The following is a 52,784-nucleotide window of genomic DNA, read 5'->3' as shown; positions in this document are numbered from 1 at the left end:
AAGATCGCGGTGATCTCGTCGGTGATCTGGCTGATCGGATGGATCCGGCCACGCTCGGCCGGCGAGGCGCGCACCGGCAGCGTCACGTCGACGGTCTCGCGCGCCAGCCGCTCGGCGATCGCCGCATCCTTGAGCTCCGCCTTGCGGGCAGAGATCGCATCCCCGACGACGGTCTTCAGCGCGTTGATCGCCGCGCCGCGGGTCTGGCGCTCTTCCGGGCTCATCGTGCCCAGCGTCTTCAGCAGTTCGGAAATCGAGCCCTTCTTGCCGAGCGCGGAGAGGCGCACCGCCTCGATCGCGGCCTCGCTGTCGGCAGAGGCGATCTCGCCGAGAAGAGTGCTTTGCAAAGTGTCGAGATCGCTCATTCGTCTTCAGCCTTCGTCTTCTGGCGTGTCGATGGGACGTGTTCAAAAACGGAAAAACCCGCGCTAGCCTGCCAGCGCGGGTTTCCCAAAGTCTTCAGTCGTCAGGGAAGCGCTGGCTTACTTGACCGCGCTTTCAAACTCGTTCTTCGTGCCGGCGTCCTTGAGGTAGGACAGGGCGTTCTTGGAGGCTTCAATGAGCGCGCCGAAGGCAGCGGCTTCATGGATGGCCATGTCCGAGAGAACCTTGCGGTCGACTTCGATGCCGGCCTTGTTCAGGCCGTCGATGAAGCGGCCATAGGTCAGGCCATGCTCGCGGACGGCAGCGTTGATACGCTGGATCCAGAGCGCGCGGAAGTTGCGCTTGTTGACCTTGCGGTCGCGGTAGGCGAACTGCTTGGAACGATCGACGGCAGCCTTGGCTGCACGGATGGTGTTCTTGCGGCGGCCGTAGAAGCCCTTGGCTGCCTTCAGAACCTTCTTATGCTTTGCATGAGCGGCTACGCCGCGCTTTACACGTGCCATGGTATGATCTCCTTAAAATCCAAAAGTGCCAGACGTCTCAGAGACCGTTGGGCAGGTAGTTCTTGATGACCTTCTTGCCATCGGGCTCGGCCAGCACCATCGTGCCGCGGGCGTCGCGAATGAACTTGTTGGACCGCTTGATCATGCCGTGGCGCTTGCCGGCGGCAGCCGCTACGACCTTGCCGGTCGCGGTGATCTTGAACCGCTTCTTGGCAGAGGACTTCGTCTTCATCTTGGGCATTTTGCTACTCCATTCTGATTATGTGAGGTGACTGACGAGGTCGCCTCGAGCGTAAAAGAACGGCCACGGCATGCCCTGCCGGACCGTTCGGACGGCGGCTTATAACCGCAGGACGGGTAAAGAGCAACAGTCCGGCTCCGGGATTCTCACAGGCGGGCGCGTCCGCGCGCCAGAAACGGCAGGATCAGCGACAGTCCGGTGCCGACGAGGGCGGACACGACGACCAGCAGGTGCGCGTTGACGCTGGCGCTGGCCAGGATCTCCAGCGCTTGCGGCGCCCGCGACGCCCCGAGTGCGGCCGCACCGGCCGCAATGCCGGCGGGATAGGTGCCAACACCGGCCGGCGCATGCACGGGAAGGATCGAGGAGATCTCGCCGCCCAAAGCGCCGCCGATGCTCGCTGCAAGCGGACCGACGCCCATCAGGGCCAGTACCCAGGCGAGCACCGCCACCTTGACGCCCCAGTTGACGATGGTGAGCAGCCAGGCACGGCCGAAGGCGCCGAGATCGGCCGGGATGCCGGCATCAATATCATCGACCAGCCGCGACAGCCGCGCGGCAAGCTTGCGCCTTGCAAAGGCGACGAGGCGTGCGCGCAGGAAGAAGAGGAGGAGAGGCAGGACGAGGAACAGCGCCCAGAGCACGCCTGCGACAAGGGGGCGTGTCGCGGTTGCCACGAGCCCGATGCCGCCCGAAGCCAGAAGCGCGTGGAGATCGAGCAGGCGCAGCACGAGCAGCGACGCGGCGCCGCGCGCCAGCGGAATGCCGAATTCCGAGCGCATCAGCAGGGGAAAGCTGGTCTCCCCGGTGCGCAGCGGCATCATGATGTTCAAGAGATTGTGGATCTGCGTCACCCGGAAGAGCGCGATGAACCGGCCCTTCGTCTCATCGCGAAAGTAATCCTGAATGCGGTGCGTGCGGATGAAATAGGTGGCGACAAGCAGCGCCAGCGCCATCCCTCCGGTGCCGGCCCCCACCTTCTGCCAGCGGGACAGGATCTCGCCCCACCCCAGGAACCACTGGAGAAAGCCGGCATAGAGGCCGATGACGCCCAGCGTAATGAAAGGTGCGCGGTTACGCATTTGGAAGGGCTGCATATTCCGGGACCTCGGGTGCCCTCAACGGTAAGCTATCACAGACACGAGGATTGCTCTCGGTAAGTGTCTGATATAACGGAAGCCCCGGGAAAACCAGATATCTCCGGAGCATCACGTGCGGGAAACCTCTTCAGAAACTGAGTTCATCGCCGAGAGCGCGGCCCTCGTTGCGCCTGAGGTCGAGCTTTCTGTCCTTATCCCTGTCTTCAACGAGGAAGACAATATCGTGCCCTTGTTCGACCGCATCTGCGATGCGTTGAAGGACTTTGGTAAGCCATGGGAATTGATCATCGTCGATGACGGTTCCACCGACGCGACGCTCCTCAACTGCCGCAAGCAGATGGACCGACCGGGCCTCGATCTCCGGATCATCGCGTTCCAGCGCAATTTCGGCCAGGCGGCAGGCATTCAGGCCGGCATGGACGCGGCGCGCGGCCGGCTTCTCGTCACGCTCGACGGCGATCTCCAGAACGACCCGTTCGACATTCCGAACATGATCGAGGTGCTGGAAGAGCGCGAACTCGATCTTCTGTGCGGCTGGCGCAAGACGCGGCAGGACGGTCTCGTGCTGCGGCTCATTCCCTCCTGGATCGCCAACCGGCTGATCCGGAGAATCACCGGCGTCCATATCCACGACTATGGCTGCGGCCTGAAACTCTACCGCACCGAAATCCTGAAACACGTGCTGATCATCGGCGGCATGCACCGTTTCATTCCCGCCTGGGTCGCCAATGTGGTGCCGACGTCGCGCATCGGCGAAATGGTGGTCGATCATCATCCGCGGCAGTTCGGCACCTCGAAATACGGGATTTCCCGCACGTTCAAGGTGGTGCTGGATCTTCTGTCCGTCATGTTCTTCATGCGCTTCCGCCAGCGGCCGGCACAGTTTTTCGGCTCGATCGGGCTGATGTTCGGCGGCGCGAGCGCCCTGATGTTCGTCTATCTCGCCTGGGCCAAGTTCATCCTCGGACAGGATATCGGAACGCGGCCGATGTTCACCACCGCCTTCATGCTGTTCATCGCCGCCGTACAGATGGTCACCACCGGCGTGCTTGCGGAAATGCTCGTCCGGACCTCGGGAAGCGAGGCGAGCTATATCGTCCGGAAGGTCTACGAACGGGGCCGCTGACATGATCGAGGCCCTGTCGCAGCATCGCGGACGGCTTCTTAGCCTGTTCGCGCTCTATTTTGCCGTCAACATCGTGCTGCGGCTGGCATTGCCCCATTCGCTGGAACTCGACGAGGGCCAGCAGCTGTTTCTCGCGCAGGGTCTGGCGCTCGGCTATGACAGCCAGCCGCCATTCTACAACTGGCTGCAATACGGCGCCGTCCAGCTGCTCGGCAATTCCCTGCCGGCGCTGTCGATTCTGAAGAACGCGATGCTGTTTGCCTGTTACGGCCTGGTGGCGGCGACGGCGGCGCGGATCATCCGCAATCCGGTTCTGGCCGTCATTGCCGTCCTCGGCATGCTGACCATCCCGCAGATCGTCTTCGAGGCGCAGCGGGACCTGACGCATACGGTCGCCGTTCTGTTTGCCGGCTGTCTCTTCGTCTATGCGCTGGTCACGACCCTGCAGCGGCCGACGGCCCTTCATTATGCGCTGACCGGCCTGGCCATCGGCATCGGCGTCATCGCCAAGTATAATTTCGTCCTGCTCCCCTTTGCGGGCCTCGTCGCCGTGCTGCTGGATCCGGTTTTCCGGCGGCGCCTTTTCGATCTCCGCCTCGCTCTGACGGCCGCCATCGCCATCGCGATCGTGATGCCGCATGGGTTGTGGTTTCTCGATCATCTCCAGACGGCCACGGGCCGCACGCTCGGCAAGCTGATGCAGGACGGCGACAGCGGTCGCCTGGTGCAGATCGGCGACGGCCTGCTGTCGCTCGCCCAGTCGCTGATCGCGTTTTCGGCCGCCACGCTCGGTCTGTTTGCGATCGTGTTCGGCCGGCAATGGCGCGCGGCGTGGCGCATGGAAAGTTCGTGGTCGCGGCTGATCGGCCATATGTTCCTGGTGCTCGTCGTCTTGCTCGTCCTGCTGGTCGTGGTCGGTGGCGCATCGCACATCAAGGCGCGGTGGCTGACGCCGTTCTTCTTCCTGCTGCCGGTCTATCTCGCGCTGAAGATCGACCTTCTGGACCGGCCGCTCGGACCCGCGCCGAAATATTTCGGGCGCATCGTGCTCTTCGTCATGATCGTGGTGCCGCTGGCGCTGTTCCTGCGCGTGCCCGCCGCGCGGCTGACGGGGGACTACAAGAAGATCAACGTTCCCTACCGGCCCGCGATCGAGGCGATCCTGTCGGCCGGCCGGCATCGCCCGGCACTGATCGCGACCGGCGAGGAGCAGATGGCCGGCAACCTTCGCCTGAACGCGCCCGATATTCCCGTGACGATCCCGGGTTCCGAGATCGTCCGGCAGCCGGTGGCCTTCGATGCGGAGCATCCGCTTCTGCTGGTCTGGCGGGACGACGGGAAAGCGGACGCGCCGCTGGAGCCCGCCTTGCGGGACTGGTCCGAGGCCTATGTCCGCGCCGCCACCGGCACGGCGCCGGCCGAGCCTCTCGAGGCGCGGGACATCGCGCAGCCTTATTATTACGGCCGGCCGGGCGATCTCTACCACTTTCGCTATGCCTGGGTGTATCCGCCGGCACCGTAGCGGTGTGGGAGACCGATACGAAAAAGCCGTCCGGGACAGGGTCGCGGACGGCTTTTGACGGCGGGTCGGAGGCAGGCTTGCTGCCTGTCCGGCCGAACCTTATCTCGGTGCGAGCACCATCATCATCTGGCGGCCTTCGAGCTTAGGCTCGGCTTCCACCTTGGCGATGGTCGTGGTGTCTTCCTTGACCTGGAGCAGGAGCTTCATGCCGAGTTCCTGGTGCGCCATTTCACGGCCGCGGAACTTCAGCGTCACCTTGACCTTGTCGCCTTCTTCGAAGAAGCGGTTCATCGCGCGCATCTTCACCTCATAGTCGTGGGTGTCGATGTTCGGACGCATCTTGATCTCCTTGATCTCGATGATCTTCTGCTTCTTGCGCGCTTCGGCGGCCTTCTTCTGGGTCGCGTACTTCATCTTGCCGAGATCGAGGATCTTGCACACCGGCGGTTCGGCATTCGGCGAGATCTCGACGAGATCGAGGCCGGCTTCTTCTGCCATGCGGAGTGCCTGGTCGGTCGGCACGATGCCCTGGTTGCCGCCCTCGGCATCAATCAGCTGGATCCGGGGAACGCGGATCTCCTTGTTGGAACGGGGGCCGTCCTTGACCGGGGCATCAGTTTTGAAAGGTCTGCGAATGGTCGTACTCTCCTCGAGTTGTTGACGACGTCTTGATGGTGGACGAGGCAGGATCCGAAAGCGGCGCTGGCCGCGGGATTGCCTGGATCGTTTGAGGCGACGTCTTTACCACAGGTCGGAAAGAAAATCACCACCTGTCATGCGCCCGCAAAATCTGTTTTAGAAGAAATTCGGCCGCTTCTCTGTCGAGGCGTCGCCCCGGAAGGAACGCATATGTCGCTTACCCCCCAGCTTGTCCAGCCTCAGACCCTCGATGTGGGCAGCGACGCCTCCGCACGCCGCATCGCCTATAGGCTGCAGCGCGGCACGGATGACGCGAAGCCGACGCTCGTCTGGCTCGGCGGCTACCGCTCGGACATGAGCGGCACCAAGGCGGTGGAGATCGAGCGCCATGCCCGCGAAACCGGCTGCGCCTGCCTGCGGCTCGACTATTCGGGCCACGGCGCGTCGGGTGGCGCATTCCGCGACGGCACGATCTCGCGCTGGCTGGAAGAGAGCCTTGCCGTGATCGACCATGCCGTGCGCGGGCCGATGGTCCTTATCGGTTCGTCCATGGGCGCCTGGATCGCGCTGCGCGCCGTCCAGGAACTGCGCGCCCGGGGCGAAGGAAACCGCGTTGCCGGCCTCGTGCTCATCGCCCCGGCGCCGGATTTCACCGTCGAGCTGATCGAGCCGAACCTGACGGAGGCAGAGCGGGCGTCGCTTGCCGAGCGCGGCTATTTCGAGGAGGCGACGCCGTACGGACCCGACGCCAATATCTTCACCGCAGCCCTGATCGCGGACGGACGGGCGAACGTCGTGCTGTCCGGCATGATCGAGACGGGATGCCCGATCCATATCCTCCAAGGCATGGCGGACCCGGATGTGCCCTTCACCCACGCCCTGAAGCTGATGGAGCATCTGCCGGCCGACGACGTGGTGATGACGCTGATCGGCGATGGCGATCACCGCCTGTCCCGACCCGAGGATATCGAGCGGATCCTCGCCGCCATCGAGGGTGTGATGGCGGCGGCTTGACGAGAGCCAGCGTGACGGGGGGCCAGCGTGACGGGGGGCGAGCCCGCCCGTCGTTTGGGCGGCGTCAGGCTCTCAAGGCCTCGCGTGTCGCGGCGGACGCGCGTTCGTTGACCAGGGTCGCGAGCGTGCGGGCCTGCGTCAGGCAGCCGGGCTGCTGGTCGAGGAAGCGGCCGGAGTCGATTTCCATGATCAGCGTCGTGTCGGGCAGGAAGGTCAGCTCGGAGAAGATCTCCTCCCAGGCGATATCGCCCCAGCCGATCGGCAGATGCAGGTCGCCGATGCCGAGCGCGGTCGCCTCGGCCGGGTGATAGAAGGTCTTCCGGGTATAGGGCAGGCCGAAGCTGTCATGGACGTGCAGATGGCCTGTCACCGGCGCCATGGCGCGCAGCTCGTCGCGGAAATCGAGGCCCTTGAAGGTCGATTCGATATAGGCGTGCGAGAAATCGATCAGCGCCACGACATTGTCGGAGCCGACCGCGCGCACCGTTTCGGCCACCTGGCGCGGCGTCTGGCGATATTGCCCGCTTTCCGTCGTGAAGATGTTTTCGAGCACGATGCGCACGCCGTAGCCGCGCGCGACCTCGCCCATTTCGGCCAGTGCATCGCGTTCCATCTGGTCGAGATCCGCACCGTTCTCGTCGGGTCCGAGAAGCGCCGCGCCCGAATGATGCACGAGAATGCCGGCGCCGAGGCGGTCGCAGAGTTCGAGCATCGCCCGCACGACCTTCTTCTGCAGGTGCAGATGCTGGCGGTCCATGAAATTGGAGACGATCTGCCCGTGCAGCGAGAGTTTCTGAAAATCATAGGGTCGCACGATATCGACCACACGCCGGGTCCGGTCCTCGATGATCCGGCCGCCGGCGATGATCTCTTCGCCATAGATGCCGATCTCGCAGGCATTGGCCCCGGTCTCGGCGATCTCGCGCAGCGAGGCGTCGAGGACCGACAGGTCGCCCTTGCCGGTGCGGTTGCAGAAGCCGACGGCGGAAATGATGTCCTTCATGGCTGAGCCTTCCCTTGGTGTCCTGAATGCGTCTGTGGTTCAAACCGCTTCCGCGGCCTGCGGTGCGGCGTCTTGACCCTGGTTTCTCCCGAGACGCCCGGTCGAATGCGTCACATCGATGCGCTTGCCGGTCTCGCGGTGGAAGACATGGAGCTGGGCCTCAGGCAAAGCGAGCCCGATCAGGTCGCCGGGCACCACACGGATATCAGCCGGAATGGCGGCTGCAAAGATGCGGCTGCCGAAGGCGACGTGGACGATCCGTCCCGAACCGAGCTCCTCGACGAAATCGACCCGGGCCGGCAGGCCCTGGCCGACCGGCAGGACGCGGCATTCCTCCGGGCGAATGCCGAGCGTCACCGCACGGCCGCCAAGGGCAGCCGTGATGGCCGCCGGCACGGGGATCGCCAGATGCTCGTGGCGGGCAACGGCTTCCGTGGCATCGATGCTGCAATCGATCAGGTTCATGGGCGGCGCGCCGATGAACGAGGCGACGAAGGTGCTGGCCGGACGATGATAGATGTCGAGCGGCTGGCCGACCTGTTCCACATGGCCCTTGTTCATGACGACGAGCTTGTCGGCGAGCGTCATCGCCTCGACCTGATCATGCGTGACGAAGACCGAGGTGGCCGACAGCCGCTGATGCAGCTTGCGGATCTCCGCCCGCATGGTGACGCGCAGCGTCGCATCGAGGTTCGACAGCGGTTCGTCGAACAGGAAGACGCCGGGTTCGCGGATGATGGCGCGGGCCATGGCGACGCGCTGGCGCTGGCCGCCCGAAAGGGCCGCAGGCTTGCGCTCGAGATAATCGCCAAGCCCGACGATACGGGCTGTTTCGGCAATGCGCGTCCGGCGCTCGGCCTTGGGTACGCCGGCGACTTTCAGGGCATAGCCGATATTGTCGGCCACGGTCATGTGCGGATAGAGCGCATAGTTCTGGAACACCATGGCGCAGCCGCGCTCGCGCGGTTCGAGCGTGTTGACGACGCGGCCGTTGATCTCGATCTCGCCGCCGGTGATGTCTTCGAGCCCGGCGATCATGCGCAGCAGCGTGGACTTGCCGCAGCCGGAGGGGCCGAGAATGACGACGAATTCGCCGGAGGCGAAGGCAAGGTCGATGCCGTGCAGCGTCGCGGTCTTGCCGTAGGATTTGCGGACGGCCCGGATGGTGATGTCAGCCATGGGTGAAGCCTTTCTGGGAATGCCGTTCGGATGGGGCCGTTCTTCGGCGATGGAGGGTCACTTTTCGCTGGCGACGAGGCCGCGGACGAACCAGCGCTGGAGGACGGCGACGACGAGGAGCGGTGGCAGCATGATGATGAGGGAGCCGGCCAGCGTCACGTTCCAGTCCGGCGTGCCGTTTTCGGCCGGCAGGAGAGAGACGAGCGACATCATCGTCGTCTTGTAGGCGGGATCGGTGATCATCAGCAGCGGCCAGAGATACTGGTTCCAGCCGTAGACGAACATGATGGTGGTCAGCGCCAGCATGTTGGTGCGGGAGAGGGGGAGCAGCATGTCGATGAAGAAGCGGGCAGGCCCGGAACCATCCATGCGCGCGGCTTCGGCGAGCTCGTCGGGGAGCGTCAGGAAGAACTGGCGATAGAGGAAGGTGCCGGTGGCCGTCGCCACCAGCGGCAGCGTCAGGCCGGCATAGGAATTCAGCAGGTTCCATTCGATCGAGACCGTGATGCCGGTCACCCAGGCGATCAGCAGGCGGATCGGCTCGAACAGATCGGCGGCGACCGCATAGGTCGGGACCACGCGCACTTCGAGCGGCAGCATCAGCGTGATGAAGACGATCCAGAAGAAGAAATGCTTGAGCGGCGTGCGGAAGAACACGATGGAGAAGGCGGTGAGCGCCGAGAGTGCGACTTTGCCGAAAGTGACCAGGGTCGCCATGATGAAGCTGTTCAGCATGGCCGTGCCGAGGTCCGCCCGTGTCCAGGCGGCCGTCATGTTGGCGATCAGCTGGTTCTGCGGCAGGAAGTTGAAGGGCACGGCGTTGACCTGCTGCACCGTCTGGCTGGCGCCGGCGACGATGACCGCGAAAGGGCCGATGAGGAGGAGGAAGCCGAGGGCCATGAGACCGTAGGTGAAGGCGTCGGCATAGGGGGTGCGCTGGATCACGGCCGTCTCACTTGTAGTGCACGCGCCGCTCGATGAAGCGGAACTGGATGAAGGTGAAGATCATGATGAGGCCGATGAGAACGATGCTCTGGGCGGAGGCGCCGGAATAGTTGAGGCCGCGAAAGGCCTCCTCGACGATGCGGTAGACCATGACGTCGGTGCCGTGATTGGGACCGCCATCCGTGGTGCGGGCGACGATGCCGTAGGTGTCCGGTCCGACGAAGCCCTCGGTCATCATGATGACGGTCAGGAAGAAGAGCGTGGGCGCAAGCAGCGGGATCTGGATGTCGATCGCCCGGCGGATCGGCCCGGAACCGTCCATGGCGGCGGCTTCGGTGAGCGATTTCGGCACGGATTGCAGGCCGGCCAGCAGGAAGATGAACGTATAGCCGGCCCATTTCCAGGCGAAGACGACGATGACGAGGATCAGCGCGTGGCTGCCGTATTTCGCCGGATTCCAGAAATCGGGAAGGACGGCATTGACCGAGGCCATCAGCCCGCGCTCGGGCGACAGGATGAACCGAAACGCCATGCCGGCGGCCGGACCCGCGATCGCATAGGGCAGGATGTAAAGGAAGCGGACGGCGCCCGAACCGGGCAGTTGCCGATCCACCGCCAGCGCCAGCACGAGGCCGATGAAGATGGTGCTGAGCGTGCCGGCGAGCGCGAAGGTGAGGCTGACGAGGACCGAATTCCAGTAGAGCGGATCGGCAAACACCTCGCGGAAATTGGCAAGACCGACGAATTCGGCCGATCCTCCGAAGGGCGGCTCCAGCGTGAACGCCCAGCGCACGACGGCGACGGCCGGCCAGTAGAAGAACAGCGCGATGAGGGCGAGCTGGGGCAGGGCGAAGGCGGTCGGCAGCCACCAGCTTCGAAAGACGGCGCGTTTGTCCATGGGGGAATTCCGGAGTTGAACTCGAAGGCAGGAAAGCCTGCCGCCAGGCGGCGGCAGGCGCGATGATGGCGGGGAGGCTTAGTTCAGCGTCTGCCCGGCATAGGTCTTTTCGAAGCGGCGGAGCACGGCATTGCTGCGTTCGGCCGCCTGGTCGAGCGCCGTCTGCACGTCGGCGTTCTGCATGAAGATCGCTTCGAGCGCGGTACCGACTTCCTTGCGGATCTGCGTGAAGCCGCCGAGGCGGATGCCGCGGGTGTTCTCCGAGGTCGGCGTATAGGTGAGGCTGTCGATCGCCAGTTCACGGCCCTTGTAGGGGGCCTTGTCGTAGAAGCCGTTGGCCTTCATGGCCTCGAAGCCGGTCTTGGTGACGGGGATGTAGCCGGTGACGGTCGACCACCACTGCGCCATCTCCGGCGTGCCGAGATAGTTGAGGAAGGCGGCCGCACCCTTGTACTGCGCATCGGGAAGGCCGGCCATGACCCAGAGCGACGCGCCGCCGACGAGCGAATTCTGCCGCTCGGTGCCCTTCCAGACGGGAAGCATGGCGACCTCCCACTTCACGCCTTCCGGCAGCGTCTTGCCGATCGTGCCGTGGTCGGCGATCGAGGTCTGGATCATCTGGCAGGTCTGCGAGGTGAAGGCGGGAACGACGTCCATGCCGAGCTGCTTGGTCTTGATGACCACCAGCTTTTCGTCTGCCAGTTTCTTCAGGAACTTCACCTGATCGACGAACTTGGTCTTGTTGAAGACGACTTCGGCGTCGAGACCCTTGTAGCCGTTGGCCTGCGTCGCGATCGGCTGGTTGTGGATGGCCGAGAACTGCTCCATCGTCGCCCAGGTGTCGAAGCTCATGCCCATCGGGCACGCGTAGCCGGCAGCCTTCAGCTTGCGGGCGGCCTCCTCGACCTGTTCCCAGGTGTCCGGCTTGAAGTCGATGCCGGCCTTCTGGAAGGCGTCGACATTGTAATAGAACATGGCGGTCGAGGAGTTGAACGGGAAGGAGTTCAGCTCGCCTGCGGCCGTCGCGTAATAATTGGCGATGCCGCCGAAATAATTGTCCCAGTCGATCTTGTAGCCGTTGTCGGCCATCAGCTTCTTGGCGGGAACGAAGGCTTTGGAGAGCATCAGGTCCAGCGTGCCGGCGTCATAGATCTGGGTGATGGCCGGCTGCTTCTTGGCGCGATAGGCCGCGATCGTGTTCTGCAGCGTGGTGTCGTAGCCGTTCTGCGAGGTGCAGACGACTTCGAAGTCGCCCTGCGACTGGTTGAATTTCGAGCAGGCCTCCTGGACGCGCTCGCTGAGATCGCCCGACAGGCCGTACCAGAATTCGAACCTGGTCTTTTCCGCATGGGCCGGGGACGCCGTGAAGGCGGTGAGCGTCGTGGCGGCCAGAAGGCCGCCGAGGACGGATGTGAGCAGGGAAGGTTTCATCGCTTGTGCCTCTCGCAGGGACGTGAAGGGCTATCCGGGCGTGTTGCCTCGGATAGATCCACGCCGCTGCTAGCAGCCGTCGATGACAGTCAGACGTCGTTTCCTTTACGGAATCATGACGGGCGGAATGGTGCACCGCAGCAACAGCCAAGCCGGTCAAGCTTCCCCGAAAGTCCGCCGGCATGGCGTTAACCTTTTGTGTAAAGGCACCGGACGCCGGGAAAACATAATACGATGAGAGACTTGGCGCAGGTGATGCCGAAATGTCTCCAATTTTAACCATATGAATCGATCCCTGAATCTTCAGATTGACGCAGGGGGAAGTTGGCTGTTAACTTTCTGTTAACGATTAGAGCGGTGCGCGCAGCCTTCAAGACGCGAAACCGGCGTTGTTGTCATATTTGAGCGGGGACCGGACGTCGCATGTTTTGCGGCGAATGCATCTCTGCGCCACAGGGGATGTGAATGGCACAGATGACGGGGCTCAAGGGAATGGTCGTCGCACTTGCGGGCCTTCTCGTTTCGGCAAGCGCTGCCGTACCGGCGCTCTCTGCAACCACGCTGTCCATGCAGACAGGCGCGATCACATCCCAGCCCATCGGCCATTACGAGTTCTGCAAGACCTATGCAGCCGAGTGCGACATCCGCACCCGTTCCACCCCCGCACCGCGCGTCACCGCCTATGGCTGGTCCGTCATCCGCACCGTCAACGCCGAGACCAATCACGAGATCGCGCCGGTTACCGACCTCGAACTCTACGGCCAGGATGAAGTCTGGGCCTATCCGACGACGGCCGGCGACTGCGAGGACTATGTTCTCCTCAAGCGCAAGCGCCTCATGGAGAAGGGCTTCTCGCCAGCGGACGTGCTGATCACCGTCGTGCGCAAGCCGGACGGCGAAGGCCACGCGGTCCTGACCGTGCGCACCGCCCAGGGCGATTTCATCCTCGACAATCTCGACGACGAGGTGAAGCTCTGGACGAAGACCCCCTATCGCTTTCTCAAGCGCCAGGCCTCGTTCAACACCGGCCGCTGGGTCACCATCGAAAACGGTGCCGAAATCGTCGTGGGTTCGGTCGGGCGATGATCCATCACCTGTCGCTCGGTGTGTCTGACATCGTGCGCGCCGGGCGGTTCTATGATGAGTGCCTGACGCCGCTGGGCTATGTCAGGGTCTGGGAAGATCTCGAGCAGGGTAGCGAAGACCAGGCGATCGGCTATGGCCTTCCCGGCGGTGGCGATAAGCTTTGTCTGAAGCTGCGACCCGGAGAAGACTGTGCGCCAGGCGCGGGCTTTCACCTTGCATTTCATGCCTCCACCCGCGCGGCAGTCGATCTGTTCCACGCTTCCGCCCTTGCGCTTGGCGGCAAAGACAATGGCGCGCCGGGCGTCCGTGCGCATTATGGGCCGACCTACTACGCAGCCTTTGTGATCGACCTCGATGGTCACCGCATCGAAGCCGTCTGCAAAGACTGACGAACGCCTGTTCTCAACTGTTTCCGATCAGAATGCCGGCGCCGAGGACCAGTCCGCCGCCCAGCACCACCTGGAAGGCTGCGCGCAGGAACGGCGTTTCCATGAAGCGGTTCTGGATGAAGGCGATGGCCCAGAGCTCGATGAAGACGACGGCGACGGCGAGCGTGGTCGCGGTCCAGAAATCCGGGATGAGATAGGGCAGGGCATGGCCGAGGCCGCCGACGGCGGTCATGATGCCGCAGGCGAGGCCCCGCTTCACAGGCGAGCCGCGCCCGGAGATCTTGCCGTCGTCATGCGCGGCCTCGGTGAAGCCCATCGAGATGCCGGCGCCGACAGAGGCCGAGAGGCCGACGAGGAAGGTCTGCCAGGTGTCCTGCGTCGCAAAGGCTGCGGCGAAGATCGGCGCCAGCGTCGAGACCGATCCGTCCATGAGACCCGCAAGCCCCGGCTGCACATAGGTCAGCACGAATTGCCGCCGCGCCGTTTCGCCTTCCGAGGTCTTGACGTCGTCGGGCGTGTGCCGCGCGCCGAGCATGCGGGCGATGTCTTCGTGACCCTCTTCCGCCAGAGCGAGATCGCCGAGCAGTTTTCGCGTTTCCGCGTCGCCGGTCCGCTTGGCGGCCTCGTGGTAGAAGTTCTGCGCCTGCCGCTCCATCGTCTCGGCCTCCTGGCGCATCTGGTCGAGCGTCAGGTTGCGCTGCAGCCAATCGGGCTTCTGGCGGATGAAGCCGCTGACATGCTCCCGGCGAAGAAGCGGGATCCGCTCGCCGAAGCGGCGGCGGTGCATGTCGATCAGCATGTTGCGATGGGTCTGTTCGACCTGGGCCATGTCCTCGAACACTTTGGCCGAAGCGGGATAGGCGGCGCGCAGGTGATCGGCATAGGCCAGATAGATCCGGGCATCGTCCTCCTCGGAGGAGATCGCCAGCGCGAGGATTTCCTGTTCGCTCAAACTGTCGAAGACGCGGCGGGAGCGGGAGAAGAATGTCGTCAGCATGATCGGTCCTGAATTAGAATGGTTCTAAACTAGACCCTTCTGTGGGAAGATCAAGCGCGAATGCACCCGCCGATGCCCTTCCGGCGCCCCGATGCCCGCCCGACGCCCGGATATCGCGTGCCGGAAGGCCGACAGGACCTGCCATGCACGGGACGACATGGCGAACGCGCTGCTAAGACGAGCCTTACGCTGCCGGACCCGTAGGCGGAACAAAACCACACGCTCCACGTTCACTCTGGCAATTCGAATTTATTGAACCCACGGAGAATGACAATGGACGTTAACGGCGTAGGCTGGCTCGCAGCAATCATCATCGGCGGTTTCGCCGGTTGGCTCGCAGAACAGTTCATGAAGTCCAATATGGGCGTGTTCATGAACATCATCCTCGGCATCATCGGTGCCGTCGTGCTCAACGCCATTCTGGCCGCCATCGGCGTGTCGCTCGGCGCCGGCTGGATCGCCTACCTGATCACGGGCTTCATCGGGGCCTGCATCCTGATCGCCATCGGTCGAATGGTCCGTCGCTAAGCGACGCCCGGAAAAAACACCGGATCGCGACCGATTTCTAGGAGATGAACATGCTGACATTCGCTGCCGAAGGCAACGGTCAGGGCAGGCTCGAAATCAACGGGCAGACGCAGCCTGTGACCTACGAGCTGATCGTCGCCCGTGAAGAGGACGAATCGCGTCAGGTGCGCATCAAGCTCAGCGCACCGCGCGACTGGCTGCTGAACCAGGGCTTCAAGGGCGAGGCAACGCTCGTGCGGGCCAATGGCGACCGCATTCCGGTCCGCCGCGACGGCGGGCTGGATGTGGAGGATGCCGTTTCGGTGACGCTCGAAGGCTATGACGATACGCGCAGCGATGCGTCGGACGTGGCCGAAGCCTATCCCGAACTGAAGCACTGATCGGCTTTAAGGCCGGAACGAAAAAAGGGCGCCGTTCATCGCGGCGCCCTTTTCTATGGGTCGCTTGCGCGACGATCAGTCCTTGGCGCGCTCGACGTAGGAATTGTCTTCCGTCGCGATGACGACGCGGGTGTTGGCGACGATATGCGGGGGCACGAGCGTGCGCACGCCGTTCGACAGGATGGCCGGCTTGTAGGACGAGGACGCCGTCTGGCCCTTGGTGACCGGCTCGGTCTCGACGATTTCGAGCGTCACATGGCGCGGCAGCTGGATCGCGATGGCAAGGCCTTCGTGGATCGACAGCGTGACCGTCATGCCATCCTGAAGGAAGACCTTCTGGTCGCCGATGTCGTCGGAAGTCATCACCAGCTGGTCGTAGTTTGCCGGGTTCATGAAGTGGAAGCCTTCGCCATCTTCATAGAGGAAGGTGTGATCGCTGTCCTCGACATAGGCGCGTTCGACCTGCTCGGTCGTGCGGTAGCGCTCGGAAACCTTCACGCCGTCGGAGATCCGGCGCATATCCACCTGCGTCACCGGCGTGCCCTTGCCGGGGTGGAAGTTGGCGGCCGTGAGAACGACATAGAGCTTGCCGTCGACGTCGAGCACATTGCCCTTGCGAACGGAGGAGGCGATCACCTTGACCATAAGTCTTCCTTGTAACTGGTAAAGATGCATCGTAGAGCGTGGACATCTGCCCCATCTGCGATGCGGATAAAACCGGATTTGGGCCGCACCTAGCGCATATCAGGGCAAATAGCCAGTGCGGGCCGCTTGGATGCCGCAGGAATGCCCGAACGGAAAGGGCTGCCTGCACGCCGAGGCGATGCCCGAGATCGAACCACGGACCGACCCCGCCATGACACCAGCCGCAGCCTCTCCCTGGTGGACGCCGCATGTTCACGCCGATCGCCGTCCCTTTCTCGTGGCCCGCAACCGGATCAAGGCGGCGCTGCGCGACTATCTCGCGCGGGAGGATTTCATCGAGGTGGAAACCGCAGCCCTTCAGGTCTCGCCCGGAAACGAGGCCCATCTCCATGCCTTCGAGACGGCCGCGATCGGCCCCGACGGCACGCGCGCACCGCTCTATCTCCACACCTCGCCGGAGTTCGCCTGCAAGAAACTGCTGGCCGCCGGCGAACGCCGCATCGCCTGCTTTGCGCCCGTCTATCGCAACCGGGAACGCGGACCGCTGCATCATCCCGAATTCACCATGCTCGAATGGTATCGGGCCGGCGAAACCTACCAGTCGCTGATGGCGGACGGCCACGAGATGCTGCAGCGCGCGGCCGAGGCTGCGCAAACGCGGAGGCTCGGCCATCGCGGTCGGTCCTGCGATCCCGCGCTGGAACCCGAGCGCCTGACGCTGGCGGAGGCGTTTGCCCGCTATTCCGGCATCGACCTTCTCGCGACGATCGCCCCCGCCGGCGAGACCGACCGCGAGGCGCTGGCCGCAGCTGTCGCCGGGGCCGGCATCCGCATGGCGGAAGACGACAGCTGGTCCGATCTCTTCAGCCGGGTTCTGGTCGAAAAGATCGAGCCGTATCTCGGCCTCGGCCGGGCGACGATCCTGATGGAGTATCCTGTCGCCGAAGCCGCCCTTGCCCGTCCGTCGCCGGAAGACCCGCGCGTCGCGGAGCGGTTCGAGCTCTATGCCTGCGGCGTCGAGCTCGCCAATGCGTTCGGCGAGCTGACGGATGCCGGCGAGCAGCGGCGGCGGTTCGAGCTGGAAATGGCGGAAAAGAGCCGCATCTATGGCGAGCGCTACCCGATCGACGAGGATTTTCTCGCCGCCCTTGCGATCATGCCGGAGGCAAGCGGCAGCGCGCTCGGTTTCGACCGTCTGGTGATGCTGGCAACCGACGCGGCGCGGATCGAACAGGTGCTCTGGGCGCCGGTGGCCGAGACGGGGGTGGACCGGTGACCCCTGTGAAGGAATTGCCGCTGAAGAGCGTGGGCCAGCTGCGCGATGCCGGGTTGGTGGGACCTCACGCCGGCGATGTCGAGGCCGTTGCGCGCCGCTACGCCATCGGCATCACGCCTGAAATGGCCGCGCTGATCGATCCCGCCGATCCGCGCGATCCGATCGCGCTGCAGTTCGTTCCCGATATCGCCGAACTCGACCACAGGCCGGAAGAGCGCGCCGACCCGATCGGCGATGCCGCCCATAGCCCCGTCGACGGCATCGTGCATCGCTATCCGGATCGCGTGCTCCTGAAGGCCGTGCATGTCTGCCCGGTCTATTGCCGCTTCTGCTTCCGCCGCGAGATGGTCGGCCCGGAGGGGCTGGGAATGCTCGCCGGCGACGCGCTGGATGCGGCCATCGCCTATATCGCCGACCATGCCGGGATCTGGGAGGTCATTCTGACCGGCGGCGATCCGCTGGTGCTGTCCCCCCGCAGGCTCGCCGACATCATGGGCCGGCTGGCAGCCATCGCGCATGTCAAGATCGTCCGGCTGCACAGCCGCGTTCCCGCCGTCGATCCCGCACGGATCGATGCGGCGCTGATCGCCGCGCTCCAGGCGAGCCGCAAGACGGTCTATGTCGCCTTGCATGCCAACCATCCGCGCGAGCTGACGGATCAGGCGCGCGAGGCGTGCGCCCGGCTGGTGGATGCCGGCATCGTCATGGTGAGCCAGACGGTGTTGTTGAAGGGCGTCAACGACGATGTCGAGACGCTGGGCGCCCTCATGCGGGCCTTCGTCGAGACCCGCATCAAGCCCTATTACCTGCATCATCCGGATCTCGCGCCGGGAACCGCGCATTTCCGCCTGTCGGTGGAAGAAGGGCAGGCGCTGGTCGCCGCCCTGCGCGGCACGATCTCGGGCCTCTGCCAGCCGACTTACGTGCTCGACATTCCCGGCGGCCATGGCAAGGCGGTCATCGCGGCCCCGAGCATCGCACCGACGGACGGGGGCCACAGGGTCGAGGATTTCCGCGGCGGCCTTCACGACTATCCGCCCGTCTGAACGCAAAAAGCCGGCACCTCGCGGCACCGGCTTTCGTCCTGCAAAAAGCGAAAGGACGCCTACTGTTCCTTGATCGGCGCGATGGAGATTTCCACGCGACGGTTCTGGGCGCGGCCGGCTTCGCTCGAATTGGAGGCGACCGGACGTTCGGCGCCATAGCCCATGGCCGACATGCGGCGCTGGTCCACGCCCTGGCTGCCGAGATAGTTGGCAACGGATGCGGCGCGGCGTTCCGAGAGACCCTGGTTGTAGCCGGCGCTGCCGGTCGAATCCGTGTGGCCGTCGACATCGACCAGCGTCTTGTTGAACTTGCGCAGCACGATCGCGACCGAGTTCAGCGTCGCATAGAAGCCGGGCATGACCTGGTCCTGATCGGTCGCGAACGTGATGTTCGACGGCATGTTCAGGATGATGCGGTCGCCCTGGCGAGTGACGGAGACGCCGGTGCCCTGAAGCTGGGCGCGCAGCTCGCTTTCCTGGCTGTCCATGTAGTTGCCGATGAGACCGCCGCCGAGCGCGCCGATACCGGCGCCGACCAGCGCGGAATCACGCCGCCCGCGGGCGCTGCCGCCGACGAGAAGGCCGGTCGCGGCGCCGAGGCCGGCACCGATCAGCGCGCCGCCTGCCGTGTTCGACATCTTCTGTTCGCCCGTATACGGGTCGGTGGTCGTGCAGCCGGAAAGATAGATGGCCGACACGGCCATGATGGCGATTTTCTTCATCATCGAATCAAGAGTCCCCAAAATTGCTCCCTGCTCCTCATAGCATTGATTGCGGCCTTATGATGGAAATCGGTTTTCGGCCGGGACAGGCGTGTCGTTCGAGAGAAGCGACTTGTAGAAAAAGGTCGAGCCGCAGAAGCTGCCATCGGGAAAGAGCGCGTAATCGGGGACGACCCCGGCCCGACTCCAGCCGAGCCGGGCATAGATCGCCTCGGCCGGACTGCCGGTCGCCGTATCCAGCACGAGAAGATGCCGCCCGAGCGCCAGCGCCTGCTCCTCCGCAGCGTCCATCAACGACCGGGCAAGGCCGTGCCCGCGGCCGCGCCGGTGAACGAGAAGCTTCTTCAGATCCGCCCGATGCGGCTGGTTGGGCGGAAGGGCGATGCCGAGCTGTACCGTGCCGAGGATCTCGCCCGCATGCTCCGCGACCATGAGCACGACCTGCCTGTTCGCCACGGCATCGGCGACGCCGCGCCAGTAAATCGCCGCATCGGCCTCGGTGAAGGGCGAGAGAAAGCCGACCGAGGCGCCGTCGGCAACGCAATCGGTCAGGATCGCGGACAAAGCGGGGATGACGGTGCGGGCCTCGTCTCCGGTCAGGGGGCGGATCGTCTGCGGTCTGTCGGGGGGTACGATGGTCATGCGCGTCCCTTGCTCGTTTGTGGATGGCCGCGATGCAGGATGATGGCGTAGCGGGCGGGATGTTCGTGCGGGTTCGAGAAGACGATCGTCTCGCTCAGCCGCATGAACAGGCAGTCGCCGCTGTGGAGATCGTAGGTCTCGTCGCCCGCCGTCATCGTCATGCGCCCATCGAGCATCCAGAGATGCTGCGTCGTGCCGCTCTCGAATGCCTTGGGCTCGAAAAGATGGGGCTCGAAAAGCTGCGGTTCGAACACGACCCGCCCGCCGGGCGGGAAAGCGACATCGACGATATCGACCGGGGAGCCGGTGGCTTCCGGAGAAACGGCGCGCCGGAGATAGCCCGTCTCCGGATCGCGCCAGACATGCTGCCCGCCCGCGCGCCGCAAGGGTGTTTCCTTTGGTGCTTCCTCGGCAAAGAAGCGCGAGAGCGTCGTGCCGAGCGCGTGGCAGAGGCGCGCCAGAAGCTGGGCGGTGGGATTGGCCTCGCCGCGCTCGATGCGGGAGATCATGGCACGGCTGACGCCGGACCGCTGCGCCAGCGCGTCGAGCGTCGTGGCGCGCGCCTGCCGCAAGGCCCGCAGTCTCTCGGCGATATCAGGGTCGAACGATGCGAGATCATTTTCCATCATAAGAGAAATATCGTCTTGTATGATGGAGTCAAGACACGTTGGTGGTGCTGGACATTATGGTATCCGAATGCTGAACACCCTGCATTTCCCGCTTTGCGCCCGTCAGGAGCGCTGCTATATGCGGGCGCATGAGCACACCATCCTCCAAGACGCCGCTGGATCATATCCGCAACTTCTCCATCGTCGCCCATATCGATCATGGCAAGTCGACGCTTGCCGACCGGTTGATCCAGTCGACAGGCGGTCTTGCCGAGCGCGACATGTCCGAGCAGGTGCTGGACTCGATGGATATCGAGCGCGAGCGCGGCATCACCATCAAGGCCCAGACGGTGCGTCTGCACTACAAGGCCAACAATGGCGAAACCTACATCCTGAACCTGATCGACACGCCCGGCCATGTCGACTTCGCCTATGAAGTCTCCCGCTCGCTATCGGCCTGCGAAGGCTCGCTGCTGGTGGTGGATGCCAGCCAGGGCGTCGAGGCGCAGACGCTGGCAAACGTCTACCAGGCGATCGACAACAATCACGAGATCGTCACGGTCCTCAACAAGATCGACCTGCCGGCGGCCGAACCCGACCGCATCCGCGAGCAGATCGAAGAGGTCATCGGCATCGACGCCAGCCAGGCCGTGCTGATCTCGGCCAAGACCGGCCTCGGCATTCCCGACGTGCTCGAGGCGATCGTCCATCAGTTGCCGGCGCCGAAAAGCCCGGGCGGGGAAAAAGCGCCGCTGAAGGCGCTGCTGGTGGACAGCTGGTACGACACCTATCTCGGCGTCATGGTTCTCGTGCGCGTCATCGACGGCGTGCTCGCCAAGGGCCAGACGATCCGCATGATGGGCACGGATGCCAAATACCAGGTGGAGCGCGTCGGCGTGCTCACGCCGAAAATGCTGGCGGTCGACAGTCTCGGACCAGGCGAAATCGGCTTCTTCACCGGTTCCATCAAGGAAGTGGCCGATACCCGCGTCGGCGACACCATCACCGAGGACAAAAAGCCGACGGCGCAGGCGCTGCCGGGCTTCAAGCCGGCCCAGCCGGTCGTGTTCTGCGGCCTCTTCCCGGTCGATGCCGCCGATTTCGAGGATCTGCGCTCGGCCATGGGCAAGCTGCGCCTCAACGATGCGTCCTTCTCCTTCGAAATGGAAAGCTCGGCCGCCCTCGGCTTCGGCTTCCGCTGCGGCTTCCTCGGCTTGCTGCATCTTGAGATCATCCAGGAACGTCTTGAGCGCGAGTTCGACCTCGACCTGATCGCCACCGCGCCGTCGGTGGTCTACAAGCTGACCATGACGGACGGCACCGAGAAGGAACTGCACAACCCGGCCGACATGCCGGACCCGGTGCGCATTTCCGAGATCCACGAGCCCTGGATCAAGGCGACGATCCTGACCCCCGACGATTATCTCGGCGGCATCCTGAAGCTCTGCCAGGACCGGCGCGGCGTGCAGACGGAACTGACCTATGTCGGCAAGCGCGCCATGCTCACCTATGAGCTGCCGCTCAACGAAGTCGTGTTCGACTTCTACGACCGGCTGAAGTCGATCTCCAAGGGCTATGCCTCGTTCGACTACCATCTCGACGGCTACAAGGAGGGAAACCTCGTGAAGATGTCGATCATGGTCAATGGCGAGCCGGTCGATGCGCTGTCGATGCTCGTGCACCGCTCGGCGGCCGAGAAGCGCGGACGCGACATGTGCGAGAAGCTGAAGGATCTGATCCCGCGGCACATGTTCAAGATCCCGATCCAGGCGGCCATCGGCGGCAACGTCATTGCCCGCGAGACGATCTCGGCCATGCGCAAGGACGTGACGGCCAAGTGCTATGGCGGTGACGCCAGCCGCAAGCGCAAGCTGCTCGACAAGCAGAAGGCCGGCAAGAAGCGCATGCGCCAGTTCGGCAAGGTCGATATCCCGCAGGAAGCCTTCATCGCCGCCCTGAAGATGAGCGACGAGTAAGGCGCGAGACACAGCCGGCCCTCCATTTCCGATCCCGGGGCCGGCTACTGTGTCATTTGTTACTTTGCATTTCGGTCCTGCCTGTTTTGTTGTAGGTTTCACTGACGGACGGAAGCACCCGCTTTTGGCCGAAGGGAAGGAGACGACATGCACAAGTTCAAGATCCTGAAAGCTGCCGGCGGCCAGTTTCGGGCCCAATTCCTCTACAATGCCGAAGTGATGGTCTGGTCGGAGAACTACGCGTCGAAAGCCAGCGCCAAGAATTGCATCGAATCGATCAAGAAGAACGCGCCGGGCGCGTCCACCGTCGATCTGACCAAGGACAAGACCGGATCCGGTTACCGCTTCGAGATCGTCGAGAACAAGGGCGGCGAACACTTCGTCCGGTTCAAGGCGGCAAACGGCGAGCCCATGGTCCAGTCCGAAGCCTATGCCTCGAAGGCCAGCGCCAAGAACTGCATCGAATCCATCAAGAAGAACGCGCCGGGGGCGCCGGTCGAGGATGAAACCGTCACGGCGTGAAGCCGTTCGACGCGGTGCCTCTTTTCTTCCGGACGGGATGGTCTATCCTGTTCGTCTCGCCCGGAAGCGATCTGCAGATGTGCCGGAAGATGTGCAGGCGGCCCGGGCCTTGATCGAGGATGATCCCATGTCGCAAACCGCCCGAACCAGGCCGGATGTCGCGCTCGACGACAAACTCGTCGCCGACGCGCTGGAACTGAACATCGATATTGCGAGCGCGGCCGCCGACGGCGTCGCCAAGGCGGTCAAGGCGGAGCGGGAGCGCCTCTGGCTGATCGAGAACGCCGAGGCGTTCCGAGCCGAGAGAGACTATATCGAAAAGCACGGGCTGCCCTTGGCGAAGTACCGCCAGTTCTGATGGCTCGCTTCCGGGTCTATGCGCTGAAGTCTTCCGAGGTCATTGCGCTGGATCTGCAGGCGGATCTCGTGGAGTTGCTGCCGACACGGGTTATGGCGCCGCTCTACCCGGTGACGACGATGACCTGGGCCTTCAGTCGCCTCAATCCCCGTTTTGTGATCGACGGGCAGACCTATTCCCTGGCGACGCAGAGAATGTCCGCCGTCGATCAGCGCGACATCGGCCGCGAGGTCGTGAACCTGTCGTCGCGTTCCGACGAGATCACAGCCGCGCTCGACTTCCTGTTCCAGGGCTTCTGACCCTCACCTCGCGGCGTGATAGGCGCCGATCAGCCGCTCGAAATCCGCCATCGGCGGGAAGCGCTCGTAGCTGTGTGCGGCACCCGTTTCGGCGAAGGCGAGCTTTTCGCAGGTATAGGTCTCGATGAAGGGGCGATACCATGTGAGATCGTCCAGCATGGTCGCGCGGACATTGACCATATCCGGCAGGCCGTCGATCCGCGTGAACATCCAGCTCAGGCAGTGCGGGCAGCAGAAATGGTGCAGCATGTCGCCATGCAGACCGCCGATCACCGGTTCGCCCTCGGCAACCGTGAAGCCCGCTGCGGGAACGGCGACGCTGAGGGAATAGGGTCCAGCCGTCATCTTCTGGCATCCCGTGCAATGGCAGGCCATGGTCAGGATCGGCTGGGCCGTGATGCGCAGGCGAACCTGGCCGCAGCGGCAGGCGCCGGTCAGAGGCAGATGCGGCCGGTCGTGCGCCATTCCCGTTCCTTCCATCGTGCTCTCAGGATCAGTCGTGCTTGCAAGGCCAATTCGGCGGCGGCGTCAGTCCCTGTGGAAGCGTCGTCTTGGCATCGCCGCAGGCGAGCGCGATCTGCTCCTGTTTCAGGCCGGTTGCCGTCGAGAGATCGAGCCCTTCGATGCGGGTCAGGTAGAGGAACGCCTCGTCGAACGCGATCGGCCCTTCGAAGGTCGCGCCCGTCAGCTTGGCCCGGGCGAGATTGGCGAGCGAGAAGCGCGTGCCGGTCAGGGTCGATTTCCCGAAGTTGACGCGCGACAGCTCCGCCTTGCTGAAATCGGCCCCGGTCAGGTCCGCTTCGGTCAGGTTGGTGCGTTGCAGTTCGGCGCCGGCGAAGGACGCGCCGGCCGCCTTGATGCCGGAAAAGTTGGAGCGGTAGGCTTCGATCCGCTTGAAATTCGCCTTTTGCGCCGTCGCACCGCTCAGCGAGGCCCGGATCAGCGTGGCTTTCTCGAGGTTCGCACCGGCGAGATCCGATCCGCCGAGATCGGTGGCCGATAGATTGGCGCCGGCGAGGACCGCATTGGTCAGGGTGCTCGAGGGCAGCATGAGGTTGGCCTTGCTGCAGCCGCTCCAGTCGATCCCGGCATTCGGCGTCGCTTCGCAATCCGCGGCCGCGGCGGGACCTGTCGTGCCGTAGAGACTGGCGATGACGATGCCGGCGAAGAGGCCGGCAACCGGCAGGCCGACGCGCAGCAGCGTTCTGCAGCGCGCATCGATCCGATTGCGAACCGATGGGTTCGACGTCTGTCCGGCAGGGTCTATCATTGCGCCTCGCACGCCGGAGACCGGCGCGTCCTCCACCTCTTCATGATCAAGAGAATAGGGGGAAGGCCTTGAAGCCGCAATGGTCGGCGGGCGTTTCGTCAGCCTTGAGAGACGTTTCGCTCGCGATGCGCCGATGCCGCTTCTTCCCCTTGCTGGACGAGGATCGTTTCGACCCAGGCGCGTGCGAGCGCCAGCCCCGCTCTGTCGGACGCCGCGCCATGTCGTGCCTGGAGACGGGCGGAACGGGAAAGCCAGTCCGGATCGATCCGGTCGATCTGGTCCTTGTAGATCTCCTTCCACGTGGCGATCACGGCCGTTCCCGCCTCGAAATGAAACTGCATGCCGTAGCTCGCCCGGCCGATGCGGAAGGCTTGCAGCGGAACCGTGTCGTTCCAGGCCAGAACCTCCGCTCCGGGCGGCAGGGTGAAGGTGTCGGAATGCCACTCGAAGACCGGGAAGCGTTCGCCTGCGGCCGAGAGGACGGGGTCCGCGAGACCGGCCGGCGTCAGCGCGACCGACTGCCAGCCGAACTCCCGCGCCGTGCCGAGGTGATTGTCCGCGCCATGGGCCCGCGCGAGAAGCTGGCTGCCGAGACAGATGCCGAGGACTGCCCGGTCCGTTTCGGTAAAGCGGCGCATGAGGTGGGTCAGGTCCGGGAGATAGGGGTAAAGCGCGTCGTCGAGCGCGCTCTGCTCTCCGCCCAGCACCACCATCGCATCATAGGCGTCGCAGTCCGCCGGCAGGGGGTCCTGCGCATAGGCCTTGCGGATATCGAGGCGCGCGCCGGCCTCCCTCAGCGCCACGCCGACCAGACCGAGATCGGACTGCGGCATGTTTTCGATGACGAGGACGTGCATGGCGGCTCCGCAGACGTGGTCTCGTGCGTAGAGAGCACGGGCCGTCCTTGCGATCAAGAGGCAGGGTTCAAGCCCGCATTTCCGGCACTTTTGCGCTGCGAGCCTTGACCTTCCGCCGCGAAAGAGGCATTGCACCGCCTCAATCGCGCTGAGATCGGCGCTCGATATCGGATATATCATGGCCAAATCCACCTCTTCGGGCCGCACGCAGCGCATGCTGCGGGTCGGCGAACAAGTCCGCGCAGCCCTGGTCCAGGTTCTGCAGCGGGGAGAGGTGCGCGATCCGCTGATCGAGACCACGGTCATCTCCATCTCGGAAGTGCGCATGTCGACGGACCTGAAGGTGGCCACGGCCTATGTGACGCCGCTCGGCGTCGCCGATCACGACGGCATCATCGAGGCGCTGAACCGGCACGCAAAATTCCTCCGGGGCCGGCTGTCGCCGCATCTGCGCCAGATGAAGTACATGCCGGAAGTGCGCTTCAAGGACGATACGAGCTTCGACAACTACCGCAAGATCGACGAACTGCTGCGCTCGCCCGATGTGGCGCGCGATCTGGGCCCGAGTGATGACAAGGGCGATGACGAGGGCGACGACCGCTAGGACGCCGGGATTTCCGGCTGTCGGTCGTATCGGACGGCATGACGGGCCTGCACAGTGAAGCGGAACCCTCGAGGGTTCGACAAAACCGACACGAACATTGGAACGACAAGACGATGGGTAAACCGCGCAAACCAAAAGGGCGGCCGGTCTCCGGCTGGCTGATCCTCGACAAGCCGCTGGACTTCGGATCGACGGAAGCCGTCTCCAAGGTGAAGTGGCTCTTCAAGGCCCAGAAGGCCGGCCATGCCGGCACGCTCGATCCGCTGGCCTCCGGCATGCTGCCGATTGCGCTGGGCGACGCCACCAAGACCGTGCCTTACGTGATGGACGGGCGCAAGATCTACGAATTCACCGTCGCCTGGGGCGAGGAGCGCACGACCGACGACCTCGAAGGCACCGTGGTGCAGTCCTCCGACAGCCGCCCGCAGGAGGAGGACGTGCGCGCCCTTCTTGCGAATTATACCGGCGTGATCTCGCAGGTTCCCCCGCAATTCTCCGCCATCAAGATCGCCGGCGAGCGCGCCTACGATCTGGCGCGGGAAGGCGAGGTGCTCGACATTCCCGCACGCGAAGTGGAGATCTTCCGCCTGTCGCTGCTCGGCTGCACGCCCAATCTGGCGCATTTCGAGATCGAATGCGGCAAGGGCACTTATGTTCGCTCGCTGGCGCGCGATTTCGGCCGCGACCTCGGCTGCTTCGGCCACATCGCTTCGCTGCGCCGGTCCTTCGTCGCGCCGTTCGCCGAGGAAACCATGGTGCCGCTGGCGCAACTGACGGCGCTCGAAGCCATCGAGAGCGACGAGGACCGTCTGGCGGCGCTCGATGCGTTCCTGATCGATACGGGAGAGGCCCTGTCGAACCTGCCGCACATCGCCATTTCCGAAGACCAGGCGCATCGCATCCGCATGGGCAACCCGATCATCCTGCGCGGACGCGACGCGCCGCTGGCCGAAGACGAGGCCTATGCCACCGTCCGCGGCCGGCTGGTTGCGATCGGCGAGATCGGCGAAGGCGAGTTTCGCCCGAAGCGGGTCTTCAACGCCGACTGACCGGACCAGACTGACCGGACCAGGTTGACCGGACCAGGCTGACCGGACCAGACGGGCCTGCCCTGACGGACCTGATCTGATTGGCCGGCAAAGCCCTCACCTAGACCCATCGAGCCGCCTCGACCGAACGGGCTTTCCGTACGGTTCCGTGCAGGCGAAATCTCGTGCCTTTTCAAACAGGGCCGGGGATGGTCTAGTGCCGTGATTCGGGCATCCGGCCTTACGGGCCGGATGACAGACGTTCCGTGCGAGGGAGCGAGCCGGTTCCACGAAGTCGTCTTCGGGAACGGGGTCGAAGGGCAGCGTCCCCGGTGTGTCCTCAGGGATGCGCGACGCTGCGGGGGCAGGGATCTTGGGTGGTGGGCTGAACAGAGGCTTGCGCCAACGCATGACCAGCGGGCTATCCGGCCTGCGCACCCGTCTGCGCCGACCTCTCGCCGTCTATCTCGCAGCCCTTCTGCTGATGGCGATCGTTCCGTCCTTCGTCTTCTCCCTGATGATTCTGAAGCGCAGCATGGACGACCAGGAGCGCGTGGTGAACGCCCTTCTCAAAGCCTCGACCGGCTCGGTGACCCGCGCCGTCGAACGCGAGGTGGACGGCATGCTGACCACGCTGCGCGTGCTCGCCTCGTCGCGATCGCTGGAGAACGACGATCTCGGCGCCTTCTATCGCCGCGCGGCCTCGGCGCTGTCCGGCACGGGCATGCACCTGCTCATCATCGACCGGACCTATCAGCAGCGGGTGAATACGCGCATTCCCTTCGGTCAACCGCTTGGCCGCGCCTCCGATCCGCTCTCCGTCGATCAGGCGTTCCGCAGCGGCGTGCCCCTGGTGTCATCGGTGTTTTTCGGCAATACGGCCCGGACATGGGTCTTCAACGTCTACCTGCCCATCTTCTCGGCCAAACGGGAGGACGACTATCTGATGACGCTGACGCGCGACGCCGTGTCGCTGGAGCGCCCGATCGGCCGCGACGTCCTGTCGCCCGGCTGGAACGCCGCCATCATCGACGGCAATGGCGATGTCGTGGCGGCGTCGGACCCGAAGGTCGCGCCCGGTAGGCCGTTCTTCATGTCCATCGTGCCCTCCTTGCGCGTCGGCGTGGGCGAGGCGGTCGAACAGGGCATCCGCTACCGCACGGTGACCGAGTTCTCCGTGCTCAGCGGGTGGAAGATCGTCGCCTGGGCAAAGGCCGCCGACGCCGACGCCACCGCGCGGCGCTCCTATGTCTGGCTGTCCGGCGGAGCGCTGGTGTTTACGGCCATCGCGCTTGCCATTTCGCTCGCCATCGCCCGGATGATGAGCCGCGGCGTGAAGCTGCTGGCGGACGACGCCCGCCGGCTCGGGCAGGGCGAGCCGGTCGCCATGCGGCATCATATGGTGGAAGAGGTGACGGTCGTCTCGGCCGCTCTGTCGGAAGCGGCGGAAGAACGCGTGCGCGCCGAGGCCGAGATCCGCTTCCTGATGCGCGAGGTCGCACATCGCTCCAAGAACCAGCTGAGCGTCATCCAGTCGATGCTCAACCAGTCCGCAGCCTCGCCGGAAAGCCGGCAGGACTTCGTGGAAACCTTCCGGCGGCGCGTGGCAGGCCTTGCGCGCTCGACCGACCTGATGATCGCGAACGCCGCGCAGGGCATCGACATGGACGAACTGGCGCACAACCAGCTCCAGCCCTTCATTCCCGACGGTTGCGATCGTTTCTCCATGGCGGGACCGCCAGTGCGGCTCGATACGCAGGTGTCGCAGATGCTCGGGATGGCGCTGCACGAGCTGGCCACCAATGCCACCAAATACGGCGCGCTTGCGAATGCGGCCGGCCGCGTCGATCTCTCCTGGAGCCTCGACGGTGACACATTCCGCCTCGTCTGGCGCGAGAGCCGCGCCGATATCGCACCGGAAATGCGCACGCCCGGCCGCAAGGGATTCGGGACGCTGGTGCTGGAGCGCATGCTCGGCATGTCGCTCGATGCGCGCCTGCAGCGCCTGATGCACGAGGACGGCATCGAGTGGCGGGTGGAGATCGACAGCGCCCGGCTGAACAAGCCGGCCCCCGATGGCGGGACGGACGGCGGCAAGGACGGAGGCGGCAAGGACGGAGGCAGCGACGGCGGGACGGGCGTGGCGGCCGGATAGGGCCGTGATCGGCGGGAGACCGGGTGGGAGGCCGGGCGGGGGAAGGCGGGTCTTTCCTTTCGCTCGCGAATGCTTTATAGGCACCGCCAGCATAAGGACGGGCTTTAACGTGCCCGTCTCCTTCTGCCTTCAAGGCCGCAGCTAGACGACATCCCGGCTGCCGGCGACCCGCAATCCTTAAAATCGAAAGGATCACACGATGTCGATCACTGCAGAACGCAAGACCCAGCTGATCAAGGAATACGCAACCGTCGAAGGCGACACCGGTTCTCCGGAAGTCCAGGTTGCCATCCTGACCGAGCGGATCAACAACCTGACCGAACACTTCAAGGGCCACAAGAAGGACAACCACTCGCGTCGTGGCCTTCTCGCCATGGTTTCGAGCCGTCGTTCGCTTCTTGACTACCTCAAGAAGAAGGAAGAGGCCCGCTACACCAAGCTGATCACTTCCCTCGGCATCCGCCGTTAAGATCGTTCCCGGCGGGCGGTGCTGCAAGGCGCTCGCCCGCCGGCCTCTTTTTACGGATGCGGTTCTTCCGCATCTCGCCTGAAAGTCCATGAGCAGGCCGGACGTGCCGGACTGCAAAGCAACAGATGACCTGTCATGGGGCAGGATTGCAGGATGCTTCGAAGCCTCGTCCGGCTTCGTGAACCCGGAAGCCTCCCGTTGTCTTGCCCGTGATCCGTCGACCATGCAGGGACGCCCGCGCCATTCTTTACAGAGGCCTGCGGCGCGGCCTTGCCGCACAAATGTTAGGACAAGATATGTTCGATACCCATAGCGTCGAAATCGAATGGGCGGGCCGCCCGCTGAAGCTTGAAACGGGCAAGATCGCCCGCCAGGCAGACGGCGCCGTTCTCGCCACATATGGCGAAACCGTCGTTCTCGCCACCGTCGTTTCGGCCAAGTCGCCGAAGCCGGGCCAGGACTTCTTCCCGCTGACCGTCAACTACCAGGAAAAGACCTATGCCGCCGGCAAGATCCCGGGCGGCTACTTCAAGCGCGAAGGTCGTCCGTCGGAAAAGGAAACGCTGGTTTCCCGCCTGATCGACCGTCCGATCCGCCCGCTCTTCCCGGAAGGCTACAAGAACGACACCCAGGTCGTTGTCACCGTCGTCCAGCACGACCTTGAGAACGATCCGGACGTGCTGTCGATGGTTGCAGCCTCCGCTGCGCTGACGCTTTCCGGCGTTCCCTTCATGGGCCCGGTCGGCGGCGCGCGCGTCGGTTACATCAACGGCGAATACGTCCTGAACCCGCATCTCGACGAGATGGACGAATCGGTTCTCGACCTCGTCGTCGCCGGCACGCAGGACGCCGTCCTGATGGTCGAGTCGGAAGCCAAGGAACTCAACGAAGAGATCATGCTCGGCGCCGTCATGTTCGGCCACAAGGGCTTCCAGCCGGTGATCGACGCGATCATCAAGCTGGCGGAAGTCGCTGCCAAGGAGCCGCGCGAATTCGAACCGGAAGATCATTCCGCCCTCGAAGCCGAGATGCTCCAGCATTTCGAAGCCGAATTGCGCGATGCCTACAAGATCACGCAGAAGGCCGACCGCTACAAGGCTGTCGATGCCGTCAAGGCCAAGGTCAAGGCGCACTTCTTCCCCGAAGGCCAGGACCCCCGCTTCACCAGCGAAGTCATCGGCGCCGTCTTCAAGCACCTGCAGGCCAAGATCGTTCGCTGGAACATTCTCGACACCAAGAGCCGCATCGACGGCCGTGATCTCGAGACCGTTCGTCCGATCGTCTCGGAAGTCGGCATCCTGCCGCGCACCCACGGTTCGGCCCTGTTCACCCGCGGCGAGACCCAGGCGATCGTCGTCGCCACGCTCGGCACCGGCGAAGACGAGCAGTACGTCGACAGCCTGACCGGCATGTACAAGGAGCGCTTCCTGCTCCATTACAACTTCCCGCCCTACTCGGTCGGCGAAACGGGCCGCATGGGCTCCCCGGGCCGCCGCGAAATCGGCCACGGCAAGCTTGCCTGGCGCGCCATCCGTCCGATGCTCCCGAGCCCGGACCAGTTCCCCTACACGCTGCGCGTCGTCTCCGAGATCACCGAGTCGAACGGCTCGTCCTCGATGGCCACCGTCTGCGGCACGTCGCTGGCGCTGATGGATGCCGGCGTTCCGCTGGCCAAGCCGGTTGCCGGCATCGCCATGGGCCTCATCCTCGAAGGCGATCGCTTTGCGGTTCTCTCCGACATCCTGGGCGACGAAGATCATCTCGGCGACATGGACTTCAAGGTTGCAGGCACGGAAGCCGGCATCACCTCGCTGCAGATGGACATCAAGATCGCCGGTATCACCGAAGAGATCATGAAGGTCGCGCTCAGCCAGGCACAGGGCGGCCGCAAGCACATCCTCAACGAGATGGCCAACGCCATCACCGAAGGCCGCAGCCAGCTCGGCGAGTTCGCGCCGCGCATCGAAGTCATGCAGATCCCGGTCGACAAGATCCGAGAAGTCATCGGCTCCGGCGGCAAGGTCATCCGCGAAATCGTCGAGAAGACCGGCGCCAAGGTCAACATCGAGGACGACGGCACGATCAAGATCGCCTCGTCTTCCGGCAAGGAAATCGAAGCGGCCCGCAAGTGGATCCATTCGATCGTTGCAGAGCCGGAAGTCGGCCAGGTCTATGAGGGCACCGTTGTGAAGACCGCCGATTTCGGCGCCTTCGTCAACTTCTTCGGCCCGCGTGACGGCCTCGTTCACATCTCGCAGCTGGCGACCGACCGCGTTGCCAAGACCTCCGACGTCGTCAAGGAAGGCGACAAGGTCTGGGTCAAGCTGATGGGCTTCGACGAGCGCGGCAAGGTGCGCCTGTCCATGAAGGTCGTCGATCAGGCGACCGGCAAGGAAGTCAGCGAAAAGGGTGGCGAAGCCGCCGAATAAGGCGAGCCGCCGAACTTTGACGGGAAGGGCGCGGGGCGTTGATCGCTCCGCGCCCTTCTTGCATGATCACGACAGCCGCTGCCAAGGCGGCGCCAGATGGAACACCGCCGGTCTCCCGAGAGATCCGGCACGACGGGCAGCCGCAAGAGGCTGCCAAAGAGGCGAAACGCAATGACGAGCGACAAGGTCAAGACCCTGTTTCATCCCTTCGACAGCGGCGTGCTGTCGCCGCCGGGCGAAGGCGAGCGCGTGCTCTTCCTCGCCGCCGAGACCGGCTACCGGCTGCCGGAAGGCTTCGACGCGGCGCTGGTCTGCGTCCAGCCGAACCGCCCGGCCTACCGTGCGCTGGTCTCTGCCGGCGCGAACGTTGCGCCCTTCGTCGAGGGCGACGACTATGCCGCCACGCTGATCCTCTGCGGCAAGCACCGCGGCGAGAACGAGAACCGCATTGCCGAGGCGCTGAAGCGCACCCGCATCGGCGGCCTGATCGTCGTGGCCGGCACCAAGGAAGACGGCATCCAGTCGCTGCGCAAGCGCATCAACGCGCTCGAATGGGGCGGCGACAGCATGCCGAAATATCACGGCGTCGCCTTCTGGTTCGCCCGTCCCGAGGACGCGGCCGCCGAGATCGAACGCTTCGCCTCGGTTCCCGTTCGCGTCGAAGGCCGCTTCGATGCGGCGCCCGGCATGTTCTCGCACGACCGGATCGATGGCGGCTCGGAACTGCTCGCGTCGCGCCTGCCGACGGATTTTGCCGGTCACGCGGCCGATTTCGGCGCCGGCTGGGGCTATCTCTCCGTCATGCTCGCCGAACGCGCGCCGGCCGTCAAAGGCATCGACCTGTTCGAGGCCGACTATCACGCGCTGGAGGCCGCCCGCGGCAACCTGAAGGCCAATGCACCCAAAGTGCCGACCCGCTTCCACTGGCAGGACCTGACGCAGGAAGCGCCGCGCGACCATTACGACCTCATCGTCATGAACCCGCCCTTCCACGAGACCCAGGCGGCCGATCCCGCCCTCGGTGCGGCCATGATCGCCATGGCCGCCAAGTCGCTAAAGGCCGGCGGCCGTCTGATGCTCGTCGCCAATCGCGGCCTGCCCTACGAGCCGACGATGAACGCGACCTTCAAGGAATGGGGCGAAACCTGCCGCAACGCCCGCTTCAAGATCCTCTGGGGCCGGAAGTAAGCTCCCTTCGGTTCCCCCATCATCCCTCACGCGAAAGGCGCCACGAGATCATCGCGGCGCCTTTTGTCGTTTGAAGAAGGAGATTGGTGAAGAAAGGAGTTAAACGATGGCGGGTTACTCCCCGTCCGCGGTCCGCAAGGTCTCCAGCACCGGCATCGAGGTGATGTTGTAGCCGGAATCCACGTAGTGGATTTCGCCGGTCACGCCGGAGGCGAGGTCGGAGAGGAGGTAGAGGGCGGAATTGCCGACGTCGTCGATGGTGACGGTGCGGCGCAGCGGCGCGTTCTTCTGGTTCCAGGAGAGCATGGCGCGCGCATCCGAAATGCCGGCACCCGCCAAGGTCCGGATCGGACCGGCGGAAATGGCGTTGACGCGGATGCCGCGGGGGCCGTAATCGGCCGCGAGATAGCGGACGGACGCCTCGAGCGCAGCCTTGGCGACGCCCATGACATTGTAGTTCGGCATGACGCGCACGGAGCCGCCATAGGTCAGGGTCAGCATCGAGCCGCCGGCCGTCATCATCTCGGCCGCGCGGCGCGCGATCTCGGTGAAGGAGAAGCAGGAAATGACCATGGTCCGGCTGAAATTGTCGCGGCTCGTGTCGGCGTAAAGGCCCTTGAGCTCGTTCTTGTCGGAAAAGCCGATGGCGTGGACGATGAAGTCGAGGCTGCCCCAGCGGTCCTTCAGCGTCTCGATGACGGTATCGACGGAGGCGAGATCCTCGACGTCGCAGGGCAGCAGCAGGTCCGAATTCAGCTGGGCTGCCAGCGGCTTGACGCGCTTGCCGAGCGCCTCGCCCTGATAGGTGAAGGCAAGCTCCGCGCCCTGGCGCGCAAGCGCCTGGGAAATGCCCCAGGCGATCGAATGGCTGTTGGCGACGCCCATGATAAAGCCGCGCTTCCCCTGCATCAGACCGGTCATGACGGCTTACCCGTTGTGGCGCTGGAAGACGAGCGTCGCATTCGTGCCGCCGAAGCCGAACGAGTTCGACAGGACCGTGTCGATCTTGGCGTCGTCGATGCGCTTGCGCACGATCGGCACGCCGTCGAATTCGGGGTCGAGTTCGGTGATATGCGCGCTTTCGCCGATGAAGCGTTCCTGCATCATCAGCAGCGCATAGATCGCTTCCTGCACGCCGGCCGCACCGAGCGAGTGGCCCGTCAGCGACTTGGTCGACTGGACAGCCGGGATCTTGTCCCCGAAGACCTCGCGGATGGCGCCGATCTCCTTGCTGTCGCCGACCGGCGTCGAGGTGCCGTGCGTGTTGATGTAGTCGATTTCGGTCTTCACGGTTGCGAGCGCCTGGCGCATGCAGCGGATGGCGCCTTCGCCGGAGGGGGCGACCATGTCGTAGCCGTCGGAGGTCGCGCCGTAGCCGGTCAGTTCGGCGTAGATCTTGGCGCCGCGGGCCTTGGCATGTTCCAGTTCCTCGAGCACCAGCACGCCCGCGCCGCCGGCGATGACGAAGCCATCGCGGGAAACGTCATAGGCGCGCGAGGCGGTCGATGGCGTGTCGTTGAATTTCGAGGACATCGCGCCCATCGCGTCGAACAGGTTCGACATCGTCCAGTCGAGATCCTCGTGGCCGCCGGCAAACATGATGTCCTGCTTGCCCCACTGGATCATCTCCGCGGCATTGCCGATGCAATGCGCCGATGTCGAGCAGGCCGAGGAGATCGAATAGTTGACGCCGTGGATCTTGAACCAGGTGGCTAGCGTCGCCGATGCGGTCGAGGACATGGCCTTGGGCACGGCGAAGGGGCCGATGCGCTTCGGGCTGTTGTTCTTGCGGGTGATGTCGGCGGCTTCGATCAGCGTCTTGGTGGACGGTCCGCCCGAGCCCATGATGATGCCGGTGCGCTCGTTGTTCGAGATGTCGCTCTCTTCGAGACCCGAATCGGCGATGGCCTGCTTCATCGCGACATGGTTCCAGGCGCCGCCCTGCGACAGGAAGCGCGCCGCGCGGCGATCGACCAGATCCGTGGTGTCCAGATCCGGCGAGCCCCACACCTGGCAGCGGAAGCCGTGTTCGGCGAAATCGTTGGAAAAGCTGATACCGGAGCGCGCATCGCGCAACGATGCCGTAACTGCTTCGGCATCGTTCCCGATGGAGGAAACGATACCAAGACCCGTGACAACAACCCGTCTCATCTCGATGACCTTTTCTTGAAGTGAACTGGAGACAGCGCCGGCGATCCCTTGCGGGATCAGGCAGCTTTCTCCTTCGACAGACCGACGCGGAGGTCCGTTGCCTGGTAGATGGTTTCGCCGTCTGCCTTCAGCCAGCCGTCCGCGATGCCGAGCACCAGACGACCGCGCATCACGCGCTTGAAGTCGATGCCGTATTCGAGCAGCTTGGTATCGGGAAGAACCATGCCCTTGAACTTGACCTCGCCGGTGGACAGCGCCATGCCGCGGCCGGGCTCGCCCAGCCAGCCGAGGAAGAAGCCCGTCAGCTGCCACATGCCATCGAGGCCGAGGCAGCCGGGCATGATCGGATTGCCCGGGAAGTGGCAGGGGAAATACCAGTCGTCCGGCTTCACGTCATACGCAGCCCGAATATAGCCCTTGTCGAAAGTGCCGCCGGTTTCGGAGATGTCCGTGATGCGATGGACCATCAGCATCGGCGGGAGCGGCAATTGCGCATTGCCGGGGCCGAACAGTTCGCCCCGCGCGCAACGCAGGATGTCGTCGTAGCCGTAGCTGGATTGTCTGGTCGTCATGAACGTCTGGTGTCTCCGCCAAGGTGTCTGTGTCTGCCCGGTCGGGGACCGGGTCTTGCTCCTGCCGAGCCCGCAGGCTCCGTCCGATACAGTCGTCGTCCGATGCCGTCCGGAGGTCCCGGCTCTGGCGCATATCCGCAGTCGCATACCGCATGATGCCGGAAACAACCAGTAGCAATTGCCATCTCGTGCCTTTTTCGGGCCCTTTTCTGCCAATGAACCGGTGTATCAGCTTTATGTGTATTGAAAGCCCGGCCAACCAAAGTTATATCGACACGATGACTCAACTTAACAAGAGCTGAGCGGACAAGTCTGCATGACGATGGAAACAGGATTGAGGCCCGACGACCGTTTGCGCCGCTTTGGCCTCAGGCCGACGCGCCAGCGCATGGCGCTTGCCGATCTTCTGTTTGCCAAGGGCGACCGCCACCTGACGGTCGAGGAGCTGCACGAGGAAGCCGTCACCGTCGGCGTGCCCGTGTCGCTGGCAACCGTCTACAACACGCTGCACCAGTTTACCGAAGCGGGCATGATCCGCGTTCTTTCCGTCGAGGGTGCGCGCACCTATTTCGACACCAACGTGTCCGACCACCACCACTTCTTCGTGGAGGGCGCCAACGAGGTGCTCGATATCCCGGTCAATAACATCACGATCGGCAATCTTCCCGAGCCGCCCGAGGGCATGGAGATTTCCCATGTCGACGTGGTCATCCGGCTGAAGCCGAAGCAGCGCTGATCCTTCCCATCGTCTACCGAAAGACGCAGCTCCTCAGAGCACGTCGTCCGGGTCCCTGCCCGGGCCGGCCTTGCCCGTGGGCAGCGTCCAGCCGAATTTGAGCGCCCCGCCGCGCACCACGAAGGCGGAGACGATGCCGAGGCCGGAGGCGACGATCAACGGCAGGCCGACAAGGGTGGCGAGCGTGAAGACGGCCGAGCCGGTCAATGCGGCCGTGACATAGATTTCCGGACGCAGGAGCACCGAGGGTTCGCCCGCCAGAAGATCGCGCAGGATGCCGCCGAAGGTCGCCGTCAGCATGCCGGTGACCAGCGCCACGACAGGCGAGCCGGTGGCCGAGAGGCCCTTGGCGGCGCCCATGACGCAATAGGCCGACAGCCCGATCGCATCCAGCCAGACGAGCGCGCGATAGCGCGAATCAAGCCGGTGCGAGGACAGGAAAAGCGCGACGCCGACCGTCGCGCAGATGACGAGATAGAGCGGGTTTTTCACCCAGAAGACGGGCGTTGCCCCGAGAATGACGTCGCGAAGCGTGCCGCCGCCGATGCCGGTGATGGAGGCGAGGAAGACATAGCCGATGATATCCAGCTGCTTTCGCGACGCCGACAGGGCGCCGGTTGCGGCGAAGACGGCGACGCCGGCGTAATCGAGCAGATCGAGAACGGTCATGGGCTTTCCACCGACGGGAAGAGGGCGGAGGTGCGGCCCGTCAGGGAATAGGCGGCAAGCCCGATCCATTCGCGCACCGCCGTCGTCGTCAGCTGTGCATTCAGGGCCGGCTGGGTGAAATCGAGGCCGGGGCTTGCCTTGCCGGTCGTGCGGTAGTCCGTCGCCCAGGGCGTTACGGCGATGCCGAGATTGCGGAAAAGCCCGATGGCGCGTGGCATATGAAAGGCCGAGGTGATCAACAGGCAGTTCGACAGCCCGTTCTGCGCCAGCAGCGCCTTGGTATTCGCCGCGTTCTCGAAGGTCGTGCGCGAGGCATCCTCGCGGATCAGGCGATCGAGCGGAATGCCGAACTCGGGAAAGAACCGCTCTGCCGCATCGGCGTCGCCCTCGAAGCTGCCGCTCAGCGAGCCATCGCCGCCCGAGACGAGAATGCGCGCCGCGGGCAGGAGCCGGGCGATGCGCAGCGCTTCGATGAAGCGGTCGGCCGCCTGATTGAACTCGATCCCGCCGCGCGTGGCCATCACCTCGTTCTCGAAAGCGCCGCCGAGGACGATCAGGCAGGAGACATCCGCGGGAAGGGCAGGTGGACGCGGAAAGCGGTTTTCCAGTTTCTGCAGGAGCACGCTGCCCGTCGTCGTGAAAAGCGCAACGAAGAGGATCAGCGCGGCAAGCCCCGACAGCACGAGCCCCAGCCTCTGATATCCGGCGACGACCGAGACGAAGCCGGACAGCACCAGCGCAAAGGCAAGCGACAGGGGCTGGGCGAGCAGCCAGAAGATCTTGGAGAGGAGAAACATGGGGCAGGCCGAGCGAGTTTGTGATCGATGGGCGACCATAGACGTCGGATCCGCCTGGAAGCAACCGGCCGCGTGCTGGGCCCGCGGTGGGCGCGTGGTAGGCCCGTGGTGGGCCGCGTGGTGGAAAGGATGGCGCGACCATGCGGGAGGCCTGTCTGCCGTCTCTTACCCTGCCATCTCTTGCCCCGCCGTCTCTTGCTCCGGAAGAACCTTTGCCGCATGAAACGACCCATGACGAAAGCAGATAGCATGGCAAAGACGATCGCGATCATCGGAGGCGGGCCGGCAGGACTGGCGGCGGCCGAACGCCTCTCGGAAACGCAGCATCGCGTCACGGTCTACGACGCCATGCCGACGATCGGTCGGAAGTTTCTGCTCGCCGGCAAGTCGGGCCTCAATCTGACCCATGCCGAATCCTTTGAAACCTTCGCGACCCGGTATGCTGCCGCCAGCGCGCATCTCAGGCCGGCGCTCGACGCCTTCACCCCGGAGGATGTGCGGCGCTGGGCGCAGGGACTCGATGTCGAAACCTTCGTCGGCTCCTCCGGCCGCGTGTTTCCCAAGGCGATGAAGGCATCGCCGCTGCTGCGCGCCTGGCGTCAACGTCTGGAGACGCGGGGCGTCACGATCCGGACCCGCTGGCGATGGATCGGCTTTGGCGAGAGCGACACCCTCCTGTTCGAGACGCCGGACGGCCAGCAGACCATCGGCAGCGATGCGACGCTGCTGGCGCTCGGCGGCGCGAGCTGGCCGAGGCTCGGCTCGGATGCGCAGTGGGTGCCGATCCTCGCCGGCAGAGGGCTGGATATCGCGCCGTTCCGTCCGGCCAATTGCGGCTTCGACGTCGCCTGGAGCGCGGCGTTCGCCGCGCGCTACGCAGGCGTTCCGGTCAAGTCGGTCGTGGCCACGTCGGACGCCGGACGCAGCCAGGGCGAGTTTGTCATCACGCGTCACGGGATCGAGGGCAGCCTCGTCTACGGCCATGCGGCACCCTTGCGGGACAGGCTGGCGGCAACCGGAAAAGCCGACTTCGTTCTCGACCTTCTGCCGGGACGATCTCTCGACGCACTGGCGTCCGCACTGGAGGCGGCTCCCCGCAAGGCGAGCTTCAGCAACCGGCTGAGAAAAGCCGCGCGCATCGACGGCGTAAAGCTGGCACTGGTGCGGGAGGTGATGCGCGACGCCGATCGTTTGTCGGCGAAAGACCTGGCTTCCGTGTTGAAAACGCTTCCGATTTCCCTTGTCCAGCCGAGGCCTATCGCGGAAGCCATCTCTTCAGCCGGTGGCATTCCGCTGGACGCGATTGCGCCATCGGGCATGCTCAAGGCGTTGCCCGGCGTCTTCGTGGCAGGGGAAATGACGGATTGGGAGGCGCCGACGGGCGGCTATCTGCTGACGGCCTGCTTTGCGACCGGGCGTCTTGCAGCGACGGGTCTGCTGGAGTGGCTTTCGAATCTGGACAATCAGGGCAACGCGTCGCGCTGAGACGGCGTTAGCGAAAAACGGGCGCCCGCGTCGCATTCATCAACAGTTCTTGCTCGGTTGCGAACTGTCCGAAAAGCCGGGTCAGCCGGATCCTTTCATCCGCGCCGAGCCGATACCGCCTGCAGAAATCCTCCACGCTGCGCACACGGCGCAAGGGACTGTTTTCGACTTTAGCAACATCGATATGCTCGCTCACGATCCGTCCCTTTCGATTGGCGCACAGCTAACTGACCATGGTGGGTTTTGTTCCACCATGGATGCGCTTTCTCGAACGGTCGGGTTCGCTTGAAATGGGCGACTTATTTCTTCAGGATCACCCAGATGGCATGGATGATGCCGGGAATGTAGCCGAAGAGGGTCAGAAGAATGTTCAGCCAGAATTGCAGGCCGATGCCGACCTGCAGGAACACGCCGACCGGCGGCAGGAGGATGGCCAGAAGAATGCGAAGGACGTCCATGGGATCTCTTTCCTGAAAATGCGTGCTTTCAGACATTCGGCCGGCAGGAGGGGTGAACCCTCGCCGGCCAACGGCTGATGCGGCTTAAAGAACGGCGCTGCCCGCCATGAAGGCGAGCACGACGAAGATCAGGAAGACGACGACGGCGATCGCGAACAGGACCCGCGCGATGGTCGCGGTCGCAGCGGAAACGCCGGAGAAACCGAGAAAGCCGGTGACGAGGGAAACGACGAAGAAGATCAGCGCCCATTTGAGCATTGGGAATTCCTTTGAGAACGGGTTCGCGCGGACAACGCACCGGTTCGAAATTTGTTCCTTATGTAGATCGGTCTCCCATGCGCTGCGTTCGGAACGGTTCCGCTGGCAAAGCCCACGCTTCATCTGACGTCTAGTGAACTGTTCAGTTCCGTACGATCTCGCGCGCATTAAAATAGTTGAATGACGCTTCCGGTTTTGAGGAGGAAAACGCTGGTCTGACCAAAGACAGAGAGCCTCTATGACCGAAGAGAAGAAAAAGCGTCGTCCGAAAGCGGGGCCGGCGCTCGGGAATATCGACGAAACCAAAGTGGTGGCGCAGGCCATCATCGACACGCAGCGCGATGCCGCACGCGAAAAAACGGAGCGCTTGAAATTGCTCCGGCTGCAGCGGGAATCGCAGCAGAACGAGACGACCGGCTGAGCCTGCCGGGGTTTTCACGACGGCTGTCGAGACGCAAGGAGCAAAGGCGATCGCGGGCCGGATGGGTGGGAAGCTCGGCTGCCATTTCGTTGGCCAGAGGAAGAAAGCGGAAAAATCCCTCTGTTCTCCATCCCCATCACGTCCGCTTGACACGGCCTGCGATCTGGTTGGGGAAGTAAGTGAACCGGGGTTGGTTCCGGCCTGTCCGTCCTTTTTGAACACGAAATTTTCCCCGACCCGTTTCCGTCCCAAAGGATGTCGAGCCGGACCATTCCGGGAACGAGGAAGCGTCCGGCTGGTTCGCACGAGGTGAAGGCCCGGCCTGCAGAGAGCCTTTATAGATCTGGCAAAGACCTCGCCGAAGGCCCGCTTCGGCGAGGTCTTCTTGTTTTGCCCGCCGTGTTCATGCTTCATGTGAGGGAATGCGCATGGACGTCTCTTACAGCCTGCGCCCCGAGGAGCTTACGGCAATGACAATGCTTGAAACCGCAGATCCCGCCCTGACGACGCCCCGCCGGCGTGTGGTCATCATCGGTGCCGGCTTTGGCGGCCTCGCCTGTGCCGGAGCGCTTGGGGATACCGACGTCGATGTCATCGTGATCGACCGGCGCAACCACAATCTGTTTCAGCCGCTGCTCTATCAGGTCGCGACGGCCGCTCTGTCACCGGCCGATATCGCGGAGCCGATCCGCAGGACGCTCGGGCGCTACCGCAATATCCACATCATGCTGGCCGAAGCCGATGGCATCGACAGGCAGGCAAAGCAGGTGAGGCTCAAGGACGGCGATACCATTTCCTACGACCAGCTGGTGATCGCGACCGGCTCGGACTACAATTATTTCGGGCATGACGAGTGGCAGCATTTCGCGCCGGGCCTGAAGACGCTTCACGAGGCTCGCCGCATCCGCCATCGCCTGCTTCTCGCCTTCGAGAAGGCCGAGCGGACGAAGGATCCGGCGGAGCGGCGGGCGCTGCTGACCAGCATCATCGTCGGCGGCGGACCGACCGGCGTCGAGATGGCAGGCGCAATCTCGGAGCTCGGCCGCTCCATGGCATCGCGCGACTTCCGCACCATCCCCGCATCGGATCTCCGCGTCATCCTCGTCGAGGCGGGTCCGCGCATCCTCGCCGCCTTTCCCGAACACCTGCAGGCCTATGCGCTGCGCTCTCTCGACAGGATCGGCGTCGAGGTGCGGCTGGGCGCGCAGGTCTCCGACATCACCGCGGAAGGGGCCGTGATCGCCGGAGAGATGGTCCCGGCCGGCTCCATCGTCTGGGGCGCGGGTGTGAAGGCCTCGCCGGCCTTCCGCTGGCTCGGCATCGAGGGCAAGGCGAATGGCCGCATCCCGGTGGATTCGAAACTCCGCGTCGAAGGTTTGACGGATATCTTTTCTCTCGGCGACACCGCGTTCCAGCCCGGCAAGGACGGGGCAGCGCTGCCGGCTCTCGCCCAGGTGGCAAAGCAGCAGGGCCACTATCTCGGCAAGCTTTTAAGAAAGCCAGAGGCGATAGAGACGGCGAAGCCTTTCCATTTCAACAATCGCGGCAACACCGCCGTGATCGGCCGCAACGCCGCGGTCTTCGATTTCGGTCGCTGGACGCTGAAAGGCTATTTCGCCTGGATCCTCTGGGCGATCGTCCATGTCTATCTTCTCGTCAATTTCGAAAAGCGCATGCTCGTGACGCTTCAGTGGATCTGGCGCTACCTGACAAGCCAGCGCGGCGCGCGGCTGATCGATGAGAACGACAAGGAAGACGTGGCGCCGGTCGTGACGCGCTGAGCGTCGCGCATCCGGCGCACGGCAGGTGATGCAGACACGTTTCGCGCCTGACGATCGCGGAACCTTTAGCGTCCCGACTGGTTCGATCCCCGACAGCCGATGCGCGGGAGCGAAATCCCGCCATCCTATCATCCGGCCCCGTGCCGGCATGCCTGTCGCGGCCGCGCCGGCTCCCCCCTGTCGCCGGTCGCGCCGCGACAGGTTCATTCCAAGCGCGCCTGTCGCGCCGAGCGTGAGGTCGATATGCCCGAGAACTACACATCCCTGCTCATCATGGTCATCGTGCTTGTCGTCGTCTGCGGCGCCGTCGGTCTATGGGCACTGCGCAGCCGCCGCCGCCATGCCAGGGTGGCGCCCGTCGGTCGGCGCGATCGTCCGCATACGACGCTCGAAGGGGGCAACCGGCAGTGACGGGAGATCGAAGCCGTGAACCCTACATTGCACCCTCCGCCGACCCGCCGGACCAGATCGACCGCAAATCGAAAGCCGGCAAAGGCATTGTCCTCTTCATCGCGGCCATCGCCGTTCTCGCCTTCCTGTTGTATCTGAGCGTCCTCATCTATGCGAGCATCGTCCGGGTCTGAGCCTGCCGGCAACCTCTGTCTCCAATCCATTCCGCTTTGACCTGAGATGCTTTAGGCTCGAACCGCAACCAAGGGCGGAGTGACGGGTGACGTTGAGAAACATGATCTATGCCGCGACGGCAGCGGGCCTGGCCATCGCCTCTCCATCGACCGCCGCCGAGATCAAGGCGACCGAGACGGTTGAGACCTACAAGATCGCGGGCAGGACGGGCGCCGAACTCTATGCATCGATCGGCGAACGCGGTCCTCTGCTCGGCGCCAGTCGCGTCATTGCCCATACGCGGTTCAAGCTGACCTGGCGCCGGGACTATCAGAGGCAGGGCAACGACTGCGTTCTCGCCACGGCCATTCCGCGCCTCGTCATCACCACCACGCTCCCGAAGCCGATCGCCAGCCTTCCGGCGCCGGTACAGGCGAGCTGGACCACCTTCATCGAGGGCGTGCGTCGGCACGAGGCGGTGCATGGACGCTATGTTCGCGATCTCGTCGCAAAGATCGAGACGGCAACCATCGGGCTTCGCCAGCCCGACGACCCCGGCTGCAAGGCGATCAAGACGGAGATGAACCGTCGCCTCGGCGCGATTTCCAACGAGCGGCGCGATCTCGACCGCGCTTTCGATCAGGCGGAGTTCACCGAGGGCGGCGCGGTCCACGCGCTCATCCTCGGCCTGGTCAACGGTCGCTGACGGACGGACGGCGGGAACGTCGGTCTCTCCGCGTTCTTCATGCCGTCAAGACATGCCATTCGTTTTTCCGTGGGCGGAAAGAGAAATTTTGGTGGCGCGCCGCAGAGCCCGGTGCGGGCGCAGCCTTGAACACGGCGCCCGATGATGCCACTTTCCGGCCACCCGAAAAGAGGACCTCTCCATGAGCCTGCGCATCAACGATATCGCCCCCGATTTTACCGCGGAAACCAGCCAGGGAACCATCTCGTTCCATGATTGGATCGGCAGTGGCTGGGGCGTCCTGTTCTCGCATCCGAAGAATTTTACGCCCGTCTGCACGACGGAGCTCGGCGCCATGGCCGGCCTTCAGGACGAGTTCGCCAAGCGCGGCGTCAAGGTCATCGGCATCTCGGTCGATCCGGTCGAAAGCCATGAGCGCTGGAAGAACGATATCCGCACGGCGACGGGCTACGAGGTCGATTACCCGCTGATCGGCGACAAGGACCTCGCCGTCGCCAAGCTCTACGACATGCTGCCGGCCGGTGCCGGCGAAAGCTCGGAAGGCCGCACGCCCGCCGACAACGCGACGGTTCGCTCGGTCTTCGTGATCGGGCCGGACAAGAAGATCAAGCTGATCCTCACCTACCCGATGACGACCGGCCGCAACTTCGACGAGATCCTGCGGGCGATCGATTCGATCCAACTGACGGCGAAGCATCAGGTGGCAACGCCCGCCAACTGGAAGCAGGGCGAGGACGTGATCATCACCGCCGCCGTTTCCAACGAGGACGCGATCGCCCGCTTCGGCAGCTTCGACACGGTTCTGCCCTATCTGCGCAAGACGAAGCAGCCGGCCGCCTGAGCCTGAGGCGCCTGAGCCTCCGTCAGCCTGAGCACAAGCCTTAGGCGACGCGCTCGCCGGCGCGCCAGACGCCGGCGACGAGCGGCGGTGCACCCGCCTCCGCCCGTACCCGCAGCAGATCGGCCCGCAGGCCGATCTCGATCCGACCGCGATCGGCAAGGCCGGCTGCCCGTGCCGGATTGGCGGTGATCATGCGCACCGCATGCGGCAGGTCGGTCTGTCCGCGCTCGGCGAGCAGGAAGGCGGCCTGCAGTAGGCTGAACGGCACGTAATCCGACGAGAGAATGTCGAGCGCATCGCGCTCCAGAAGGTCGAGCGCCGACACGTTGCCGGAATGCGACCCGCCCCGCACCACGTTGGGTGCGCCCATCAACACCTGCAGATCGGAGGCCTTGGACAGCGTCGCGGCCTCGATCGTGGTCGGGAATTCGGCAAGCGCAATGCCGAGATCGACGCTCTCGCGCACATGCGCCGCCGTGGCATCGTCGTGCGAGGCCATCGGGATGCCGGCATCGTGGCAGCGTGTCGCGAGCGCCAGCCGATTGCGATCGGCGTTTTCCACCGACTGGGCGATGCGCCGCGCGCTGAACGCCTCGAAATCCGCGTCCGAAATCTTCTTCTTGCCCTGATAGTAGATCCGGTAGGCCTCCAGGCTCACGAACTGGCGCTGGCCGGGCGCGTGGTCCATGAGGGATGCCAGCCGAACCCGGTCGTTGCGTTTCATCGCATCGAACTGCTCGACCACGTCGGGCATCGAGACTTCGCAACGCAGATGGATGAAGTGCTCGGCGCGCAGCCGGTTCGCCGCCGTGGCAGACGAGATCATCGCCGCCATATCCGCCATGTCGCCGGTGCCGAGATCCGTATCGCCATCGAGCCCGACGCGCAGAGCATCGAAAACCGTGGTGATACCGGCGGTGGCGATCTGCCCGTCATGGGCCTGGAGCGCTGCGGCAAGGTTCCAGCGCACCTTCGGCCGTGGCTGGATATGGGTCTCCAGATGGTCCGTGTGCAGCTCGACGCAGCCGGGCATCAGGTAATCGCCCTGAAGGTCGATCCCGTGTGCCGTCCCCTGCGCTGTCGTCCCGCTGGAGATGTCGGCAATGATCCCGTCGCGCACGAGGACGGTGCCCTCGACGATCTCGGTGGGAAGGATGATGGCGCAGTGGGTGAAGATCTGTTCGCGGGTCATGGTCTGCCGTTCCGCAAGCCGGGGCATGCGGCTTTTCGAGTGAGAGGGGAGGGATAGGCGCGGCGCCGGTGTTCCGTCAGATGACGACCTTGCGCAGCTGCTGGGACAGGATGTCCATCAGCGTCACGGTCGCGACGACGATGATGAGAATGGCGGAGGCTTGCGGATAGTAGAACCCGCGAATGCTCTCGAACAGCACCTGTCCGATGCCGCCGGCACCGATGAGGCCGAGCACGGTGGCGGAGCGGATGTTGGATTCCAGCCGATAGAGCGAGAACGAGATCCAGAGCGGCAGGACCTGCGGGATGACGCCGAAGATGACCTGCTGCAGCCGGGACGCGCCGGTGGTCCGGATCGCCTCGACCGGGCGCGGATCGATGGCTTCGACGGCTTCGGAGAAGAGTTTGGCCAGAATGCCCGTCGTGTGCACGAACAGCGCCATGACGCCGGCGAACGGCCCGAGGCCGACCGCCACGACGAAGAGCACGGCGAAGACGATCTCGTGGATGGCCCGAAACAGGTCCATGAGCCGGCGAACCGGATGCAGCACCCACCAGGGCGCCATGTTGTGGGCCGAGAGGATGCCGAAGGGAATGGAGAGAAGAACGGCAAGGAACGTGCCCCAGAGCGCGATCTGGATGGTGACGAGCATCTCGTTGAGATAGGAGGCCCACTCCTTGAAATCCGGTTTCAGAAAATCCTTGGCATAGGACGCCATGTTGCCGGCGTCCGAAAAGAGATAGGTCCAGCGTCCCATCTCGGCCGGGCCCCAGCTGGCGGCAAGCGCCCCGACGAAAACCAGCGTGACGAGCCAGCCGCGCATGCTCCGCACGGGCTTGGGGCCTGCCTGGCCGGCCAGCGGGCGGGCGGTCGTGACGCCGGTGGAGGCGATGACGTCGGTCATGGGCGTCGTCCTTTAGAGATAGGGCATGAGATCGGGCATGCGACGAGAAGGAACCGGAGCGGACGGTGCCGCCCGCTCCGGTCGGGGGCATCAGCCGTTGGACGCGGTGCCGAGTTCGGCTTCGAACTTGGCCTTCTGCTCGTTGAGCGGCTTGACCTTCTCGGCCTTGGCGTCGGCCGACAGCGAGGCGTCGGCTTCGATCTTGGCGATCGACTTCGACAGTTCCATCACGCGGATCGGCAGGAGCTGCTTGTCGGTCGAAGCCTTGAACGGTGCCCATTTCAGGCCGGCGAGGACCTCCTTCTCATGGGCGACGTCACCCTTGGAATTGGCCGTGCCATAGGCAAGGAAGAAGTCGCGCAGCTTGGTCTTCGTTTCTTCCGGCAGATCCTTGCGCCAGACGATCGGGTCGGACGGGATCAGCGGCGAGCGCCAGATTTCGCGGATATTGGCAAAGGCGTCCGGCTTGTTCTGCTGGATCAGGGCCATGTTCTCGGTGTTATTGGCCGCCGCATCGACCTGTTTCATGGCGACGGCCATGGAATTGGTCTCGTGGTTGGCGTTGGTCACCGTCTTGAAGCAGGTCTTCGGATCGATGCCGCGGGCGCCGAACACGAAGGTCATGGGCACGAGATAGCCGGAGGTGGAGTTCGGGTCGCCGAGGCCGAAACTCTTCGACTTGTCGCAGGTCAGAAGCTCGTCGATCGTCTGGATCGGGCTGTCCTTGGGGACGATCACGACCGACCAGTAGCCCGGATCGCCGTTCTTGGCGACGCTCTGCACGAACACTTCGCCATCGGCACGATCGACCGCTTCCATGGCCGACTTGTTGCCGTACCAGGCAACCTGCACCTTGTTGAAGCGCATGCCCTCGATGATGCCGGCGTAATCCGAGGCGAAGAAGGGCTTCACGTCGAGACCGGTCTGGGTCTTCAGATCGGCCAGCAGCGGCTCCCAGTTGGTCTTCAGGTTCTGCTGGGACTCGGTGGAGATGATGCCGAAATTGATGGTCTCGGCAGCCAGCGCCTGCTGGCTGAATGTGGCGGCGAGCGAAAGCGCCGCAATGCTCTTGAAGATCGCGTTCATGGTGGTCTCCGGTTGGCAGTTATGTCGGGATCAGACGGTGGCGAGCGCCGCCTGGCGTTTGGCAGGATCGACGCCGGTGGGCGCCATGGGGTCGGCCGGGCTGCTCGGTGCAGCATCCGGCAGGACGAGTTCTTCCGAGGCCGCTCCGTAGAGTTCGGCCAGGAAATCATTGGAAAGAGCCGTGGACGGGCCGTCATAGACGATGGCGCCGTCCCGCATAGCGATCGTGCGGCGGCAATAGCGCCGCGCATATTCGACCTGGTGGAGCGAGACGAGCACGGTGATGCCGTCCTCGCGGGAGATGTCGGCGAGCACGTCCATCACGCGGCGTGCGGCCGAGGGATCGAGCGCCGAAATCGGCTCGTCGGCAATGAGGATGCGCGCTTCCTGCACGAGCGTGCGGGCGATCGCCGCGCGCTGCTGCTGGCCGCCCGACAGCGTCGAGGCGCGTTGCGCTGCGACCTGGGGAATGCCGACGCGGGCAAGGGCTGCATGCGCCTTGTCCTTCTCGGGCACATTGAAAAGACCGAGCGTGCCCCGCCAGCGCGGGATGCGGCCGAGATGGCCGATCAGCACGTTGGTCAGCACGGACAGGCGTCCGACGAGATTGAACTGCTGGAAGATCACCGCGACCCGGCCGCGCGCAGCCTCCCGGTTCATGCGCCCGCCCGCCTGCGACACCTCGCCCAGGATCTCGACACGTCCGCCATCGCCGTCGCCGATTTCGAGGCCGGCGATATGGCGGATGAGCGTGCTCTTGCCGGACCCGGACGCGCCGATCAGCGCCACCATCTCGCCCTGCTCCAGCATGAGGCTGACCCCGTTCAGCGCCCGGGTTTCGCCATAGCGTTTGGAAAGGTTGGTCACGGACAGCGCGAGGGGGGTAATCTCGGTCATGGTTTGATCCCGGACAGCAGCTCGAAAGCCGACCTCATGCCGGCTGCACGTCGAGGGACTGTGAGCGGCAAGCGGTAATGGTTGCGTGACGGTTACATGAAACTTTTGCGTCAAAGCCCCGTTTCGGAGCCTCGTTTCAGGCGGCGTAGCGCTCGATGAACGCTTCGCCGGTCAACATGCGAAAATCCTCAAGGGCGGCGAACAGCCTGTCATGCGGCCAGTCCCACCAGGCGAGCCGCTCCATGCCGTCAGCCGTCTCGCGGGAGAAGCGGTCGCGGATCAGCCGGGCGGGGACGCCGCCGACGACCGTGTAGGCTGCCACATCGCGGGAGACCACGGCGCCGGCGCCGACGACCGCGCCATTGCCGACCGCCACGCCCGGCAGGATCGTCGCGCCATGGCCGATCCAGACATCGTGACCGATGGTCACCCGCCGGGCCCGCCGTGCGGCGAAGAAGTCCGCCTCGTCCTCGGCGCCCTCGAAATAGTCGCCGGCCCTGTAGGTGAAATGGTGAAGGGTGGCGCGCTCCATCGGGTGGTTGGTGGCGTTGAGCCGCACCATCGAGGCGATGTTGACGAACTTGCCGACGGTCGCGCACCAGAGCGCGCAGTCCTCCATGACATAAGAATAATCGCCAAGCTCGACCTCGCCGAGGCGCGACCTTTCGGCAATCTCGACATAGCGACCGAGCCGGCAGTCGGTCACTTTTGCGGTTTCGTGGATGTTCGGGACATGTTCGGAGAGCTTGGCCATCACGCAGCCTTTCGAGCCGAGAATGCGGACACGTCGATCGTGCGGGTCGCCACGGCCTCGCGCACCGGCTGGTCGTGGAAGATCCCGAGAATGGCGGTGCCGCGCGCGCGCTTCTCGCCGATCATCGCGGTCACCACGTCCCGGTTCTCCGCGTCCAGCGAGGCGGTCGGCTCGTCGAGCAGCAAAACGGGATGATCGGTGATGAAGCCGCGGGCGATGTTGACGCGTTGCTTCTCGCCACCGGAGAAGGTGGCGGGGGGCAGTCCGTGCAGCGTCTCCGGCAGGTTGAGCCGGGAGAGCAGGTCGCGGGCGCGCAGAAGCGCTTCCGTGCGGTCGATGCCGCGCGAAACCAGCGGCTCGGCAACGATCTCCACCGCGGAGACGCGCGGCACGGCGCGCAGGAACTGGCTGACATAGCCGATGCCGTCATGCCGGATGGCAAGCACGAGGCGCGGATCGCCGGCCCCGAGATCGCGTATGTCGCCGCTTTCGGGGTCTCGCACCAGGACGGAGCCCGCGTCGATGGCGTAGTTGCCGTAGACCATGCGCAGGATGGACGACTTGCCGACGCCCGAGGGGCCGCCGAGGACGACGCATTCGCCGGGAAAGAGATCGAAGCGGACATGGGCGACGACCGGCAGCACGACGCCATCGCGCAGATGCATGACGAAGGATTTGGCGACATCGCGCACGCTGAGCAGCGCGCCGTCCGGCATGGTCGGATCGGTCGGCGGGATGGAGGAGAGAGGCATCGGCGGACTCCGGCGCATGATGTGCGGGCTCAGGATTCGGGAATGGAGGCGACGAGAAGCTGGGTATAGGCGTGGCGCGGATCGTCCAGCACCCGGTCGGTCAGCCCTGCCTCCACGATGTGCCCGCCCTTCATCACGATCATCCGCTGCGACAGGAGCCGCGCGACGGCGAGATCGTGGGTGACGATGACGACTGCGAGCGACAGGTCGGTGACGAGACCGCGCAGGAGATCGAGCACGCGGGCCTGCACGGAGACGTCGAGGCCCCCGGTCGGCTCGTCCATGAAGATCAGCCGGGGATGGGTGACGAGGTTGCGGGCGATCTGCAGGCGCTGGCGCATGCCGCCGGAAAAGGCGATCGGCTGGTCGTCGATCCGCTCGGCGGCGATTTCCACGCGCGACAGCCAGTCGCCAGCCGTGCGGCGGATCTCGCCATAGTGACGCTCGCCGACCGCCATCAGCCGCTCGCCGACATTGGCGCCGGCCGACACCCGCATCCGCAGCCCGTCGGCCGGGTTCTGGTGCACGAAGCCCCAGTCGGTGCGCATCAGGAAGCGGCGCTCGGCTTCCGAGAGATCGGCGAGATCCGGAAACCGCCCGTCGCGCATCCGGTAGCGGATCTCGCCGGCCGAGCGTTCCAGCCGGCCGGAAATGCAGTTGAGCAGCGTCGTCTTGCCGGAGCCGGACTCGCCGACGATGGCGACCACCTCGCCCGGCCAGACGTCGAAGGACACGTCCGTGCAGCCGACGAAGGCGCCGTAGCGCTTTTCGAGCCCGCGGACGGAGAGGATGGGATCGGTCATCGCGTGGTCTCCTGCTCGCTCGACGCGTGCTCCCCGAGCTGCGGCAGGCCCGGGCCTGCGTGGCCCTCCGCCTGTCGCGTCTCGCAATGGTCGGTGTCCGAGCAGACGAACATCCGCCCGCCCCGGTCGTCGGTCACCACCTCGTCCATATAGACGCCGGTCGCGTTGCAAAGCGCGCAGGGGCGGCTGAAGGTCTGGACCGTGAAGGGATGATCCTCGAAATCGAGGCTCGTCACCTGGGTAAAAGGCGGCAGCGCATAGATGCGCTTCTCGCGTCCCGCGCCGAAGAGCTGCAGGGCGGGGGAGCGGTCGAGTTTGGGATTGTCGAATTTCGGAATGGGCGAGGGGTCCATGACATAGCGCCCCTCGACCTTCACCGGATAGGCATAGGTCGTGGCGATATGGCCGTGCTGGGCGATGTCCTCGTAGAGCTTCACATGCACGAGGCCGTATTCTTCCAGCCCGTGCATGACCCGCGTCTCCGTCTCGCGCGGCTCGAGAAAGCGCAGCGGCTCGGGGATCGGCACCTGGAAGACGAGGGTCTGGTGCGCCTGCAGCCGCTCTTCCGGAATGCGGTGGCGGGTCTGGATGATCGTCGCATTCGCCGTCTTCGTGGTCGTCGCCACATTCGCGGTCTTGGCGAAGAAGGCACGGATCGAGACGGCGTTGGTCGTATCGTCGGCGCCCTGGTCGATCACCTTGAGAACGTCGTCCGGCCCGAGAATGGCCGCCGTCACCTGCACCCCGCCCGTGCCCCAGCCGTAGGGCATCGGCATCTCGCGCGAGGCGAACGGCACCTGATAGCCGGGGATGGCGATGCCCTTCAGGATCGCACGGCGGATCATGCGCTTGGTCTGTTCGTCCAGATAGGCGAAGTTGTAAGCGGGCAGGGTCATTCCGCGGCCTCCTGTCGGTCCATTTCCGAGGTCTTGGTCGCATGTTCCCGCCGCAACATGCGCAGCAGGTCGAGCTCGGCCTGAAAATCCACGTAATGCGGCAGCTTCAGATGCTCCACGAAGCCGGTGGCCTCGACATTGTCGCAGTGGGAGAGGACGAACTCCTCGTCCTGCGCCGGTGCCGCACGGTTCTCGTCGAATTCGTCCGCGCGGAGCGCCCGATCGACAAGGCTCATCGACATGGCCTTGCGTTCCGACTGACCGAAAACGAGGCCGTAGCCGCGCGTGAAGCGGGGACCGTCCTCGCCGCCGCCCTTGAACTGCGACACCATCTGGCACTCGGTGACGCGGATCGCGCCGATGGCGACGGCAAAGCCGAGTTCCGGCAGGTCGATCTCCAGATCGACAAGGCCGATGCGCACTTCGCCGACGAAGGGATGCGTGCGCCCGTAGCCGCGCTGCGTCGAATAGCCGAGCGACAGAAGAAAGCCTTCGTCGCCGCGCGCCAGCGCCTGAAGCCGCAGATCCCGTCCCGCGGGAAAGCCGGTCGGGTCGCGGGTGAGGTCGCCGGGCTCGGCATCGGATGCGACATCCGGCTCGAT

Annotated in this window: 62 protein-coding genes and 1 pseudogene (2 of these 63 cut by a window edge); 28 read left to right on the top strand and 35 right to left on the bottom strand. The window is 64.5% G+C overall.

Annotated features, from left to right (window positions below; genetic code table 11):
* The 4 genes from pheS to C8J36_RS13870 all read right to left on the bottom strand — a co-directional run.
* A protein-coding gene (pheS, locus tag C8J36_RS13885; protein ID WP_132535696.1) for a phenylalanine--tRNA ligase subunit alpha crosses the window boundary here: on the bottom strand, positions 1 to 365 show its 5' end (the start). The gene continues 721 nt to the left of window position 1, outside the view; only the first 365 of its 1,086 coding nucleotides appear in the window; it begins with the start codon at positions 363 to 365; its stop codon lies beyond the left edge, outside the window.
* 117 nt (positions 366 to 482) lie between these two features.
* Positions 483 to 887 carry a 50S ribosomal protein L20 gene (gene rplT, locus C8J36_RS13880; protein WP_062595423.1) on the bottom strand — a complete coding sequence of 135 codons (405 nt, stop codon included), beginning with the start codon at positions 885 to 887 and terminating at the stop codon, positions 483 to 485.
* A gap of 37 nt (positions 888 to 924) precedes the next feature.
* On the bottom strand, positions 925 to 1,128 hold the full coding sequence (gene rpmI, locus C8J36_RS13875; protein ID WP_029620731.1) for a 50S ribosomal protein L35: 204 nt from the start codon (positions 1,126 to 1,128) through the stop codon (positions 925 to 927).
* Between the two features lie 146 nt (positions 1,129 to 1,274).
* Positions 1,275 to 2,210, bottom strand: coding sequence for a lysylphosphatidylglycerol synthase domain-containing protein (locus C8J36_RS13870; RefSeq protein ID WP_132535694.1), 936 nt, complete (start codon positions 2,208 to 2,210; stop codon positions 1,275 to 1,277).
* A gap of 160 nt (positions 2,211 to 2,370) precedes the next feature.
* On the opposite strand from C8J36_RS13870, the gene C8J36_RS13865 reads away from it, so the two are divergent.
* Positions 2,371 to 3,354 carry a glycosyltransferase family 2 protein gene (locus tag C8J36_RS13865; RefSeq protein WP_062595602.1) on the top strand — a complete coding sequence of 328 codons (984 nt, stop codon included), beginning with the start codon at positions 2,371 to 2,373 and terminating at the stop codon, positions 3,352 to 3,354.
* Between the two features lies 1 nt (position 3,355).
* The gene (locus tag C8J36_RS13860) at positions 3,356 to 4,876 is read left to right on the top strand and encodes a glycosyltransferase family 39 protein (RefSeq protein WP_132535692.1); all 1,521 of its coding nucleotides are present in this window, start codon (positions 3,356 to 3,358) and stop codon (positions 4,874 to 4,876) included.
* A gap of 99 nt (positions 4,877 to 4,975) precedes the next feature.
* Here C8J36_RS13860 and infC read toward each other — a convergent pair whose 3' ends face one another.
* A complete protein-coding gene (gene infC / locus C8J36_RS13855; protein ID WP_082475557.1) occupies positions 4,976 to 5,512 on the bottom strand; it encodes a translation initiation factor IF-3 in 537 nt (178 codons plus the stop codon).
* Between the two features lie 213 nt (positions 5,513 to 5,725).
* Between infC and C8J36_RS13850 the strand changes: the two genes are divergently transcribed.
* On the top strand, positions 5,726 to 6,529 hold the full coding sequence (locus C8J36_RS13850; protein ID WP_132535690.1) for an alpha/beta hydrolase: 804 nt from the start codon (positions 5,726 to 5,728) through the stop codon (positions 6,527 to 6,529).
* Between the two features lie 64 nt (positions 6,530 to 6,593).
* Here C8J36_RS13850 and C8J36_RS13845 read toward each other — a convergent pair whose 3' ends face one another.
* From C8J36_RS13845 to C8J36_RS13825, 5 genes are all read right to left on the bottom strand, one after another.
* Positions 6,594 to 7,532, bottom strand: coding sequence for a TIM barrel protein (locus C8J36_RS13845; protein WP_132535688.1), 939 nt, complete (start codon positions 7,530 to 7,532; stop codon positions 6,594 to 6,596).
* 39 nt (positions 7,533 to 7,571) lie between these two features.
* Entirely contained in the window at positions 7,572 to 8,711 is a 1,140-nt protein-coding gene (gene ugpC / locus C8J36_RS13840) for a sn-glycerol-3-phosphate ABC transporter ATP-binding protein UgpC (protein ID WP_132535686.1), read from the bottom strand.
* A gap of 57 nt (positions 8,712 to 8,768) precedes the next feature.
* Complete coding sequence (locus C8J36_RS13835) at positions 8,769 to 9,656, bottom strand: ABC transporter permease subunit (protein ID WP_132535684.1); 888 nt, start codon at positions 9,654 to 9,656, stop codon at positions 8,769 to 8,771.
* Between the two features lie 7 nt (positions 9,657 to 9,663).
* Positions 9,664 to 10,554, bottom strand: a complete 891-nt coding sequence (locus C8J36_RS13830) for a sugar ABC transporter permease (protein ID WP_062595416.1) — start codon at positions 10,552 to 10,554, stop codon at positions 9,664 to 9,666.
* A 78-nt stretch (positions 10,555 to 10,632) separates the two neighbouring features.
* Complete coding sequence (locus tag C8J36_RS13825) at positions 10,633 to 11,985, bottom strand: extracellular solute-binding protein (protein WP_132535683.1); 1,353 nt, start codon at positions 11,983 to 11,985, stop codon at positions 10,633 to 10,635.
* 465 nt (positions 11,986 to 12,450) lie between these two features.
* On the opposite strand from C8J36_RS13825, the gene C8J36_RS13820 reads away from it, so the two are divergent.
* On the top strand, positions 12,451 to 13,071 hold the full coding sequence (locus C8J36_RS13820) for a transglutaminase-like cysteine peptidase (RefSeq protein ID WP_062595414.1): 621 nt from the start codon (positions 12,451 to 12,453) through the stop codon (positions 13,069 to 13,071).
* Positions 13,068 to 13,460, top strand: a complete 393-nt coding sequence (locus C8J36_RS13815; protein ID WP_132535682.1) for a VOC family protein — start codon at positions 13,068 to 13,070, stop codon at positions 13,458 to 13,460. The genes C8J36_RS13820 and C8J36_RS13815 overlap by 4 nt, the downstream gene beginning before the upstream one ends.
* Before the next feature lie 13 nt (positions 13,461 to 13,473).
* Here the strand turns inward: C8J36_RS13815 and mbfA are convergent, their stop codons facing one another.
* Complete coding sequence (mbfA, locus tag C8J36_RS13810; RefSeq protein WP_132535680.1) at positions 13,474 to 14,457, bottom strand: iron exporter MbfA; 984 nt, start codon at positions 14,455 to 14,457, stop codon at positions 13,474 to 13,476.
* A 273-nt stretch (positions 14,458 to 14,730) separates the two neighbouring features.
* On the opposite strand from mbfA, the gene C8J36_RS13805 reads away from it, so the two are divergent.
* Both C8J36_RS13805 and C8J36_RS13800 read left to right on the top strand, forming a co-directional pair.
* The gene (locus C8J36_RS13805) at positions 14,731 to 14,985 is read left to right on the top strand and encodes a GlsB/YeaQ/YmgE family stress response membrane protein (RefSeq protein WP_062471330.1); all 255 of its coding nucleotides are present in this window, start codon (positions 14,731 to 14,733) and stop codon (positions 14,983 to 14,985) included.
* Between the two features lie 50 nt (positions 14,986 to 15,035).
* The gene (locus tag C8J36_RS13800; RefSeq protein WP_062595601.1) at positions 15,036 to 15,365 is read left to right on the top strand and encodes a hypothetical protein; all 330 of its coding nucleotides are present in this window, start codon (positions 15,036 to 15,038) and stop codon (positions 15,363 to 15,365) included.
* Positions 15,366 to 15,440: 75 nt separating this feature from the next.
* Here the strand turns inward: C8J36_RS13800 and efp are convergent, their stop codons facing one another.
* On the bottom strand, positions 15,441 to 16,010 hold the full coding sequence (efp, locus tag C8J36_RS13795) for an elongation factor P (protein WP_132535678.1): 570 nt from the start codon (positions 16,008 to 16,010) through the stop codon (positions 15,441 to 15,443).
* Positions 16,011 to 16,221: 211 nt separating this feature from the next.
* On the opposite strand from efp, the gene epmA reads away from it, so the two are divergent.
* Both epmA and C8J36_RS13785 read left to right on the top strand, forming a co-directional pair.
* Positions 16,222 to 17,286, top strand: coding sequence for an EF-P lysine aminoacylase EpmA (epmA, locus tag C8J36_RS13790; RefSeq protein ID WP_132535676.1), 1,065 nt, complete (start codon positions 16,222 to 16,224; stop codon positions 17,284 to 17,286).
* A 5-nt stretch (positions 17,287 to 17,291) separates the two neighbouring features.
* Positions 17,292 to 18,332 carry a lysine-2,3-aminomutase-like protein gene (locus tag C8J36_RS13785; RefSeq protein WP_132535933.1) on the top strand — a complete coding sequence of 347 codons (1,041 nt, stop codon included), beginning with the start codon at positions 17,292 to 17,294 and terminating at the stop codon, positions 18,330 to 18,332.
* A gap of 59 nt (positions 18,333 to 18,391) precedes the next feature.
* Here the strand turns inward: C8J36_RS13785 and C8J36_RS13780 are convergent, their stop codons facing one another.
* The 3 genes from C8J36_RS13780 to C8J36_RS13770 are packed head-to-tail and all read right to left on the bottom strand — an operon-like array spanning position 18,392 to position 20,322.
* The gene (locus C8J36_RS13780) at positions 18,392 to 19,057 is read right to left on the bottom strand and encodes an OmpA family protein (RefSeq protein ID WP_062595410.1); all 666 of its coding nucleotides are present in this window, start codon (positions 19,055 to 19,057) and stop codon (positions 18,392 to 18,394) included.
* A 54-nt stretch (positions 19,058 to 19,111) separates the two neighbouring features.
* Positions 19,112 to 19,696: a GNAT family N-acetyltransferase gene (locus C8J36_RS13775; RefSeq protein WP_132535674.1), complete on the bottom strand. Its 585-nt coding sequence runs from the start codon at positions 19,694 to 19,696 to the stop codon at positions 19,112 to 19,114.
* On the bottom strand, positions 19,693 to 20,322 hold the full coding sequence (locus C8J36_RS13770) for an XRE family transcriptional regulator (RefSeq protein ID WP_132535931.1): 630 nt from the start codon (positions 20,320 to 20,322) through the stop codon (positions 19,693 to 19,695). Before C8J36_RS13770 ends, C8J36_RS13775 begins: the two co-directional genes overlap by 4 nt.
* Positions 20,323 to 20,453: 131 nt before the next feature.
* Here C8J36_RS13770 and lepA point away from each other — a divergent pair, with 131 nt between their 5' ends.
* From lepA to C8J36_RS13750, 5 genes and pseudogenes are all read left to right on the top strand, one after another.
* Positions 20,454 to 22,280: a translation elongation factor 4 gene (gene lepA, locus C8J36_RS13765; protein ID WP_062595408.1), complete on the top strand. Its 1,827-nt coding sequence runs from the start codon at positions 20,454 to 20,456 to the stop codon at positions 22,278 to 22,280.
* Between the two features lie 147 nt (positions 22,281 to 22,427).
* Positions 22,428 to 22,580: pseudogene (locus tag C8J36_RS25345) on the top strand (DUF1508 domain-containing protein); the annotation flags it as partial.
* A 12-nt stretch (positions 22,581 to 22,592) separates the two neighbouring features.
* The gene (locus C8J36_RS25340; protein ID WP_245506572.1) at positions 22,593 to 22,802 is read left to right on the top strand and encodes a DUF1508 domain-containing protein; all 210 of its coding nucleotides are present in this window, start codon (positions 22,593 to 22,595) and stop codon (positions 22,800 to 22,802) included.
* Positions 22,803 to 22,929: 127 nt separating this feature from the next.
* Positions 22,930 to 23,160, top strand: a complete 231-nt coding sequence (locus tag C8J36_RS13755) for a type II toxin-antitoxin system CcdA family antitoxin (RefSeq protein ID WP_132535670.1) — start codon at positions 22,930 to 22,932, stop codon at positions 23,158 to 23,160.
* Positions 23,160 to 23,459: a CcdB family protein gene (locus C8J36_RS13750; RefSeq protein ID WP_132535668.1), complete on the top strand. Its 300-nt coding sequence runs from the start codon at positions 23,160 to 23,162 to the stop codon at positions 23,457 to 23,459. The genes C8J36_RS13755 and C8J36_RS13750 overlap by 1 nt, the downstream gene beginning before the upstream one ends.
* 3 nt (positions 23,460 to 23,462) lie before the next feature.
* On the opposite strand, the gene C8J36_RS13745 is transcribed toward C8J36_RS13750, so the two are convergent.
* From C8J36_RS13745 to C8J36_RS13735, 3 genes are all read right to left on the bottom strand, one after another.
* Entirely contained in the window at positions 23,463 to 23,924 is a 462-nt protein-coding gene (locus C8J36_RS13745; RefSeq protein WP_132535666.1) for a GFA family protein, read from the bottom strand.
* A 28-nt stretch (positions 23,925 to 23,952) separates the two neighbouring features.
* The gene (locus tag C8J36_RS13740; protein WP_132535664.1) at positions 23,953 to 24,729 is read right to left on the bottom strand and encodes a pentapeptide repeat-containing protein; all 777 of its coding nucleotides are present in this window, start codon (positions 24,727 to 24,729) and stop codon (positions 23,953 to 23,955) included.
* 98 nt (positions 24,730 to 24,827) lie between these two features.
* On the bottom strand, positions 24,828 to 25,586 hold the full coding sequence (locus C8J36_RS13735) for a type 1 glutamine amidotransferase (protein ID WP_132535662.1): 759 nt from the start codon (positions 25,584 to 25,586) through the stop codon (positions 24,828 to 24,830).
* Between the two features lie 178 nt (positions 25,587 to 25,764).
* Between C8J36_RS13735 and rbfA the strand changes: the two genes are divergently transcribed.
* From rbfA to C8J36_RS13705, 6 genes are all read left to right on the top strand, one after another.
* Positions 25,765 to 26,190: a 30S ribosome-binding factor RbfA gene (gene rbfA, locus C8J36_RS13730; RefSeq protein ID WP_062595403.1), complete on the top strand. Its 426-nt coding sequence runs from the start codon at positions 25,765 to 25,767 to the stop codon at positions 26,188 to 26,190.
* 113 nt (positions 26,191 to 26,303) lie between these two features.
* Positions 26,304 to 27,239, top strand: a complete 936-nt coding sequence (gene truB, locus C8J36_RS13725; protein WP_062595402.1) for a tRNA pseudouridine(55) synthase TruB — start codon at positions 26,304 to 26,306, stop codon at positions 27,237 to 27,239.
* A 388-nt stretch (positions 27,240 to 27,627) separates the two neighbouring features.
* Positions 27,628 to 29,373: a sensor histidine kinase gene (locus tag C8J36_RS13720; protein ID WP_132535660.1), complete on the top strand. Its 1,746-nt coding sequence runs from the start codon at positions 27,628 to 27,630 to the stop codon at positions 29,371 to 29,373.
* Positions 29,374 to 29,572: 199 nt separating this feature from the next.
* Positions 29,573 to 29,842 carry a 30S ribosomal protein S15 gene (rpsO, locus tag C8J36_RS13715; protein ID WP_062595401.1) on the top strand — a complete coding sequence of 90 codons (270 nt, stop codon included), beginning with the start codon at positions 29,573 to 29,575 and terminating at the stop codon, positions 29,840 to 29,842.
* 296 nt (positions 29,843 to 30,138) lie between these two features.
* On the top strand, positions 30,139 to 32,271 hold the full coding sequence (gene pnp, locus C8J36_RS13710; protein ID WP_132535658.1) for a polyribonucleotide nucleotidyltransferase: 2,133 nt from the start codon (positions 30,139 to 30,141) through the stop codon (positions 32,269 to 32,271).
* 171 nt (positions 32,272 to 32,442) lie between these two features.
* The gene (locus C8J36_RS13705; RefSeq protein WP_132535656.1) at positions 32,443 to 33,459 is read left to right on the top strand and encodes a class I SAM-dependent methyltransferase; all 1,017 of its coding nucleotides are present in this window, start codon (positions 32,443 to 32,445) and stop codon (positions 33,457 to 33,459) included.
* A 114-nt stretch (positions 33,460 to 33,573) separates the two neighbouring features.
* Here the strand turns inward: C8J36_RS13705 and fabI are convergent, their stop codons facing one another.
* Genes fabI through fabA form a run of 3 tightly spaced genes read right to left on the bottom strand, consistent with a single transcriptional unit; the run spans position 33,574 to position 36,182 of the window.
* On the bottom strand, positions 33,574 to 34,380 hold the full coding sequence (gene fabI / locus C8J36_RS13700; RefSeq protein WP_132535654.1) for an enoyl-ACP reductase FabI: 807 nt from the start codon (positions 34,378 to 34,380) through the stop codon (positions 33,574 to 33,576).
* A gap of 6 nt (positions 34,381 to 34,386) precedes the next feature.
* Positions 34,387 to 35,610 (bottom strand): beta-ketoacyl-ACP synthase I, encoded by a 1,224-nt coding sequence (gene fabB / locus C8J36_RS13695; RefSeq protein ID WP_132535652.1) that lies wholly within the window; start codon positions 35,608 to 35,610, stop codon positions 34,387 to 34,389.
* 56 nt (positions 35,611 to 35,666) lie between these two features.
* Positions 35,667 to 36,182: a 3-hydroxyacyl-[acyl-carrier-protein] dehydratase FabA gene (fabA, locus tag C8J36_RS13690; protein ID WP_062595396.1), complete on the bottom strand. Its 516-nt coding sequence runs from the start codon at positions 36,180 to 36,182 to the stop codon at positions 35,667 to 35,669.
* Between the two features lie 316 nt (positions 36,183 to 36,498).
* Between fabA and irrA the strand changes: the two genes are divergently transcribed.
* Positions 36,499 to 36,918, top strand: a complete 420-nt coding sequence (irrA, locus tag C8J36_RS13685; RefSeq protein ID WP_062595395.1) for an iron response transcriptional regulator IrrA — start codon at positions 36,499 to 36,501, stop codon at positions 36,916 to 36,918.
* 33 nt (positions 36,919 to 36,951) lie between these two features.
* Here irrA and C8J36_RS13680 read toward each other — a convergent pair whose 3' ends face one another.
* On the bottom strand, positions 36,952 to 37,587 hold the full coding sequence (locus C8J36_RS13680; RefSeq protein WP_062595394.1) for a trimeric intracellular cation channel family protein: 636 nt from the start codon (positions 37,585 to 37,587) through the stop codon (positions 36,952 to 36,954).
* A complete protein-coding gene (locus C8J36_RS13675; protein ID WP_132535650.1) occupies positions 37,584 to 38,384 on the bottom strand; it encodes a YdcF family protein in 801 nt (266 codons plus the stop codon). Before C8J36_RS13675 ends, C8J36_RS13680 begins: the two co-directional genes overlap by 4 nt.
* A gap of 231 nt (positions 38,385 to 38,615) precedes the next feature.
* On the opposite strand from C8J36_RS13675, the gene C8J36_RS13670 reads away from it, so the two are divergent.
* Positions 38,616 to 39,869, top strand: coding sequence for a TIGR03862 family flavoprotein (locus C8J36_RS13670; RefSeq protein ID WP_245506557.1), 1,254 nt, complete (start codon positions 38,616 to 38,618; stop codon positions 39,867 to 39,869).
* Positions 39,870 to 39,876: 7 nt separating this feature from the next.
* Here the strand turns inward: C8J36_RS13670 and C8J36_RS13665 are convergent, their stop codons facing one another.
* The 3 genes from C8J36_RS13665 to C8J36_RS13655 form a co-directional block, all read right to left on the bottom strand.
* Entirely contained in the window at positions 39,877 to 40,065 is a 189-nt protein-coding gene (locus C8J36_RS13665; protein WP_132535648.1) for a hypothetical protein, read from the bottom strand.
* 103 nt (positions 40,066 to 40,168) lie between these two features.
* Positions 40,169 to 40,327, bottom strand: a complete 159-nt coding sequence (locus C8J36_RS13660; protein WP_082477215.1) for a YqaE/Pmp3 family membrane protein — start codon at positions 40,325 to 40,327, stop codon at positions 40,169 to 40,171.
* Between the two features lie 84 nt (positions 40,328 to 40,411).
* On the bottom strand, positions 40,412 to 40,585 hold the full coding sequence (locus C8J36_RS13655; RefSeq protein WP_082477214.1) for a DUF1328 domain-containing protein: 174 nt from the start codon (positions 40,583 to 40,585) through the stop codon (positions 40,412 to 40,414).
* 238 nt (positions 40,586 to 40,823) lie between these two features.
* Here C8J36_RS13655 and C8J36_RS13650 point away from each other — a divergent pair, with 238 nt between their 5' ends.
* The 6 genes from C8J36_RS13650 (at position 40,824) to C8J36_RS13625 (ending at position 44,898) form a co-directional block, all read left to right on the top strand.
* Complete coding sequence (locus C8J36_RS13650) at positions 40,824 to 41,006, top strand: hypothetical protein (protein ID WP_132535646.1); 183 nt, start codon at positions 40,824 to 40,826, stop codon at positions 41,004 to 41,006.
* 470 nt (positions 41,007 to 41,476) lie between these two features.
* Positions 41,477 to 42,787, top strand: a complete 1,311-nt coding sequence (locus tag C8J36_RS13640; RefSeq protein WP_245506556.1) for an NAD(P)/FAD-dependent oxidoreductase — start codon at positions 41,477 to 41,479, stop codon at positions 42,785 to 42,787.
* 99 nt (positions 42,788 to 42,886) lie between these two features.
* Positions 42,887 to 43,198, top strand: a complete 312-nt coding sequence (locus C8J36_RS13635) for a hypothetical protein (protein ID WP_132535642.1) — start codon at positions 42,887 to 42,889, stop codon at positions 43,196 to 43,198.
* On the top strand, positions 43,195 to 43,371 hold the full coding sequence (locus C8J36_RS24935; RefSeq protein WP_165915051.1) for a hypothetical protein: 177 nt from the start codon (positions 43,195 to 43,197) through the stop codon (positions 43,369 to 43,371). The genes C8J36_RS13635 and C8J36_RS24935 overlap by 4 nt, the downstream gene beginning before the upstream one ends.
* A gap of 86 nt (positions 43,372 to 43,457) precedes the next feature.
* A complete protein-coding gene (locus C8J36_RS13630; protein WP_245506555.1) occupies positions 43,458 to 44,057 on the top strand; it encodes a DUF922 domain-containing protein in 600 nt (199 codons plus the stop codon).
* Between the two features lie 181 nt (positions 44,058 to 44,238).
* Positions 44,239 to 44,898 carry a peroxiredoxin gene (locus tag C8J36_RS13625; RefSeq protein ID WP_132535640.1) on the top strand — a complete coding sequence of 220 codons (660 nt, stop codon included), beginning with the start codon at positions 44,239 to 44,241 and terminating at the stop codon, positions 44,896 to 44,898.
* Between the two features lie 40 nt (positions 44,899 to 44,938).
* Here C8J36_RS13625 and C8J36_RS13620 read toward each other — a convergent pair whose 3' ends face one another.
* The 9 genes from C8J36_RS13620 to C8J36_RS13580 form a co-directional block, all read right to left on the bottom strand.
* Positions 44,939 to 46,090 carry an alpha-D-ribose 1-methylphosphonate 5-triphosphate diphosphatase gene (locus tag C8J36_RS13620; RefSeq protein ID WP_132535638.1) on the bottom strand — a complete coding sequence of 384 codons (1,152 nt, stop codon included), beginning with the start codon at positions 46,088 to 46,090 and terminating at the stop codon, positions 44,939 to 44,941.
* Positions 46,091 to 46,166: 76 nt separating this feature from the next.
* On the bottom strand, positions 46,167 to 46,994 hold the full coding sequence (gene phnE, locus C8J36_RS13615; RefSeq protein WP_132535636.1) for a phosphonate ABC transporter, permease protein PhnE: 828 nt from the start codon (positions 46,992 to 46,994) through the stop codon (positions 46,167 to 46,169).
* 90 nt (positions 46,995 to 47,084) lie between these two features.
* Positions 47,085 to 48,080 (bottom strand): phosphonate ABC transporter substrate-binding protein, encoded by a 996-nt coding sequence (gene phnD / locus C8J36_RS13610; protein ID WP_132535634.1) that lies wholly within the window; start codon positions 48,078 to 48,080, stop codon positions 47,085 to 47,087.
* 30 nt (positions 48,081 to 48,110) lie between these two features.
* A complete protein-coding gene (gene phnC, locus C8J36_RS13605; RefSeq protein ID WP_132535632.1) occupies positions 48,111 to 48,977 on the bottom strand; it encodes a phosphonate ABC transporter ATP-binding protein in 867 nt (288 codons plus the stop codon).
* A gap of 136 nt (positions 48,978 to 49,113) precedes the next feature.
* Positions 49,114 to 49,731 (bottom strand): DapH/DapD/GlmU-related protein, encoded by a 618-nt coding sequence (locus C8J36_RS13600; RefSeq protein WP_132535630.1) that lies wholly within the window; start codon positions 49,729 to 49,731, stop codon positions 49,114 to 49,116.
* On the bottom strand, positions 49,731 to 50,483 hold the full coding sequence (gene phnL / locus C8J36_RS13595; protein ID WP_245506554.1) for a phosphonate C-P lyase system protein PhnL: 753 nt from the start codon (positions 50,481 to 50,483) through the stop codon (positions 49,731 to 49,733). Before phnL ends, C8J36_RS13600 begins: the two co-directional genes overlap by 1 nt.
* A gap of 29 nt (positions 50,484 to 50,512) precedes the next feature.
* Positions 50,513 to 51,286 carry a phosphonate C-P lyase system protein PhnK gene (gene phnK / locus C8J36_RS13590; RefSeq protein ID WP_132535628.1) on the bottom strand — a complete coding sequence of 258 codons (774 nt, stop codon included), beginning with the start codon at positions 51,284 to 51,286 and terminating at the stop codon, positions 50,513 to 50,515.
* Positions 51,283 to 52,182: an alpha-D-ribose 1-methylphosphonate 5-phosphate C-P-lyase PhnJ gene (locus tag C8J36_RS13585; RefSeq protein WP_132535626.1), complete on the bottom strand. Its 900-nt coding sequence runs from the start codon at positions 52,180 to 52,182 to the stop codon at positions 51,283 to 51,285. The genes phnK and C8J36_RS13585 overlap by 4 nt, the downstream gene beginning before the upstream one ends.
* On the bottom strand, positions 52,179 to 52,784 hold the 3' portion of the coding sequence (locus tag C8J36_RS13580) for a carbon-phosphorus lyase complex subunit PhnI (RefSeq protein WP_132535624.1). Its footprint extends 507 nt past the window's final position; 606 of the gene's 1,113 nt are visible here — the last part of the coding sequence; its start codon lies beyond the right edge, outside the window; its stop codon occupies positions 52,179 to 52,181. The genes C8J36_RS13585 and C8J36_RS13580 overlap by 4 nt, the downstream gene beginning before the upstream one ends.

The sequence above is a fragment of the Rhizobium sp. PP-F2F-G48 genome, assembly GCF_004342335.1.
Lineage (GTDB): Bacteria > Pseudomonadota > Alphaproteobacteria > Rhizobiales > Rhizobiaceae > Ferranicluibacter.
The sequence above is the reverse complement of the archived record's forward strand: the minus strand, read 5'-3'. Positions and strand labels throughout refer to the sequence as shown.

Excerpts from the sequence above, each read along its gene's own strand:
- C8J36_RS13805 (WP_062471330.1), top strand. The coding sequence starts at position 14,731 with ATGGACGTTAACGGCGTAGGCTGGCTCGCAGCAATCATCATCGGCGGT.
- C8J36_RS13850 (WP_132535690.1), top strand. The coding sequence starts at position 5,726 with ATGTCGCTTACCCCCCAGCTTGTCCAGCCTCAGACCCTCGATGTGGGC.
- mbfA (WP_132535680.1), bottom strand. The coding sequence starts at position 14,457 with ATGCTGACGACATTCTTCTCCCGCTCCCGCCGCGTCTTCGACAGTTTG.
- C8J36_RS13720 (WP_132535660.1), top strand. The coding sequence starts at position 27,628 with ATGACCAGCGGGCTATCCGGCCTGCGCACCCGTCTGCGCCGACCTCTC.
- C8J36_RS13655 (WP_082477214.1), bottom strand. The coding sequence starts at position 40,585 with ATGCTCAAATGGGCGCTGATCTTCTTCGTCGTTTCCCTCGTCACCGGC.
- C8J36_RS13585 (WP_132535626.1), bottom strand. The coding sequence starts at position 52,182 with ATGACCCTGCCCGCTTACAACTTCGCCTATCTGGACGAACAGACCAAG.
- C8J36_RS13680 (WP_062595394.1), bottom strand. The coding sequence starts at position 37,587 with ATGACCGTTCTCGATCTGCTCGATTACGCCGGCGTCGCCGTCTTCGCC.
- C8J36_RS13670 (WP_245506557.1), top strand. The coding sequence starts at position 38,616 with ATGACGAAAGCAGATAGCATGGCAAAGACGATCGCGATCATCGGAGGC.
- C8J36_RS13705 (WP_132535656.1), top strand. The coding sequence starts at position 32,443 with ATGACGAGCGACAAGGTCAAGACCCTGTTTCATCCCTTCGACAGCGGC.
- C8J36_RS13600 (WP_132535630.1), bottom strand. The coding sequence starts at position 49,731 with ATGGCCAAGCTCTCCGAACATGTCCCGAACATCCACGAAACCGCAAAA.
- C8J36_RS13750 (WP_132535668.1), top strand. The coding sequence starts at position 23,160 with ATGGCTCGCTTCCGGGTCTATGCGCTGAAGTCTTCCGAGGTCATTGCG.
- C8J36_RS13860 (WP_132535692.1), top strand. The coding sequence starts at position 3,356 with ATGATCGAGGCCCTGTCGCAGCATCGCGGACGGCTTCTTAGCCTGTTC.
- fabB (WP_132535652.1), bottom strand. The coding sequence starts at position 35,610 with ATGAGACGGGTTGTTGTCACGGGTCTTGGTATCGTTTCCTCCATCGGG.
- pnp (WP_132535658.1), top strand. The coding sequence starts at position 30,139 with ATGTTCGATACCCATAGCGTCGAAATCGAATGGGCGGGCCGCCCGCTG.
- C8J36_RS13775 (WP_132535674.1), bottom strand. The coding sequence starts at position 19,696 with ATGACCATCGTACCCCCCGACAGACCGCAGACGATCCGCCCCCTGACC.
- efp (WP_132535678.1), bottom strand. The coding sequence starts at position 16,010 with ATGGTCAAGGTGATCGCCTCCTCCGTTCGCAAGGGCAATGTGCTCGAC.
- C8J36_RS13845 (WP_132535688.1), bottom strand. The coding sequence starts at position 7,532 with ATGAAGGACATCATTTCCGCCGTCGGCTTCTGCAACCGCACCGGCAAG.
- C8J36_RS13755 (WP_132535670.1), top strand. The coding sequence starts at position 22,930 with ATGTCGCAAACCGCCCGAACCAGGCCGGATGTCGCGCTCGACGACAAA.
- C8J36_RS13830 (WP_062595416.1), bottom strand. The coding sequence starts at position 10,554 with ATGGACAAACGCGCCGTCTTTCGAAGCTGGTGGCTGCCGACCGCCTTC.
- rplT (WP_062595423.1), bottom strand. The coding sequence starts at position 887 with ATGGCACGTGTAAAGCGCGGCGTAGCCGCTCATGCAAAGCATAAGAAG.
- truB (WP_062595402.1), top strand. The coding sequence starts at position 26,304 with ATGGGTAAACCGCGCAAACCAAAAGGGCGGCCGGTCTCCGGCTGGCTG.
- C8J36_RS13650 (WP_132535646.1), top strand. The coding sequence starts at position 40,824 with ATGACCGAAGAGAAGAAAAAGCGTCGTCCGAAAGCGGGGCCGGCGCTC.
- phnL (WP_245506554.1), bottom strand. The coding sequence starts at position 50,483 with ATGCCTCTCTCCTCCATCCCGCCGACCGATCCGACCATGCCGGACGGC.
- phnK (WP_132535628.1), bottom strand. The coding sequence starts at position 51,286 with ATGACCGATCCCATCCTCTCCGTCCGCGGGCTCGAAAAGCGCTACGGC.
- phnC (WP_132535632.1), bottom strand. The coding sequence starts at position 48,977 with ATGACCGAGATTACCCCCCTCGCGCTGTCCGTGACCAACCTTTCCAAA.
- fabA (WP_062595396.1), bottom strand. The coding sequence starts at position 36,182 with ATGACGACCAGACAATCCAGCTACGGCTACGACGACATCCTGCGTTGC.
- phnE (WP_132535636.1), bottom strand. The coding sequence starts at position 46,994 with ATGACCGACGTCATCGCCTCCACCGGCGTCACGACCGCCCGCCCGCTG.
- C8J36_RS13660 (WP_082477215.1), bottom strand. The coding sequence starts at position 40,327 with ATGGACGTCCTTCGCATTCTTCTGGCCATCCTCCTGCCGCCGGTCGGC.
- C8J36_RS13735 (WP_132535662.1), bottom strand. The coding sequence starts at position 25,586 with ATGCACGTCCTCGTCATCGAAAACATGCCGCAGTCCGATCTCGGTCTG.
- C8J36_RS13675 (WP_132535650.1), bottom strand. The coding sequence starts at position 38,384 with ATGTTTCTCCTCTCCAAGATCTTCTGGCTGCTCGCCCAGCCCCTGTCG.
- C8J36_RS13740 (WP_132535664.1), bottom strand. The coding sequence starts at position 24,729 with ATGATAGACCCTGCCGGACAGACGTCGAACCCATCGGTTCGCAATCGG.
- C8J36_RS13825 (WP_132535683.1), bottom strand. The coding sequence starts at position 11,985 with ATGAAACCTTCCCTGCTCACATCCGTCCTCGGCGGCCTTCTGGCCGCC.
- C8J36_RS13780 (WP_062595410.1), bottom strand. The coding sequence starts at position 19,057 with ATGATGAAGAAAATCGCCATCATGGCCGTGTCGGCCATCTATCTTTCC.
- rpsO (WP_062595401.1), top strand. The coding sequence starts at position 29,573 with ATGTCGATCACTGCAGAACGCAAGACCCAGCTGATCAAGGAATACGCA.
- C8J36_RS13870 (WP_132535694.1), bottom strand. The coding sequence starts at position 2,210 with ATGCGTAACCGCGCACCTTTCATTACGCTGGGCGTCATCGGCCTCTAT.
- C8J36_RS13820 (WP_062595414.1), top strand. The coding sequence starts at position 12,451 with ATGGCACAGATGACGGGGCTCAAGGGAATGGTCGTCGCACTTGCGGGC.
- fabI (WP_132535654.1), bottom strand. The coding sequence starts at position 34,380 with ATGACCGGTCTGATGCAGGGGAAGCGCGGCTTTATCATGGGCGTCGCC.
- C8J36_RS13815 (WP_132535682.1), top strand. The coding sequence starts at position 13,068 with ATGATCCATCACCTGTCGCTCGGTGTGTCTGACATCGTGCGCGCCGGG.
- C8J36_RS13640 (WP_245506556.1), top strand. The coding sequence starts at position 41,477 with ATGACAATGCTTGAAACCGCAGATCCCGCCCTGACGACGCCCCGCCGG.
- C8J36_RS13625 (WP_132535640.1), top strand. The coding sequence starts at position 44,239 with ATGAGCCTGCGCATCAACGATATCGCCCCCGATTTTACCGCGGAAACC.
- C8J36_RS13770 (WP_132535931.1), bottom strand. The coding sequence starts at position 20,322 with ATGGAAAATGATCTCGCATCGTTCGACCCTGATATCGCCGAGAGACTG.
- C8J36_RS13620 (WP_132535638.1), bottom strand. The coding sequence starts at position 46,090 with ATGACCCGCGAACAGATCTTCACCCACTGCGCCATCATCCTTCCCACC.
- C8J36_RS13800 (WP_062595601.1), top strand. The coding sequence starts at position 15,036 with ATGCTGACATTCGCTGCCGAAGGCAACGGTCAGGGCAGGCTCGAAATC.
- C8J36_RS13635 (WP_132535642.1), top strand. The coding sequence starts at position 42,887 with ATGCGCGGGAGCGAAATCCCGCCATCCTATCATCCGGCCCCGTGCCGG.
- irrA (WP_062595395.1), top strand. The coding sequence starts at position 36,499 with ATGACGATGGAAACAGGATTGAGGCCCGACGACCGTTTGCGCCGCTTT.
- lepA (WP_062595408.1), top strand. The coding sequence starts at position 20,454 with ATGAGCACACCATCCTCCAAGACGCCGCTGGATCATATCCGCAACTTC.
- phnD (WP_132535634.1), bottom strand. The coding sequence starts at position 48,080 with ATGAACGCGATCTTCAAGAGCATTGCGGCGCTTTCGCTCGCCGCCACA.
- rpmI (WP_029620731.1), bottom strand. The coding sequence starts at position 1,128 with ATGCCCAAGATGAAGACGAAGTCCTCTGCCAAGAAGCGGTTCAAGATC.
- ugpC (WP_132535686.1), bottom strand. The coding sequence starts at position 8,711 with ATGGCTGACATCACCATCCGGGCCGTCCGCAAATCCTACGGCAAGACC.
- rbfA (WP_062595403.1), top strand. The coding sequence starts at position 25,765 with ATGGCCAAATCCACCTCTTCGGGCCGCACGCAGCGCATGCTGCGGGTC.
- epmA (WP_132535676.1), top strand. The coding sequence starts at position 16,222 with ATGACACCAGCCGCAGCCTCTCCCTGGTGGACGCCGCATGTTCACGCC.
- C8J36_RS13745 (WP_132535666.1), bottom strand. The coding sequence starts at position 23,924 with ATGGCGCACGACCGGCCGCATCTGCCTCTGACCGGCGCCTGCCGCTGC.